Source organism: Vibrio sp. 947 (genome assembly GCF_033339115.1).
Lineage (GTDB): Bacteria > Pseudomonadota > Gammaproteobacteria > Enterobacterales > Vibrionaceae > Vibrio > Vibrio alginolyticus.
This window is the reverse complement of record NZ_JAWOTX010000005.1, coordinates 1-56,796: the sequence shown is the minus strand read 5'-3', so window position 1 is coordinate 56,796 and position 56,796 is coordinate 1. Positions and strand designations below refer to the sequence as shown.

The 56,796-nt window shown below is 42.8% G+C and carries 59 protein-coding genes, 1 other RNA gene and 4 pseudogenes (1 of these 64 only partly in view); 27 read left to right on the top strand and 37 right to left on the bottom strand.

Features of this window, described 5'->3' with window-relative positions; genetic code table 11:
• The 11 genes from acpS to rpoE all read right to left on the bottom strand — a co-directional run.
• Window positions 1-163: the 5' portion of a holo-ACP synthase gene (gene acpS, locus R7Q39_RS07930; protein WP_005380927.1), read on the bottom strand. It extends 218 nt beyond the left edge of the window; only the first 163 of its 381 coding nucleotides appear in the window; it begins with the start codon at window positions 161-163; the stop codon falls past the left edge of the window.
• Window positions 164-173: 10 nt separating this feature from the next.
• Window positions 174-908, bottom strand: coding sequence for a pyridoxine 5'-phosphate synthase (gene pdxJ, locus R7Q39_RS07925; RefSeq protein ID WP_005384579.1), 735 nt, complete (start codon window positions 906-908; stop codon window positions 174-176).
• Window positions 905-1,636, bottom strand: coding sequence for a DNA repair protein RecO (gene recO / locus R7Q39_RS07920; protein WP_005384578.1), 732 nt, complete (start codon window positions 1,634-1,636; stop codon window positions 905-907). The genes pdxJ and recO overlap by 4 nt, the downstream gene beginning before the upstream one ends.
• A gap of 115 nt (window positions 1,637-1,751) precedes the next feature.
• Window positions 1,752-2,714, bottom strand: a complete 963-nt coding sequence (era, locus tag R7Q39_RS07915) for a GTPase Era (RefSeq protein WP_005380931.1) — start codon at window positions 2,712-2,714, stop codon at window positions 1,752-1,754.
• The gene (rnc, locus tag R7Q39_RS07910; RefSeq protein ID WP_005380932.1) at window positions 2,707-3,384 is read right to left on the bottom strand and encodes a ribonuclease III; all 678 of its coding nucleotides are present in this window, start codon (window positions 3,382-3,384) and stop codon (window positions 2,707-2,709) included. Before rnc ends, era begins: the two co-directional genes overlap by 8 nt.
• Window positions 3,385-3,405: 21 nt before the next feature.
• On the bottom strand, window positions 3,406-4,305 hold the full coding sequence (lepB, locus tag R7Q39_RS07905) for a signal peptidase I (RefSeq protein ID WP_005380933.1): 900 nt from the start codon (window positions 4,303-4,305) through the stop codon (window positions 3,406-3,408).
• A gap of 104 nt (window positions 4,306-4,409) precedes the next feature.
• Window positions 4,410-6,203, bottom strand: a complete 1,794-nt coding sequence (gene lepA / locus R7Q39_RS07900) for a translation elongation factor 4 (protein WP_005380934.1) — start codon at window positions 6,201-6,203, stop codon at window positions 4,410-4,412.
• Window positions 6,204-6,361: 158 nt separating this feature from the next.
• Entirely contained in the window at window positions 6,362-6,832 is a 471-nt protein-coding gene (locus tag R7Q39_RS07895) for a SoxR reducing system RseC family protein (RefSeq protein WP_005380936.1), read from the bottom strand.
• Between the two features lie 2 nt (window positions 6,833-6,834).
• The gene (gene rseB / locus R7Q39_RS07890) at window positions 6,835-7,794 is read right to left on the bottom strand and encodes a sigma-E factor regulatory protein RseB (RefSeq protein ID WP_005380941.1); all 960 of its coding nucleotides are present in this window, start codon (window positions 7,792-7,794) and stop codon (window positions 6,835-6,837) included.
• Entirely contained in the window at window positions 7,791-8,417 is a 627-nt protein-coding gene (locus tag R7Q39_RS07885) for a sigma-E factor negative regulatory protein (RefSeq protein WP_005380944.1), read from the bottom strand. The genes rseB and R7Q39_RS07885 overlap by 4 nt, the downstream gene beginning before the upstream one ends.
• Window positions 8,418-8,443: 26 nt before the next feature.
• Window positions 8,444-9,022 (bottom strand): RNA polymerase sigma factor RpoE, encoded by a 579-nt coding sequence (rpoE, locus tag R7Q39_RS07880; protein ID WP_005380946.1) that lies wholly within the window; start codon window positions 9,020-9,022, stop codon window positions 8,444-8,446.
• A 554-nt stretch (window positions 9,023-9,576) separates the two neighbouring features.
• Between rpoE and nadB the strand changes: the two genes are divergently transcribed.
• Window positions 9,577-11,190 (top strand): L-aspartate oxidase, encoded by a 1,614-nt coding sequence (nadB, locus tag R7Q39_RS07875; RefSeq protein ID WP_005380947.1) that lies wholly within the window; start codon window positions 9,577-9,579, stop codon window positions 11,188-11,190.
• 22 nt (window positions 11,191-11,212) lie between these two features.
• Here the strand turns inward: nadB and R7Q39_RS07870 are convergent, their stop codons facing one another.
• Both R7Q39_RS07870 and R7Q39_RS07865 read right to left on the bottom strand, forming a co-directional pair.
• On the bottom strand, window positions 11,213-11,674 hold the full coding sequence (locus R7Q39_RS07870; RefSeq protein ID WP_318075990.1) for a protein YgfX: 462 nt from the start codon (window positions 11,672-11,674) through the stop codon (window positions 11,213-11,215).
• Window positions 11,643-11,903: a succinate dehydrogenase assembly factor 2 gene (locus R7Q39_RS07865; protein WP_005380951.1), complete on the bottom strand. Its 261-nt coding sequence runs from the start codon at window positions 11,901-11,903 to the stop codon at window positions 11,643-11,645. Before R7Q39_RS07865 ends, R7Q39_RS07870 begins: the two co-directional genes overlap by 32 nt.
• A gap of 189 nt (window positions 11,904-12,092) precedes the next feature.
• Here R7Q39_RS07865 and ygfZ point away from each other — a divergent pair, with 189 nt between their 5' ends.
• The 3 genes from ygfZ (at window position 12,093) to R7Q39_RS07850 (ending at window position 14,373) form a co-directional block, all read left to right on the top strand.
• Complete coding sequence (gene ygfZ / locus R7Q39_RS07860) at window positions 12,093-13,061, top strand: tRNA-modifying protein YgfZ (protein ID WP_318075989.1); 969 nt, start codon at window positions 12,093-12,095, stop codon at window positions 13,059-13,061.
• Complete coding sequence (locus R7Q39_RS07855) at window positions 13,054-13,527, top strand: aminoacyl-tRNA deacylase (protein ID WP_005384562.1); 474 nt, start codon at window positions 13,054-13,056, stop codon at window positions 13,525-13,527. Before ygfZ ends, R7Q39_RS07855 begins: the two co-directional genes overlap by 8 nt.
• A 639-nt stretch (window positions 13,528-14,166) precedes the next feature.
• The gene (locus R7Q39_RS07850; RefSeq protein WP_005380970.1) at window positions 14,167-14,373 is read left to right on the top strand and encodes a DUF1107 domain-containing protein; all 207 of its coding nucleotides are present in this window, start codon (window positions 14,167-14,169) and stop codon (window positions 14,371-14,373) included.
• A gap of 65 nt (window positions 14,374-14,438) precedes the next feature.
• Here the strand turns inward: R7Q39_RS07850 and R7Q39_RS07845 are convergent, their stop codons facing one another.
• The 3 genes from R7Q39_RS07845 to R7Q39_RS07835 are packed head-to-tail and all read right to left on the bottom strand — an operon-like array spanning window position 14,439 to window position 17,459.
• Window positions 14,439-15,647, bottom strand: coding sequence for an FAD-dependent 2-octaprenylphenol hydroxylase (locus R7Q39_RS07845; RefSeq protein WP_258480031.1), 1,209 nt, complete (start codon window positions 15,645-15,647; stop codon window positions 14,439-14,441).
• A 31-nt stretch (window positions 15,648-15,678) separates the two neighbouring features.
• Complete coding sequence (gene ubiH / locus R7Q39_RS07840; protein WP_213962114.1) at window positions 15,679-16,857, bottom strand: 2-octaprenyl-6-methoxyphenyl hydroxylase; 1,179 nt, start codon at window positions 16,855-16,857, stop codon at window positions 15,679-15,681.
• A gap of 23 nt (window positions 16,858-16,880) precedes the next feature.
• Window positions 16,881-17,459 carry a YecA family protein gene (locus R7Q39_RS07835; protein ID WP_005380976.1) on the bottom strand — a complete coding sequence of 193 codons (579 nt, stop codon included), beginning with the start codon at window positions 17,457-17,459 and terminating at the stop codon, window positions 16,881-16,883.
• Window positions 17,460-17,708: 249 nt separating this feature from the next.
• Here R7Q39_RS07835 and R7Q39_RS07830 point away from each other — a divergent pair, with 249 nt between their 5' ends.
• From R7Q39_RS07830 to serA, 5 genes are all read left to right on the top strand, one after another.
• Window positions 17,709-18,017, top strand: coding sequence for a cell division protein ZapA (locus tag R7Q39_RS07830; RefSeq protein ID WP_005384553.1), 309 nt, complete (start codon window positions 17,709-17,711; stop codon window positions 18,015-18,017).
• A gap of 8 nt (window positions 18,018-18,025) precedes the next feature.
• Window positions 18,026-18,210: non-coding RNA, 6S RNA (gene ssrS / locus R7Q39_RS07825), on the top strand.
• A 5-nt stretch (window positions 18,211-18,215) separates the two neighbouring features.
• Window positions 18,216-18,815, top strand: coding sequence for a 5-formyltetrahydrofolate cyclo-ligase (locus tag R7Q39_RS07820; RefSeq protein ID WP_053350725.1), 600 nt, complete (start codon window positions 18,216-18,218; stop codon window positions 18,813-18,815).
• Between the two features lie 53 nt (window positions 18,816-18,868).
• Window positions 18,869-19,525, top strand: coding sequence for a ribose-5-phosphate isomerase RpiA (gene rpiA, locus R7Q39_RS07815; RefSeq protein ID WP_005380982.1), 657 nt, complete (start codon window positions 18,869-18,871; stop codon window positions 19,523-19,525).
• Window positions 19,526-19,799: 274 nt separating this feature from the next.
• On the top strand, window positions 19,800-21,032 hold the full coding sequence (gene serA, locus R7Q39_RS07810) for a phosphoglycerate dehydrogenase (protein WP_318075988.1): 1,233 nt from the start codon (window positions 19,800-19,802) through the stop codon (window positions 21,030-21,032).
• Between the two features lie 71 nt (window positions 21,033-21,103).
• On the opposite strand, the gene R7Q39_RS07805 is transcribed toward serA, so the two are convergent.
• Window positions 21,104-21,796: an oxidative stress defense protein gene (locus tag R7Q39_RS07805; protein ID WP_005384550.1), complete on the bottom strand. Its 693-nt coding sequence runs from the start codon at window positions 21,794-21,796 to the stop codon at window positions 21,104-21,106.
• A gap of 207 nt (window positions 21,797-22,003) precedes the next feature.
• On the bottom strand, window positions 22,004-22,900 hold the full coding sequence (locus tag R7Q39_RS07800) for a LysR family transcriptional regulator ArgP (protein WP_005380990.1): 897 nt from the start codon (window positions 22,898-22,900) through the stop codon (window positions 22,004-22,006).
• A 147-nt stretch (window positions 22,901-23,047) separates the two neighbouring features.
• Here R7Q39_RS07800 and R7Q39_RS07795 point away from each other — a divergent pair, with 147 nt between their 5' ends.
• Both R7Q39_RS07795 and R7Q39_RS07790 read left to right on the top strand, forming a co-directional pair.
• Entirely contained in the window at window positions 23,048-23,677 is a 630-nt protein-coding gene (locus R7Q39_RS07795) for a LysE/ArgO family amino acid transporter (protein WP_031780897.1), read from the top strand.
• A 26-nt stretch (window positions 23,678-23,703) separates the two neighbouring features.
• Window positions 23,704-24,186: a YbaK/EbsC family protein gene (locus R7Q39_RS07790; RefSeq protein WP_318075987.1), complete on the top strand. Its 483-nt coding sequence runs from the start codon at window positions 23,704-23,706 to the stop codon at window positions 24,184-24,186.
• Between the two features lie 47 nt (window positions 24,187-24,233).
• On the opposite strand, the gene mscS is transcribed toward R7Q39_RS07790, so the two are convergent.
• The 5 genes from mscS to R7Q39_RS07765 form a co-directional block, all read right to left on the bottom strand.
• A complete protein-coding gene (gene mscS / locus R7Q39_RS07785; protein ID WP_318075986.1) occupies window positions 24,234-25,100 on the bottom strand; it encodes a small-conductance mechanosensitive channel MscS in 867 nt (288 codons plus the stop codon).
• A 424-nt stretch (window positions 25,101-25,524) separates the two neighbouring features.
• On the bottom strand, window positions 25,525-26,601 hold the full coding sequence (gene fbaA / locus R7Q39_RS07780; protein ID WP_005380996.1) for a class II fructose-bisphosphate aldolase: 1,077 nt from the start codon (window positions 26,599-26,601) through the stop codon (window positions 25,525-25,527).
• A gap of 154 nt (window positions 26,602-26,755) precedes the next feature.
• The gene (locus tag R7Q39_RS07775; RefSeq protein ID WP_318075985.1) at window positions 26,756-27,916 is read right to left on the bottom strand and encodes a phosphoglycerate kinase; all 1,161 of its coding nucleotides are present in this window, start codon (window positions 27,914-27,916) and stop codon (window positions 26,756-26,758) included.
• A gap of 151 nt (window positions 27,917-28,067) precedes the next feature.
• On the bottom strand, window positions 28,068-29,105 hold the full coding sequence (epd, locus tag R7Q39_RS07770) for an erythrose-4-phosphate dehydrogenase (RefSeq protein WP_213874882.1): 1,038 nt from the start codon (window positions 29,103-29,105) through the stop codon (window positions 28,068-28,070).
• Window positions 29,106-29,240: 135 nt separating this feature from the next.
• Window positions 29,241-31,199 carry a ligand-gated channel protein gene (locus R7Q39_RS07765; RefSeq protein WP_005380999.1) on the bottom strand — a complete coding sequence of 653 codons (1,959 nt, stop codon included), beginning with the start codon at window positions 31,197-31,199 and terminating at the stop codon, window positions 29,241-29,243.
• A 140-nt stretch (window positions 31,200-31,339) separates the two neighbouring features.
• Here R7Q39_RS07765 and R7Q39_RS07760 point away from each other — a divergent pair, with 140 nt between their 5' ends.
• Window positions 31,340-32,233, top strand: a complete 894-nt coding sequence (locus tag R7Q39_RS07760) for a LysR family transcriptional regulator (protein ID WP_318075984.1) — start codon at window positions 31,340-31,342, stop codon at window positions 32,231-32,233.
• A gap of 91 nt (window positions 32,234-32,324) precedes the next feature.
• On the opposite strand, the gene tkt is transcribed toward R7Q39_RS07760, so the two are convergent.
• Entirely contained in the window at window positions 32,325-34,319 is a 1,995-nt protein-coding gene (tkt, locus tag R7Q39_RS07755) for a transketolase (RefSeq protein ID WP_262662922.1), read from the bottom strand.
• A gap of 315 nt (window positions 34,320-34,634) precedes the next feature.
• Here tkt and metK point away from each other — a divergent pair, with 315 nt between their 5' ends.
• The 8 genes and pseudogenes from metK (at window position 34,635) to R7Q39_RS07715 (ending at window position 41,368) form a co-directional block, all read left to right on the top strand.
• Complete coding sequence (metK, locus tag R7Q39_RS07750) at window positions 34,635-35,789, top strand: methionine adenosyltransferase (RefSeq protein WP_005384541.1); 1,155 nt, start codon at window positions 34,635-34,637, stop codon at window positions 35,787-35,789.
• Between the two features lie 402 nt (window positions 35,790-36,191).
• Complete coding sequence (locus tag R7Q39_RS07745) at window positions 36,192-36,989, top strand: DUF2189 domain-containing protein (protein WP_085570065.1); 798 nt, start codon at window positions 36,192-36,194, stop codon at window positions 36,987-36,989.
• 68 nt (window positions 36,990-37,057) lie between these two features.
• Entirely contained in the window at window positions 37,058-37,555 is a 498-nt protein-coding gene (locus R7Q39_RS07740; RefSeq protein ID WP_005384539.1) for a SprT family zinc-dependent metalloprotease, read from the top strand.
• A gap of 149 nt (window positions 37,556-37,704) precedes the next feature.
• Window positions 37,705-37,947: pseudogene (locus R7Q39_RS07735) on the top strand (deoxyribonuclease I); the annotation flags it as partial.
• Window positions 37,948-38,422: 475 nt separating this feature from the next.
• Complete coding sequence (locus R7Q39_RS07730; RefSeq protein WP_083140612.1) at window positions 38,423-39,943, top strand: SIR2 family protein; 1,521 nt, start codon at window positions 38,423-38,425, stop codon at window positions 39,941-39,943.
• Between the two features lie 476 nt (window positions 39,944-40,419).
• Complete coding sequence (locus R7Q39_RS07725; RefSeq protein ID WP_043045634.1) at window positions 40,420-40,995, top strand: DUF6338 family protein; 576 nt, start codon at window positions 40,420-40,422, stop codon at window positions 40,993-40,995.
• A gap of 11 nt (window positions 40,996-41,006) precedes the next feature.
• Window positions 41,007-41,141: a hypothetical protein gene (locus R7Q39_RS07720; protein ID WP_318075982.1), complete on the top strand. Its 135-nt coding sequence runs from the start codon at window positions 41,007-41,009 to the stop codon at window positions 41,139-41,141.
• Window positions 41,142-41,146: 5 nt separating this feature from the next.
• Window positions 41,147-41,368, top strand: a complete 222-nt coding sequence (locus R7Q39_RS07715; RefSeq protein WP_024702925.1) for a hypothetical protein — start codon at window positions 41,147-41,149, stop codon at window positions 41,366-41,368.
• A 37-nt stretch (window positions 41,369-41,405) separates the two neighbouring features.
• Here the strand turns inward: R7Q39_RS07715 and R7Q39_RS07710 are convergent.
• A pseudogene (locus R7Q39_RS07710) lies at window positions 41,406-41,650 on the bottom strand (hypothetical protein).
• A 562-nt stretch (window positions 41,651-42,212) separates the two neighbouring features.
• Between R7Q39_RS07710 and R7Q39_RS07705 the strand changes: the two are divergent.
• Together R7Q39_RS07705 and R7Q39_RS07700 are read left to right on the top strand one after the other, a co-directional pair.
• Window positions 42,213-44,507: a hypothetical protein gene (locus R7Q39_RS07705; RefSeq protein ID WP_069515577.1), complete on the top strand. Its 2,295-nt coding sequence runs from the start codon at window positions 42,213-42,215 to the stop codon at window positions 44,505-44,507.
• Window positions 44,508-44,570: 63 nt separating this feature from the next.
• The gene (locus R7Q39_RS07700; RefSeq protein ID WP_318075981.1) at window positions 44,571-45,113 is read left to right on the top strand and encodes a hypothetical protein; all 543 of its coding nucleotides are present in this window, start codon (window positions 44,571-44,573) and stop codon (window positions 45,111-45,113) included.
• Window positions 45,114-45,371: 258 nt separating this feature from the next.
• Here R7Q39_RS07700 and R7Q39_RS07695 read toward each other — a convergent pair whose 3' ends face one another.
• From R7Q39_RS07695 to R7Q39_RS07680, 4 genes and pseudogenes are all read right to left on the bottom strand, one after another.
• The gene (locus R7Q39_RS07695) at window positions 45,372-45,848 is read right to left on the bottom strand and encodes a hypothetical protein (RefSeq protein WP_318075980.1); all 477 of its coding nucleotides are present in this window, start codon (window positions 45,846-45,848) and stop codon (window positions 45,372-45,374) included.
• 1 nt (window position 45,849) lies between these two features.
• On the bottom strand, window positions 45,850-46,197 hold the full coding sequence (locus tag R7Q39_RS07690; RefSeq protein ID WP_318075979.1) for an STAS-like domain-containing protein: 348 nt from the start codon (window positions 46,195-46,197) through the stop codon (window positions 45,850-45,852).
• A gap of 2 nt (window positions 46,198-46,199) precedes the next feature.
• Window positions 46,200-47,309 carry a hypothetical protein gene (locus tag R7Q39_RS07685; protein ID WP_318075978.1) on the bottom strand — a complete coding sequence of 370 codons (1,110 nt, stop codon included), beginning with the start codon at window positions 47,307-47,309 and terminating at the stop codon, window positions 46,200-46,202.
• Window positions 47,310-47,439: 130 nt separating this feature from the next.
• Window positions 47,440-47,622: pseudogene (locus tag R7Q39_RS07680) on the bottom strand (DDE-type integrase/transposase/recombinase); the annotation flags it as partial.
• Between the two features lie 469 nt (window positions 47,623-48,091).
• Between R7Q39_RS07680 and R7Q39_RS07675 the strand changes: the two are divergent.
• The 5 genes from R7Q39_RS07675 to R7Q39_RS07655 all read left to right on the top strand — a co-directional run bounded on the left by R7Q39_RS07675 (window position 48,092) and on the right by R7Q39_RS07655 (window position 50,866).
• Window positions 48,092-49,006, top strand: a complete 915-nt coding sequence (locus tag R7Q39_RS07675) for a hypothetical protein (RefSeq protein WP_318075977.1) — start codon at window positions 48,092-48,094, stop codon at window positions 49,004-49,006.
• Entirely contained in the window at window positions 48,996-49,415 is a 420-nt protein-coding gene (locus tag R7Q39_RS07670) for a DUF1240 domain-containing protein (protein ID WP_152163668.1), read from the top strand. The genes R7Q39_RS07675 and R7Q39_RS07670 overlap by 11 nt, the downstream gene beginning before the upstream one ends.
• A 521-nt stretch (window positions 49,416-49,936) precedes the next feature.
• Window positions 49,937-50,149: a cold-shock protein gene (locus tag R7Q39_RS07665; protein ID WP_005379019.1), complete on the top strand. Its 213-nt coding sequence runs from the start codon at window positions 49,937-49,939 to the stop codon at window positions 50,147-50,149.
• Window positions 50,150-50,268: 119 nt separating this feature from the next.
• A complete protein-coding gene (locus tag R7Q39_RS07660) occupies window positions 50,269-50,469 on the top strand; it encodes a hypothetical protein (RefSeq protein ID WP_005379017.1) in 201 nt (66 codons plus the stop codon).
• A gap of 238 nt (window positions 50,470-50,707) precedes the next feature.
• Window positions 50,708-50,866: a hypothetical protein gene (locus tag R7Q39_RS07655; RefSeq protein WP_318075976.1), complete on the top strand. Its 159-nt coding sequence runs from the start codon at window positions 50,708-50,710 to the stop codon at window positions 50,864-50,866.
• A gap of 188 nt (window positions 50,867-51,054) precedes the next feature.
• On the opposite strand, the gene R7Q39_RS07650 is transcribed toward R7Q39_RS07655, so the two are convergent.
• The 8 genes and pseudogenes from R7Q39_RS07650 to R7Q39_RS07615 form a co-directional block, all read right to left on the bottom strand.
• The gene (locus R7Q39_RS07650) at window positions 51,055-51,264 is read right to left on the bottom strand and encodes a hypothetical protein (RefSeq protein WP_318075975.1); all 210 of its coding nucleotides are present in this window, start codon (window positions 51,262-51,264) and stop codon (window positions 51,055-51,057) included.
• Between the two features lie 414 nt (window positions 51,265-51,678).
• Window positions 51,679-51,834 (bottom strand): hypothetical protein, encoded by a 156-nt coding sequence (locus R7Q39_RS07645; RefSeq protein WP_180766682.1) that lies wholly within the window; start codon window positions 51,832-51,834, stop codon window positions 51,679-51,681.
• A 201-nt stretch (window positions 51,835-52,035) separates the two neighbouring features.
• A complete protein-coding gene (locus tag R7Q39_RS07640; protein ID WP_024703843.1) occupies window positions 52,036-52,245 on the bottom strand; it encodes a cold-shock protein in 210 nt (69 codons plus the stop codon).
• 455 nt (window positions 52,246-52,700) lie between these two features.
• Window positions 52,701-52,804, bottom strand: a pseudogene (locus R7Q39_RS07635) (IS5/IS1182 family transposase); the annotation flags it as partial.
• Between the two features lie 108 nt (window positions 52,805-52,912).
• Window positions 52,913-53,659 carry an HNH endonuclease family protein gene (locus R7Q39_RS07630; protein ID WP_071239021.1) on the bottom strand — a complete coding sequence of 249 codons (747 nt, stop codon included), beginning with the start codon at window positions 53,657-53,659 and terminating at the stop codon, window positions 52,913-52,915.
• Between the two features lie 62 nt (window positions 53,660-53,721).
• Entirely contained in the window at window positions 53,722-54,207 is a 486-nt protein-coding gene (locus tag R7Q39_RS07625) for a hypothetical protein (RefSeq protein WP_043045452.1), read from the bottom strand.
• Window positions 54,204-56,183 carry a hypothetical protein gene (locus tag R7Q39_RS07620; protein ID WP_318075974.1) on the bottom strand — a complete coding sequence of 660 codons (1,980 nt, stop codon included), beginning with the start codon at window positions 56,181-56,183 and terminating at the stop codon, window positions 54,204-54,206. The genes R7Q39_RS07625 and R7Q39_RS07620 overlap by 4 nt, the downstream gene beginning before the upstream one ends.
• Window positions 56,180-56,512 (bottom strand): hypothetical protein, encoded by a 333-nt coding sequence (locus R7Q39_RS07615; RefSeq protein ID WP_193279787.1) that lies wholly within the window; start codon window positions 56,510-56,512, stop codon window positions 56,180-56,182. Before R7Q39_RS07615 ends, R7Q39_RS07620 begins: the two co-directional genes overlap by 4 nt.
• Window positions 56,513-56,796: the final 284 nt, after the last annotated feature.

Genomic DNA, 56,796 nt, shown 5'->3' with positions numbered 1-56,796 from the left:
CAAAGCGCTTAGCAAGATAACGACCTTGCAGCTTAAGCTGTGAGAATTTGGCCATTTCTTCTTCTGAAAGAATCCGCTGAGCAAAAGGTTCACCACTACGAGCTAACGCTTTTTCAATACGCTCAATTTCTGCAATGTCGGTCCCTAACCCTATAATCGCCATCTAGATAGCCCTATGACTGGCGAGCCTCAATCATCAATGCTTTCATGTCAGCAACCGCTTTATTTAAACCATCAAATACCGCGCGACCAATGATTGAGTGACCAATGTTGAGTTCGTAAATTTCTGGTAATGCAGCAATTGGTGCGACATTGTGATAAGTCAGGCCATGCCCGGCATTAACAATAATACCTAGATCATGTGCATAACTAGCACCAGCGGCAATCTTCTTCAGTTCAGCTTGTTGCTCGTCTTCTGTCGTCGCATCTGCATAATGGCCAGTATGTAGCTCAATAAACGGAGCGCCACACTTTTTCGCAGCTTCAATCTGTTGACGGTCAGCATCAATAAAGAGCGAAACTTTGATGCCTGCATCTGTCAGCTTTTTCGTCGCAGCTTTAATTTTTTCAAGCTGCCCTACTACATCTAAGCCACCTTCCGTCGTCAGTTCTTCACGCTTTTCAGGCACTAAACACACAAACTCTGGTTTAGTTTGCAGCGCAATCTCAACCATTTCGTCCGTCACTGCCATCTCTAGATTCATACGCGTTTGAATGGTTTCACGCAGAATACGTACATCACGATCCAAAATATGGCGACGGTCTTCACGTAAGTGGATAGTGATACCGTCCGCGCCTGCACGCTCAGCAATTTCAGCAGCGTGAACAGGATCTGGGTATTTTGTACCACGTGCATTACGTAGAGTGGCAATATGGTCGATATTGACGCCTAAATAAATTGAGCTCATTTTCCGTTACTCCGTGCTCTGGGGGTCTGAATGAAAAATTCACGACTTTTTAAAGGTTTGCCGCCAAGATACGGCTTTAAGGCTATACGTGTAAAGCGTTTTGCCGCTTTTAGCTGCTCTTTAGTGACGAACCGCCGCTCACTGATAGCAATCAGTTCATTCCCTAAAAACGTGAGGTTATCGCGCCTAACCGAAGCAATAAACCCTTTCTGTTCCCGGTAACGATAGGTCATTTCTGGGTCGACGGGCTCGCCGGTACCTGCACAATGCAAAAAATCCACGCCATACCCCATAGCAGACAGCAAGGCTAACTCAAAACGACGCAGTGCAGGCTCAGGGTTCTCGTTGTGCGCCAACTCGGTTAACGCATGCAAATAATCATGAAATAGTGCTGGCATCGGCACTTCAGCCATCAAAATACGGCCAATCAGTTCATTGACGTACATGGCTGAGTAGAGATTAATGCCCGTTAACGGCAAACCTAGACTTATCGGCTCGGCTTGACGCAAAGTTTTCATCGAGCCTTTCCCCGACCATTTAAGTAATAGCGGGGTAAAAGGTTGCAATGCGCCTTTTAAGTTCGAACGCTTACTGCGCGCGCCTTTGGCCATTAAAGTCATTCGGCCATATTCCTCACTAAATACATCAAGGATTAAGCTCGATTCACTGTAAGGGCGTCGGTGCAATACAAAACAGCGCTGTAAACCTTCGGAAGACAGATTACTCATCTAAGTCATTGTGCCTAAAAAGTGTGAAATAAAAAATAAGGAGCCGAGCGGCTCCTTATTTTAATCGATACTGATTTTTCATCGATGTTGGAGCGAAGCACCTTCGCAGCCAAGATTATAAATCGTCTATATAACCCAACGAACGCAACGCTCGTTCGTCGTCTGCCCAGCCAGATTTCACTTTTACCCAGGTTTCTAGGTAAACTTTACGACCGAACAATTCTTCCATATCCAAACGCGCTTCGCGACCAATGGTTTTAATCTTCTCGCCGCCTTTGCCAATCACCATTTTCTTCTGACCATTACGCTCAACAAGAATCAAGGCATTGATGTGGAAACCGTCGGTTTCGGGGTTGTAATCAAAACGTTCAATTTCAACCGTTACTGAGTATGGCAGCTCTTCACCAGTAAAGCGCATCAGCTTTTCACGCACAATCTCAGACGCCATAAAACGCTGAGAACGGTCAGTCACGTATTCTTCTGGGAAGTGATGCGTTGCTTTAGGTAAGTGATTACGCACGTGCTTACGCAGTACGTCAATGTTCTTACCTTGCTTGGCAGAGATTGGCACAACATCCACGAAGTCCATCTTCTTCGACATCTCCGCCATGTGTAGCATCACGTCGTTACGATCTTGTACGTTGTCGACCTTGTTTACACAAAGCACAACTGGGAAGTTCGATTTTTGAAGTTTGGTCAGCACCATCTCATCGTCTTTAGTCCAATGCGTACCATCGACTAAGAAGAACACAAGGTTTACATCACTCAATGACGAGTTAGCTGCACGGTTCATCAAACGGTTGATCGCACGCTTTTCTTCAATGTGAAGTCCAGGCGTGTCGACGTAAATCGCTTGGTAATCGCCGTCCGTATCCACACCCATAATACGGTGGCGTGTCGTTTGCGGCTTACGAGAGGTGATCGAAATCTTCTGACCCAAAATCTTGTTCAAAAGTGTCGACTTACCTACGTTTGGACGACCAACAATAGCAATAAAGCCACAGTGTTGGTTTTCTGGCGAGCTTGGCTCACCTTGTGATGCGAAAAACGCATCGATATCGAATTCGTTATCAGCCATTTGTCAATTGCTCAAGTGCTGTTTCAGCAGCCGCTTGTTCTGCCTTGCGGCGGCTGGTGCCTTTACCGATTACAGGCTTATCCACACCTGCTACTTCGCACTCAACCGTGAACTCTTGGTTGTGCGCTTCACCTTTAATATTAGTCACTGTGTAGACAGGCAGCGGTTTTCTTCTGCCTTGTAGGAACTCTTGTAGGCGAGTTTTCGGATCTTTCTGTGAAACGCCTGGTTTGATGGCTTCAAGGCGTGACTGATACCAACTCAGTACAATGCCTCGCACAACTTCAAGATCACTGTCTAGGTAAATTGCGCCAATAATGGCTTCAACCGCATCGGCTAAAATAGAGTCTCGGCGAAAACCGCCACTCTTCAATTCACCTGGACCTAATTTTAAATAATCTCCTAGATCGAATTCACGACCCAGTTCCGCCAATGTATGTCCGCGAACCAAAGTAGCACGCATGCGGCTCATGTCACCTTCGTTCACTTTTGGGAAACGATGGTACAGATCATCAGCGATGACAAAACTTAAAATTGAATCGCCCAGAAACTCAAGACGTTCATTGTGCTTACTGTTGGCGCTGCGGTGCGTCAGCGCCAAATTGATAAGCCCGGCATCTTGAAACTGGTAGCCGAGCTTTCTCTCTAGTTTATCAATTGGAGAATTCATACTCTCTCGATATTTGAATGGTTAGTGAATGCCACCGATGCGGTTAAAACGCACACCAGTTGGAATCCATGAAGGTAGAACACTATCTGCGCCACGATCAAACTCGAAGCTGATCCAGATCGCGACAGCTTTACCGACTAAGTTTGCTTCTGGAACAAAGCCCCAGTAACGGCTGTCAGCACTGTTGTCACGGTTATCACCCATCACAAAATACTGACCTTGTGGTACAACCCACTCTGTCGTTCCGCTGCGTGGGAAATATTGCTCCACGCGGTTACGCACAAGAGGGTTAACCAAAATATTGTGCTCAACGTTACCCAATTTTTCATCCAGTTGGATCATTGGAATACCGTTCGAGCTAAACTGACTTTCTTCAACATTGCTCAGTTTAACTGGCTTACATGCCGATTCGCCTTGGCTTTGCACGCAAAGCTGCTTATCACTTGAATAACGCACGATATCACCAGGTAAACCAACTACACGCTTAATGTAGTCCACACTTGGTTGTGGTGGGTATTTGAAGACCACGATATCACCACGCTCAGGCTTACCAGTTTCCACTAGCTGAGTACGCCATACTGGGTCTTTTAGACCGTACGCGTACTTCTCAACTAAAATGAAATCGCCAACCAGCAAGGTAGGCATCATTGAGCCTGATGGGATTTGAAATGGTTCGTAGATAAAAGAACGTAATACTAAAACGAACGCGATCACAGGAAAAATAGAGACGCTATTTTCAACCCACCAAGGCTGACGCTCTACTTTTTGCAAGGTCACTGCATCCAAACCATTAGACGTCTGAGCTTGAATCTCAGCCAGTTTTTCCTGACGCTTTTTCGCGAAAACCAGTTTTTCCAATAGCCAAACCACGCCAGTTACCAAAGTCGCAATAACCAACATCAGTGAGAATGTATTCGCCATTAAATTCCCTTATCTAAAAATACGAAAGTGAAAGAGCCGAAACCCTTTCACTTATTTTAATATCTAACGTCTTAAGACCGACAAGTGTGAGACAAAGTTCAACTTTAGTCTTTACCTACGTGAAGGATGGCTAGGAACGCTTCTTGAGGCAGCTCAACGTTACCGATCTGCTTCATGCGTTTCTTACCTTCTTTCTGTTTCTTCAGAAGTTTCTTCTTACGACTTACGTCACCACCGTAACATTTCGCGATAACGTTCTTACGCAACTGTTTTACCGTTGAACGAGCGATAATGTGGTTACCAATTGCCGCTTGGATTGCGATATCAAACATTTGGCGAGGGATGAATTCTTTCATCTTCTCTACCAACTGACGACCGCGAGTCTGAGACTGATCTTTGTGTGTGATCATCGCCAATGCATCAACAGTGTCACCGTTAAGAAGAACGTCTACACGTACCATGTTCGAAGCTTCAAAACGCTGGAAGTTGTAATCCAAAGATGCGTAACCGCGTGATGTTGATTTCAGACGATCGAAGAAATCCAGTACCACTTCAGCCATTGGAATATCGTAAGTCACAGCGACTTGGTTACCGTGGTAAACCATATCAACTTGACTGCCTCGCTTTTCAACACACAGGGTGATTACGTTACCTAGGTACTCTGAAGGCACAAGGATATTACAACGCGCAATCGGTTCACGAATTTCTTCAATATCATTGATCGCTGGTAGTTTTGCTGGGCTATCAACATACAGCAGATCGCCATCCGTCTTCTCAACTTCGTAAACTACCGTTGGTGCAGTGGTAATAAGATCCAAGTCGTATTCACGCTCTAGACGCTCTTGGATGATTTCCATGTGCAACATGCCAAGGAAACCACAACGGAAACCAAAGCCAAGTGCCGCAGAGTTTTCTGGCTCGTAGAATAGCGATGCGTCGTTAAGGCTTAGTTTGCCTAGTGCGTCACGGAAGTTCTCGTAATCGTCAGAAGATACAGGGAACAGACCTGCGTAAACCTGAGGTTTAACTTTCTTAAAGCCAGGTAGCGGTTTATCACAACCATTCTTCGCTAGAGTCAGCGTATCACCAACAGGGGCGCCAAGAATGTCTTTGATACCACAAACAACCCAACCTACTTCACCAGTACGAAGGGTATCGGTATCCACTTGTTTTGGCGTAAAGATACCAAGGCGGTCCACACCCCAAACTTGGCCCGTACTCATCACTTTGATCTTATCGTTCTTCTTCAGTTCGCCGTTTTTAATACGCACTAGAGAAACAACGCCAAGGTAGTTATCAAACCATGAGTCAATGATCAGCGCTTGTAGTGGCGCATCTGGATCACCTTCCGGTGCAGGGATCGCTGACACAATGTTCTCTAGAACGTCGTCAACACCGATGCCTGTCTTCGCAGAACAGCGGGTTGCTTCCATTGCATCGATACCAACGATTTCTTCAATTTCTTCCGCTACACGCTCAGGATCGGCTGCTGGTAGATCAATCTTGTTCAAGATTGGCACAACCTCTAGATCCATTTCGATCGCGGTGTAACAGTTAGCCAGTGTTTGAGCTTCAACACCTTGACCCGCATCCACAACCAATAGCGCACCTTCACAAGCCGCCAGAGAACGTGATACTTCATATGCAAAGTCAACGTGCCCCGGAGTATCGATGAAGTTCAGCTGATACGTCTCACCGTCTTTAGCGGTGTAGTTTAGCGTCACACTCTGAGATTTGATGGTGATGCCACGCTCACGTTCAAGATCCATAGAATCCAGAACCTGTGCGGCCATTTCACGATCGGTTAACCCGCCACAAACTTGGATTAGACGGTCTGATAGGGTCGACTTACCATGGTCGATGTGGGCGATAATCGAAAAGTTACGAATGTGCTTCATAGATTTAGGGTGACTAACTCTTTACAAATAGGGACAGTAAGAAACGCCATCTACTGACGGCATTTCAATCAAGTTGGCAGATTCTACCGAATTTCGTTAACGGGCGCACGTAATTTAAAGTACATACCCAAATAACCTTTAGTCGAGGGGGACAGCACTTACTGGATTGGCTCTCCAAGTACCCGAACGAGGGTAACTTGGCGCTTAGATTCATCTTCTAACGGACGAGAAACACGTTTTGCGATCCACATTCCACCAGCGGCAAACAATACCGATGCCAATATGATGATGCCTTCCCCGCCGGCTGTCAGCGGCGCTAATAGGAAGTGACCAAACATCGCACCGATAATCAAACCAAACAATGGCAGTAAATAAACCGCCATTGCTGATTTTATTAGGCTCGACTCAGGAAAACCGATCTCGACGACTTGACCTATTTTAACCGATTTATCCGTGCGCAGGTGCCAAGATAAACTCTTGTTACCAATGGCTTTAGTAACAACGCCCGTTCCACAGCTTTTCTGTGAAGAGCAACTACTGCAACTGGTCTGCTGTTCGCAACTTAAATCAATTTCGAATTGCTTGCCGCGACGATGCACGTCTGTCACGGTAGCCAACGCGGTCATCATTGTTATTTACTCTTTGTTACATTAAATGTGACAGATTGGGCGATACGCTGTGCTGTGGTCGGTGGAATGTCTCCTACGACGGAGATTTCATGTTGACCGCTCACAAAACTGTGTAGCGTTCTTCTGCCTTGGCGAACCAGCTGCCCTTTTAACGAATGCTCATCTTTGTTTGCTACGTAAACAGAGAAGCTAAACAGACCATCAGAATACAGCTGACTCTCCACCATTTGGTTAGTAACGGCCATACGATAGCGGTTGAGCTCGTTCGGCTCGAAACCCTCAGGGATCCAACCAACCTGCCAATTACTGGTCCCAATATCGCCTTTTGGCATGGTGAGAACAGCAGGTAATTGAACATCTTGCAGGCCACTCATTAACTCTGCGATTTTTGGGTTTACCGTGTAAGAAATAGTGCGATATTGTTCAAGCATTTCACCATCGCGGTCCACAAGGTCGGCACGTAACGGCAATTTACTCTTTTCATCGATCCATAGTACGTATGAATAGCGCAGACCGTCTTTAGGAACAATACGCAGCACTTGTGTTGCCACACCAGCTTCACGAGCTCTACCCACTTTTACATAGTCGTAATACAAGTTTAGCTCATCGATATTGGTGTTGAGCATAGGCATAGTCGGAGCGACCATTTTACCTGACTCGATGGTGAACGGTTCTAAACCCGTTTCGATATAACTTACTTCAGTTCCGCGACGAATCACTTCACGCACTGGGCCACTTAAGTAGACAAGATGAGCATATTGATCGTCACCATGCGTGGCATGACGATACAGCAACGGCTCAATGCTGTTCTTTTTGATAAGGATATAAGAGAGTTCGTAACTTAAATTCTTACTCGCCTCGCTCATTTGATGCAATAAAGCCTCCGCTGGCTTATCACCAGCAAAGGCTTGAGAAGACATCATACTGAACAGAGCGCAAGCGCTGATCAGAAATTTTTTCATTCAATATCCGGATTCAGATTTGCATCTTGTTGAGATGCATCACTGTTAATTCGTAACTGCAATTCGTAGTCTCGCAGCATAGCATGAACACGCTTGCGCTGCTCTTGCATATTTGCCTCGCCTACAGAACGTTCTACAGACTCACGAGTCAAACTCACTGGTTCTGCGCTGCCAGCAAACGGAACCGTCTGCAATACAGGTAATTGATCTGTTTGCGGCGACATTGAATCGCTACCACCGTACTGCTGTACACCTAAAATAACAACAAGCGATACACATGCAGCAACAGCAACTTGACCAAACTGCGTCAACCAACCTGGCAACTGACGTTTTGCTTTTTGCGGTTCTGGTTGCGACTCTTTTGGCGTATCCGCAATTGAGATAACATTTGCACTGTGCGAATCAAACGCACGGTGTGCAGGTTCATCTTCTAACGCTAACGCCACGCTTTCAGCAATATTCCACTCAGGTTTTGCTGGCGCTTCGCCTCGCATCACATCACCAATCAGGTGATAGTTCTGCCAAGCATCACGGCTCTCTTGGTCTTGCTCTAACTCTTGAATTAAAGCCTTATCGACCAATTCTCCATCCATGAGAGCTGAAAGTTTTTCTTTGTCAGCCATTATTTTCACCATAGTTATTACTTGTACTAGCGTTGCAAAAGAGGTCTGATTTTCTTTTCCACCGCCTCACGAGCACGGAAGATACGCGATCGTACCGTTCCTACCGGGCAATCCATCACTTCTGCAATTTCTTCATAACTCAAGCCATCGAGCTCTCGTAATGTCATTGCGGTTTTTAAATCTTCAGGTAAAGCTTCGATTGCACTGAACACCACCCGTTGCAATTCTTTGGACAACGTTAAGTTCTCAGGGTTCGATATTTCTTTAAGTGCACTACCTGTTTCGTAAAATTCAGCATCTTCAGCATCGACATCTGTCGCTGGAGGTCTACGCCCTTGAGCAACAATGTGATTTTTCGCAGTATTCACTGCAATGCGATACAGCCACGTATAAAACGCACTTTCCCCACGAAAGCTAGGGATAGCTCGGTAAGCTTTAATAAACGCTTCTTGTGCTACATCTGGTACATCGCCAGGATTACTAACGTATCTGGAAATAAGATTACATACCTTATTCTGGTACTTTGTTACCAACAGGTTGAATGCTTGCTTATCGCCATTCTGAACTCGCTCAATCAATACTTGATCGGTCAGCTGCTCGTTCATTCGAGCGGATACTCCTATTTGTTATGCCCCTACTCTTCTCAGATATGGGTACTAATTATGCAAAACGTAGTATTGACACCACTGCTTACTTGAGCACTATTGTGACCCTAACGTGAATGAGAAAGTTCCATGGTTTCTCAAGTTTTTTGTCATTGTTTTTTCACAGTGTGATGTCTGTACCCAAATGACCACCGCTGCCTGACTTTAGTCTAAGTTTGACAAGCGAGCATCTTGGAGGGAAATGGGTATAATGAATGATCTCTGTCCCAGATTGTGCTGGGTCGAGCATGGAAAAGCAATGGCATTGACAAACTATTACTTTTCATTTGCATGGCTAATGGCTATCTGAACACCGCGTTACAAATTATAACTTAGGAAGCATGCTCATGCTCTGCATGAAAAAGAAGAGTGGCTCAGTCACCGCCGTAACACGGACGTCGATAGGTCTCCCAACTTAGCCCTTAGCGACAGATGTCGCGATAATGGAATGCACATGGTGTGCAAATAATACACAAGGTAACTTTGTTACCTTAGCTTGGGATTATAAAAGTTATATGAACACAAATCGTGAACATGAGTGTGATGTATTAGTGGTAGGGAGTGGCGCGGCAGGTTTGTCGTTGGCTTTGCGCGTTGCTAACCACTGTAAGGTGATGGTGCTGAGTAAAGGACCACGCAGCGAAGGGGCAACCTACTATGCTCAAGGCGGTATCGCTGCCGTATTTGATGAGTCAGACACCATTGATTCACACGTTGAAGACACGCAAATCGCCGGGGATGGTATTTGCGATGAGGAGACCGTAAGGTTCATTGCTGAGCATTCAAAAGAGTGTGTACAGTGGTTGATTGACGGTGGTGTCCCATTTGATCGTGAAGAAGATGACTCTGACGATGAACCTCGCTACCACTTAACTCGTGAAGGTGGTCATAGCCGTCGTCGTATTCTTCACGCGGCAGATGCGACAGGTATGGCGATGCAAACCTCCCTGCAAGATAACGCTCACAACCATCCAAACATTCATGTTCTCGAACGTCACAACGCTCTGGACTTAATCACCGAAGACAAAATTGGCGGTGATAAAAACAAAGTTATCGGTGCTTATATTTGGAACCGCAACGAAGAGCATGTCGAAACCGTGCGAGCCAAATTTGTGGTTCTCGCTACAGGTGGTGCTTCAAAGGTTTATCAATACACCTCTAACCCAGATGTGTCGTCTGGTGATGGTATTGCGATTGCTTGGCGTGCAGGGTGTCGTGTGGCGAATATGGAATTTAACCAGTTCCATCCGACGTGTTTATATCACCCAGAAGCACGTAACTTCTTGCTGACTGAAGCGTTGCGTGGCGAAGGTGCTTACCTGCGTCGTCCAGATGGCTCTCGCTTTATGCCAGATTTCGATGAACGTAAAGAGCTTGCTCCGCGTGACGTCGTGGCTCGTGCTATCGACTTCGAAATGAAGCGTTTAGGCGCCGACTGTATGTATCTCGACATCAGTCATAAGCCTGCTGACTTTATTACGAAACACTTCCCAACCATTTATTCACGTTTGATGGATTTGGGCATTGACATGACTAAAGAGCCAATCCCAATCGTACCTGCTGCACACTACACTTGTGGCGGTGTCATGGTGGATAGAAATGGCTGCACCGATCTGAAAAATTTGTATGCGATTGGTGAAGTTAGCTACACCGGGCTGCACGGTGCTAACCGCATGGCATCAAACTCACTTCTCGAATGCGTGGTTTATGCTTGGTCTGCGGCAAAAGATATTCTAAAACATCACACTAACGTTGAGCTACCCTCACAGGTGCCATGTTGGGATGAAAGCAAAGTAACCAATAGTGATGAAGAAGTGATCATTCAGCACAACTGGCACGAGCTTCGTCTGTTTATGTGGGACTACATGGGCATTGTGCGAACTGACAAGCGTTTAGAGCGCGCCTTACGCCGTATCCAACTGTTGCAACAAGAAACACACGAGTACTACAGCAATTTCCGTGTGTCGAACAACTTATTAGAACTGCGTAACCTTTTACAAGTCGCAGAGTTGATGGTTCGTTGTGCGATGCAGCGTAAAGAGAGTCGAGGTTTGCACTACACGCTTGATTATCCGAACCAACTGGAAAACAGCGGACCAACGATTTTGGTTCCAGCTAAACAGCTTTAACTCTACCGAGTAAACTATTACATCAGCAGGGAGCATTAGCTCCCTGTTTCATTTCCCATTGGCGTAATACCAAAGATAATTGACGATACTGCTCATCGTCACAGCTATCACGCCAAATCGTAACACTACGGCCAGATTGCAATTGGAATGTTATCTTGAATGGTGATGCCGATGTATCAACTCGCTGTAAATGACCCTTTTCGGACTCAATATCTTCCGAGCATTCGCCACACTCAAGGGCATCAAACCTAACCGAGCCATCGCAGTGCACATACCAATGCCCATGACTTGTAGGTTGAACAAGACTTTGGCTTGAGAGAGCCTTAACAATCAGTAATAACAAATAAGTCGATAATACGAGCGGAATGCTAGAGAGGATAACAGCCCAAGTCATCAATAAGAAAAGTACAACATTGAAGACTCGGGCAGTCAGAGAGGGAGAAGCAGTAAAATTAACGAACTTTGCTGAGGTTATGGGCGACAATTTTATCAACCATTGCTGCATGACCTAAATTTTCGCTACGGCCATGCCCCATTACCCAAGTAAACAGATCAGGATCATCGCATTCAAGTAAAGAAACAAAGTCACGCTGCTCTTGTTCACTCAGAGTATCAAAGCACTCTTCAAAAAACGGCATAATTACTACGTCAAGCTCAAGCATGCCTCGACGACAAGCCCATTTAATACGCGCTTTTTCTTCCGGAGTGTACATTCACTATTCCTTCATAGATGTCTTGTTGTTAGTGCGGAGTGTAACAAGGGATGTGCTACGTCACTAGTGTGCGGGTCACAATACGATAGTGAAAGCAGACAAATGTTGATTCGTAAATCGCTCCCCTAGTATCTCAAGGTTATTTGGGTATAACATAGCGGAAAAATATCTTCAAAAGGCATTGTAATTATGGAATGGCAAACTCGTTTTTCAGCATTACCTCTCTCAACTCAAGACGTACTTCCAGAGTTATCTATCTCACTGCTGGATAACTTCGGCATGATCACCATGATCGGTGATGATAAAAAATCATACTTACAAGGTCAGGTTACCTGCGATGTTGTTTCTTTAGAACAAGACCAATCAACACTGGGCGCACATTGTGATGCAAAAGGCAAAGTGTGGAGCGTGTTCCGCCTTTTCCATCATCATGATGGCTACGGCATGATCCAACCAAAATCGGCGATTGACGTAGAACTTAGTGAAATAAAGAAATACGCTATTTTCTCTAAAGTAACGATTGAAGCTTCTGATGACGTTATCTTAGGCGTTGCTGGCGTCAAAGCCGACGAATTCATTTCAACAATGAGCAAGACAACTGGCAGCGTTCGCCCAGTTAACGGTGGCACAGCAGTGCAAGTTGCCCAAGATCGCTGGTTACTGATATTAAGTGCGCCAGAAGCACAGCAAATCGTTGAAACTACCGACGCTGTCTTTACGACAAATGAGCTTTGGAATCGTTTCGATATTAAGGCAGGTTTACCATTTGTCTCTGCATCCGCGCAGAATGCTCACATTCCACAAGCACTTAACGTGCAAGCTTTAGGAGGCATAAGCTTCACAAAGGGCTGCTACACGGGACAAGAAACGGTAGCACGAGCGAAGTATCGCGGTACCAATAAACGTGCGATGTATATCGTAAAAGGTGCAACTTCTGCTCCATTCAGTGACGAACCAATTGAGCTCGAACGCAGCGTAGGTGAAAACTGGCGTTCAGTAGGTGCTTTATTAAATCACTACCAGTTCAGTGACAATCACGCGATTGGCCTGATCGTGCTGCCTAATAATCTCGATGAGGACACTCGTCTTCGTTTGGTTGCGCAACCAGAATGTGAATGGACAATCGAATCACTGCCTTACAGTCTTGATGATGAGTAATACAATCAATACTCCTTTGATGCAATTTCTCACAGACCAACACATTCCGTTTCGTCTGTTACCGCATCAAAGACCAGCAACGACCATTGAGGATGCCGCGCACCAACGCGGCATTCGCCCCTCTCAAATGGTGAAAGCAATCTTGCTACGAGACATGGGTAATCAATATGCACTCGCCTGTGCACCAGGTGATCGTAGCGTTGATCCCAAAAAAGTGCGCTCGTTACTGAAATGTCGCCGGATGACTTGTGTTGATCAAGCCGATGTTGAGTCCATCACTGGTTACAAAATTGGTACTGTCACTCCTCTGCTACTCAAACGTCATATGCCAATCGTGTTCGACCCCAGCTTACTAGAAGAACAGGAAGTCACGATCAGCAGTGGCGATCGCATGGCTGGACTGGCGCTTTCTATTCAAGATCTTATCCAATTGTGCCAGCCGACCGTAGCTGAGATCTGTCGTTAATCGTCTAAAAACAATGTAATGACATGTAGTGTTTCTATCACTGCGTGATCTCGCTCATATCTACAAAAATAGACATGAGAATTTTTAATCACATATAAAACATAAATAGTCACAAAGATAAAACTCGTATATGCTGAATTTGTTGGTTAAGTTTCAAACAAGCACTTAACCGATATAAAGTGAGTCAGCTAGCTGAGTGACAGCATTCATGCAGTTAGTTATCCACTTTTGTGTAATGCATCTGTGACTATTCGCCCGCTGAAGCGGGCTTTTTTTTACGTGGAACTTTTTCTCTTTCATTTCCTCTAATCGTTAGAACGTAAAGTGTGTTGCGCGAGGCACGACCTTAATAGAAACAACTAGCAAACAACCGTTTTCGTTCTATTCTTAATTCTGTAACAAAACTATTGCTTAATGCGTCACGTAAAAAGAAGTGTATTGGCGTAAGGGTTCCTTTAGAGAGGTTATTTTTGGGGTAATCCTCACGCTATTTAAGAGATGACACTGTCAAATTGTCTAAGACAACACAATTCTCTGACGCAACACCCTACATCTGTATTTAATACTATTGCTGTCACAATAATTTTCGCATCCAGAACGTAGAATACCTAGGCTAGGTTAGATAAAAGGAAAGTAAATATGAGACTGTTTAAGCGCTATACACCAAGTATGATTGCTAAACATATAAGTCGTCTTTTTAAAGGAAGAATTTATATTTACGGGGTCGGTAGATTCGAGTTTGATAACGGTAAGTTAATACTGCCGGAGAAAGCAGAGCAACGCCATTTCCGAGCGGTCAAAGAGATCAATCAAGAAATAATGAAACTCCGATGCGCATATGCTTAGCAAAATGTTGATAAAACAAAGGCTGGATTAACCAGCCTTTTGTGTATTTGAAGTTCGCTTTGCACTTACTGACGCGCCAGATCCGGCAAGTGTCCCTTTAAACCAAGCGCGCGCTTCATGATCTCATCTTTCGCTCCCGGCAGTTGCCCCGCTAAACTCAAGCCAATGCCACGAACAAGCTTCTTAGCAGGGTTCTCGCCAGAGAACAAATCTCGAAACCCTTGCATAGTAGCGATCATCTTTGCCGCTTCCGCTTTTCGCCAACGCTCGTAGCTTCTTAGGTTGCGTTTACTGCCGATATCTTGACCCTGCTTCCAAAGTGCTAATACTTCTTGAGCAAGACTGGCCGCATCTAATAAACCTAAATTCACACCCTGCCCCGCTAATGGGTGAATGGTATGGGCCGCATCACCAACCAGCGCGACTCGCTCGACGACAAAATCTCGCGCATAGCGCATTTTCAAAGGAAACGCAGCACGCTCTCCCACTACTTCACATAGACCAAGTCGAGCATCAAACTCACTCGTCAACGCTTTATTGAAATCATGTTCACTCATCGCCACTAACTGCTCTGCTCGATTTGGCTCCGTGGACCAAACAATAGAGCACATATCTGGTTGCGACATTGGCAAAAATGCCAACGGTCCGTGAGGAGTAAATATCTGGCGCGCAATGCTGTTGTGTGGCATAGCAGTTTTGACATTCGCGACCAAAGCATGATGACCATAGTCCCAATGCGTTAATGGAATATCCATTTGATGGCGAAGCCACGAATTCGCCCCATCGGCTCCGACCACTAATTTAGCGGTCATGGCTTGGCCATTATCGAGCGTCAGCCAGCTTTCTTGCTCACCGACCGCGAGAGTCGCGCAACGTGCAGGCATAAACATAGTGACGTTATCGAGCTTTTGGACTTGTTCAAGCAGCGCAAGTTGAATCACACGATTCTCAACAATATGCCCTAAATCAGGTTGTGCCATACTTTGTGCATTAAATTCAATGCTGGCAAAGCTATCTTGTTCCCATACTTCCATGCCATGGTAAGGCGAAGCTCGGCGCTGTTCTATGCCCTGCCAAGCACCAAGTTTACGCAAAATCGTCTCACTAGAGCGGCTCAGCGCAGATACACGAACATCGGGTAATTCTTTCAACGAATCATCTGGCACTTTACCTTCAATAACGGCGACACGCAGATTACTGTCTTTGAACGCGGCAGCAAGTGCCAACCCAACCATCCCTCCGCCGATGATGGCGATATCTACACTTTGCATCATTGCTTTTTATTACCTAATTCAGTGCGGCCGTTCATCGTTTTACCAAACCAAGTGTATGGCGTATTAGCGGCTGCTTAAAAATAGAAAGGTTATCCATCGCTGCTAAGGCAGTATTTCGGCCAATTCGCATCGCGGGTAAATCATTTGAAAAAACATGCACCAAGGCACTGGTTAGCCAAATAGTTTCGCTTCGATCTGCTTCTCTACGTTGACTAAAGCGCATCAGGCCTTTATAAAGACCCACATCCTCACTTTGCTGTACAATTTCTTCTGCTAGTGAGACTACATCGCGAATACCGAGATTAAAGCCTTGTCCAGCTATCGGGTGCAGCGTTTGCGCCGCATTTCCAACAATCGCAAAGCGATGTGAAATATTTTGCTTTCGATGGCGAAGAAGCAATGGGTAACTTGCACGGCGCCCCACTTTTTTCATCGCGCCTAAACGCCAACCAAAATCGTTCTGTAAACGCTGGAGAAATGCTTGATCAGATAACTCAAGAACGGCTTGGGCTTCTTCAGGGTGCAAACACCAAACTAAGGACATTCGATTGTCACTCATTGGCAATAAAGCAACAGGGCCATTCTCAGTAAAACGTTCAAAGGCTCTACCTTGATGAGGTTCTTGAGTCACAATATTGGCAATGACAGCCACTTGTTCAAAATCTTGCTCAGAAAGTTCTAGACCAATTTTCTGACAACAGGTCGAAACAGCACCATCTGCAGCCACCAGCAGTTTTGCTTCAAGTTGCTCACCACTTTTCAACGTCACATGGGTACAGTTTTGCTCGCGCTCGATATCAGTAACCGAGTCAGGACAAAACAGCGTAATTGATTCGCTGCTGTCTAATAATTCTTGATATACACGCCCAACATCGGCTAATTCTACAACATACCCTAGAGCTCCCACCCCAACCTCTTGCTTGGTAATCTCCGTCATCCCAGCGTGAGAACGGTCAGAAACGTGGATATGTTCAATGGGGGTGACAAACGGTTCTACTGACGTCCAGAGCTGTAGTTGACGCAACAGATTGACAGTACCGTAAGACAATGCGATTGAGCGAGAGTCAAAACCAGGGTGCATATCTGATTGTGCTTTAAAAGGCTCAACGACGGCAATGCGGAGCTTTCCCTGAGACAAATGGTCAATCGCCAATGCTAACGTTGCACCAGCCATGGCACCACCAGCAATGACTACATCATATTGCTTCATACTAACCTCTGGACAGTCTACGATTAGTGAATAGTAGGTTTTTTGTCGCTGCTTTCAGGACGAACACCAAATTCAGCATGAATCGTTAGTACGCAAGCTTTGATGTGCTCAATCACTTGCTCTAGCAATTGCGCTTGTTCACCAAGATCGTCATCTTCATCAATGCCTAATTTGGCAATCTCTTCTAGATCAGCCAGTGCTTCTTTAGCGTCATCAGATGCTTTGTTAAGCGCAACGCCTGCTAGACCTAACCCAGAAATAAAGTGGTTTACAAAGTCGGACACACTGTCGGCTAATGCGAATAAGCCTTCTTCGCCCGGCTCATCTGGCAATAGTAAAGACAGCTCCATTGATGTGCCAGTAAGCTCATTAACAGTAACGTTGAATATGCTCTGAGCAAAAGTGAGTGCTGTCGAGGGCCACCCCATCCCATCATTGGTGTAGTCAAAAAGAATCGGCTGCCAAGTTTGATCATTGATCGCCAATCCACCACTTAACATGCCAACAAATAAGCCATGTAACTCCGCCGGTGTCACAGCCAGGCTTGCCGATTGCAGTTCAGCAGCAATAGATTGGTATTCAGGAAGGGTGATTTCACTCATAACTTGGCTCATTCTTGCGTAATAATGTATTGGTATATCCTACCATCAAGGTTAGTGGTCTGAAACGGCTATCAAATTCAATTTTGAACAGCATTTGTTCAATTTGCCCAATTCCTGTGTGATCTCGTCATCATTTCTCTTTCTGTGATGGGAAATGCTTGAATCTTAATAGCGGTTTTCCTATAGTTTGCTCCTCGGTAGTTGTATGAAGCAACACCTTAGATAGCGCGAATATAGAGTTTATTCATCATGAGCAATCAAGCGATCGACGTTGAAATATTAGGCAAACTTACACGAGTGAATTGTCCGACAGGACAAGAAGAGTCTCTTGTTGCAGCGGCAAAAGATCTGGATCGCCGATTGAAAGAAATGAGCGAACGTACTAAGGTAACCAATGAAATCCAACTGCTGACCTTTGCTGCATTGAATATTTGCTATGAGTTGCACACCAAGTCATACGAATCCAATGGTCAACAGCAAGAAATTACTGAGCGAATGGAAAAGCTCACCGCGTCTTTAGAGAACGCACTAAGCAAAGTTACGCAAGGACAGCAGTAAATACAAAATTTACCCTGGGGTGTGCGTCAGCAGGATTTAAGTCCCTGAGCCGATAAGCAATACCTAAGGGTTAGTATTTGGTAACTATTGAGCAAGCTCGGCATGCACCGAGAAGCCTACGGTTGTCATTGCTGATCCGCCTTGAACCAGCTGGTTCAAGGGCCACAATCCTCAACGGCACCCTGGGGTATTCTCTCTATGTCAGACCTCTCTCGACAAGACTTCCGCAAACTGATTCGTGAAAAGCGCAACGCTCTGTGCAGTGATACGCAATACCAAGCGGGAATCGACCTTATTACTCAATTTTCCCAACTTCCTGAAATCGATCAGGCGCAACATATTGCCATTTACCTTTCTGCAGACGGTGAGCTTGATACTAAACCGCTCATTGAATGGTTATGGCAACAGGGAAAATCGGTTTATCTGCCCGTCATCCATCCCTTTTCTAAAGGTCAGTTACTGTTTCTTCAGTATATAAGTGATGAACAGCTCATCTACAACAAGTACGGCATCTTAGAGCCCAAGCTCGATATCAGACACCTCAAACCCGTTCGCCAGCTTGATTTAATCTGCACGCCTTTAGTTGGGTTCGACAGTATCGGACACCGCTTAGGCATGGGCGGAGGGTACTACGATCGTACTCTGTCACGTTGGTTTATAACTGGAGAGGGAGCTAAACCTGTTGGTATCGCTCATGACTGCCAACATGTAGAACGCTTACCAATTGAAAGCTGGGACATTCCATTACCTAAGATCGTGACCCCAAGCCAAATATGGCAATGGGAAAGTGACAAGTAAGCCGCTATAATCACGCCCGCAAACGTTAACGAACATCTATTCAGGAGATTGGCATGACTCAAGATGAAATGAAAAAAGCGGCTGGTTGGGCAGCACTAAAATATGTTGAGAAAGGCAGCATTGTCGGTGTTGGTACTGGCTCTACCGTGAATCACTTCATCGATGCACTAGGCACTATCAAAGATGATATTAAAGGTGCAGTGTCTAGCTCTGTCGCTTCAACTGAGCGCCTTAAAGAGCTTGGTATTGAAGTATACGAGTGTAACGATGTAATGAAGCTGGATGTGTATGTTGATGGCGCAGATGAGATCAACCCAGCACGTGAAATGATCAAAGGCGGCGGCGCGGCTCTGACTCGTGAGAAAATAGTCGCAGCAATCTCTGATAAGTTCGTATGTATCGTTGACGGCACTAAAGCAGTTGACGTACTTGGCCAGTTCCCATTGCCTGTTGAAGTAATCCCAATGGCACGCTCTTACGTGGCTCGTGAATTGGTAAAACTAGGTGGTGATCCAGCTTACCGTGAAGGCGTTGTGACTGACAACGGCAACGTGATTCTGGATGTGCACAATATGCAAATTACCAACCCGAAAGAAATGGAAGACAAAATAAACGGCATCGCTGGTGTGGTGACTGTGGGTCTTTTCGCTCATCGTGGTGCAGACGTAGTGATCACTGGCACACCAGAAGGTGCAAAAATTGAAGAATAAATAACAGCCCAAAATGAACCTATCTGGTTCACTTTTCTGTTATTTCATTACATACGGTGCTGCAAGGCACCGTTTTTTATTCCTTTCTATAAGAAAATTATCTCTTATTCCGTAATTTTCTTACCCAAAGCAATTTTTTTTTGTTACTTTATTGAACAGAAGACGCACAGGGAAACGTTTGTCTTCCTACAAAACTGTTAATTATCCCCTTTTTAATAGTTTTGCCCAATGTGCGCCACATTAGCCCACCTTTCCATTTTAAGGACGAGAAAAAATGGTCAAAGTTTCACTGGAAAAAGAAAAGATTAAGATCCTCTTGTTAGAGGGACTCCACCCTTCTTCAGTTGAAGTTCTTCAAGCAGCTGGTTATACCAACATTGAATACCATAAAGGTTCCCTTCCGGAAGAAGAACTAATTGAAGCAGTAAAAGACGTGCACTTCATTGGTATCCGCTCCCGTACGAACCTATCCGAAGAGGTAATCAATGCGGCGAACAAGCTGGTTGCAATTGGCTGTTTTTGTATTGGTACTAACCAAGTAAACCTAGATGCAGCAGCAAAACGCGGTATTCCTGTCTTTAATGCACCATTCTCTAACACTCGAAGCGTGGCAGAGCTTGTACTTGGGCAAATCCTTTTACTAGTGCGTGGTATTCCTGAAAAGAATGCACTTGCACATCGCGGTATTTGGAAGAAAAGTGCAGACAACTCTTACGAAGCTCGTGGTAAGTGCCTTGGCATTATCGGATACGGTCACATTGGTACGCAGCTTGGTATTATTGCCGAAAACTTAGGTATGCGCGTTTACTACTACGATATTGAGAACAAACTGTCCCTTGGTAATGCGACGCAAGTACATACCATGAGTGAACTATTGAACAAATGTGATGTAATTTCTTTGCACGTTCCCGAAACACCGGAAACGAAAAACATGATGGGTGAAGCTGAATTTGCTCGAATGAAACCAGGTTCCATCTTTATCAACGCGGCACGTGGCACCGTTGTGGATATTCCTGCACTTTGCCATAGCTTAGAAGCTGGTCACCTTGCCGGCGCTGCAATTGATGTATTCCCAACTGAACCAAAAACAAATGCTGACCCGTTCGAGTCTCCTTTACAAAAATTCGATAACGTCATTCTCACTCCACACGTTGGTGGTTCAACGCAAGAAGCACAAGAGAATATCGGCTTAGAAGTGGCGGGCAAACTGGCTAAGTACTCTGATAACGGCTCGACACTTTCAAGCGTAAACTTCCCTGAAGTGTCATTGCCAGAACACAGTGGAGAGTGCTCTCGTCTGCTTCATATCCACAAGAATCGTCCTGGTATTCTAACTCAGATCAACACCATCTTTGCTGAAGAAGGCATTAACATTGCCGCGCAGTACCTACAAACAGCCGCTGAAATAGGCTACGTAGTGATCGACGTTGAAACTGAACGAGCAGAAGAAGCTCTAACAAAGCTCAAAAACATTGAAGGCACAATCCGTGCTCGTATCCTTCACTAGACAGTGAAACAGAAACGACAAAGGCAGGGGTTATGACTCCCTGCCTTTCGCTTTTTACTGTTTGCTAAGCCTTACTTTAACTTATAAATGACATCGACTTGATCGCGAATGATCATAGTTGAATCTTGGTAGCTATTCGCTCCTTCTTTACTATCCATCGCCATTGAACGCATTAACACAGGCTGAACGTGCATCTGTCTGTAATTGATCTGCCATACATCGCCCAATTTTTTCTCAAAACCAGTCGCTAATGACCCTGCTTTTTCTCTTGCGTCCTTAATTGCAGCCATTCGCGCCTTTTGCTGATATTCGGCTTGGTTGCTTACCTTAAGTTGAATATTATCAACCTGATTAATACCCGCTTCTAACGCCATATCTAAGTATTGGTTAAGGTTTTTCAGATCTGTCACCGTGACATCAATACTGCGAGATGCTCGATACCCAACAAGTTCTGCTTTTCCTGATTTAGGGTAATGGTACTGAGGAGCAAGGTATAAATTCGAGCTAGTAATATTGTCTTTTGACAAGCCGGCATCCGACAAGCTTTTTAGAAACTCTTCAACGGTTTTATCTACGGACAATTTCGCTTGTTCGGCCGTCATTGTCGTATCGACTACTTTTACAGAAAACGTAGCCATATCAGGTGTGGCCGTCACTTCGCCATACCCCGTTGTCGTAACATGAGCAAACTCTGGCGTATTCGCCAAAACTGAAGCACTGGTAAGGCTGAGTGCTGAAGCCAGCAAAAATGAATACAATTTCATTCAATAAATCCATCCATACAAAATTAAGTACTTAATCTCAGATTCCAACATCACTATCATGGCTGAGAAAGCGTGTGGTTTCATAATAGAAACTTCCGCCGATTATCCAAGCACCCATAGTGACTTCTAACACAACTTTGACTATGTAACATTGGCGTAATTTTTAAACAAAACACACTAAGTTAACGATATGCAGCTCTGACAAACTTATTGAGGTAGATGCTGCTGCGCATACCCCACTATCGCGTGTGAGATTTCTTGTAATACCCCAGTTTCTAACTGCCAATGGTGCCAATAAATCCGATGGGACATTAAAAAACCTGGAGTCACATCAACCAACACACCTCTGTCTAATTCGTCGGTAATTTGCAAGCGGGGGATCAAACAATAAGCAACACCAGCTAACGCCACTTTTAGAAACGCTTCAGAACTACTGATGTTGTGATGAATAACGCTGTCAGGATTGACGTTAAAATGCTCGGTAAGAAATGTTTTATGTAGATCATCATATTGGTCATATGAAACGGCCGGTGCTTTTGCCAATGTCTGATTATTTACGCCTTTAGAAAAATAACGCTGATAGAACTCTGGGCTCGCGACACAAACATAATCGATGCGACCTAAATAGTCTGCTCTGCATCCGGGGATTGGCTGGGACTCCAAGCTGATCGCTCCTGTCACTTCGCCACTTTTGAGTTTTTCAATAGAGCGGTATTCACCATAGATAGTCAGTTTTAGTTCAACTTGACGCTGCTTCATAACATTTTGCAGCGCTGGCAGTAGCCATGTTGCAAGGCTATCTGCATTAGTCGCTAAAGAGAGTTGCACAGGTCGCGTACTGGTATCATTCTTTAGTTCGGGGAGAATTTCATGCTCTAGCAAGCGTACTCGCCGATAAAGACCCAACAATTTTTTACCAATTGGCGTTGGCTTAGGTGGCTGGCTTCGAATTAAAACAGGCTGCGCGAGAAACTTCTCTAACTGCTTGATACGTTGAGAAATGGCGGATTGAGAAACAAATAAATGCTCGGCAGCACGCTCAAAGCTACCCTGATAAACTATAGCGTCTAATGCCTCAATCCATTTGTAATCTAACCCTCGCATACCTTTCCTCTCACTCTTGATCAAACGCCTCCCGTTAAATTAGTCTATCTAATGTAAGATTAAAATCATTAATTATACTTATTTAGATAAACGCTTTATCTTTCCCTTTTCTGTAAATGTATTTGTTATTTTGAAGTGAGGTGAAGTGTGAGCTTGTGGGTTCTATTGCAAGGTTTTGGTTTAGGAGCATCAATGATCATTCCGATCGGCGCGCAAAATGCGTATGTTTTGAATCAAGGCATAAAGCGTAACCACCACCTAACAACCGCCACTATTTGTAGCGTGCTAGATATGATTTTCATCTCTCTAGGTATTTTTGGTGGTGGTGCAATTCTGTCTCAAAATGAAATCTTACTGACGTCGGTGACACTTGGTGGTATTGCTTTCTTGAGCTTCTATGGACTGCTCTCACTAAAAAGTGCTTTTAAGCCAGAGAGTGAATCGGAATCAAAAGGGGAGATTGTAGCTCGAGGTCGTCGAACGGTTATTCTAGGTGCGTTAGCTGTCACTGTGCTTAATCCGCACTTATATTTAGATACAGTCGTTATTCTAGGTTCGATCGGTGGACAATTTGAAGGCCATGATCGCATTGCTTTTGCACTAGGTACGATTATGGCTTCCTTTGTTTGGTTCTACACTTTATCGATAGGAGCAGCCAAACTAGGTCCAACACTCTCTCAACCAAAAGTGAAAAAAACCATCGACATTGCAATCGCAATGATGATGTTCACAATAGCATATATCTTAGCGAGTGAGCTTATTGATAAGTATTGGTAATCACCAGGTAGTAAGGCAGCAAAGACATGGAGTCACTAAAACGTATTTATAACAACAATAGAGAGCGATTCAACGCGCTCTCTATTCCTTTTCGGGAATGGCAGCACGAAGCCATCTTAGACTTTGAGACAGATATACGTATTGCGAGAGAGCTTGGTTGGACGGGTACGCATACCAAAAGCCTCTTTTTAACACTCAAAGGACAAGGTTACGCGGTTTATCTGACAGATAAGGACTCGCGCCTCGATGCCAAGCAGATTAAAGCGATTACAGGTAAACGTCCCTCTATTTGTAATGACGATAAAATGGTCGAAGTGTTAGGTTGCGTACCCGGCGCGGTTTGCCCAATAGGCTTACCGGAATACATCACTATCATTGTTGATACCAATCTCTATCAACATCAAGAGTTGCTCTATACGCCTGGCTTACCTGAGTTCACATTTGGATTTGCAGGTAAACATCTAAAACGCCTCTTACTTGCTGGTCATCACACCCTTTACGAAATATAAAAAAGCGAGGCCTATTGGCCTCGCTTTTGAATATCGACTGCTTTTAATTAAGCGTCGACTTTGTTCAGGTGAACATCCATTTGTGGGAATGGAATCTCGATACCATTTTCATCCAATGCTTCTTTAATACCTTGCATTGCATCAAAGTATACGCCCCAGTAATCTGCAGTTTTCACCCATGGACGAACCACAAAGTTAACTGAAGAGTCTGCTAACGTAAGTACACCAATTGTGATATCCGGGTCTTTCAAGATACGTGGATCTTTCTCTAGCGTCTCACGAATCACTTTCTTCGTTAGTTTAAGGTCTGATTTGTATGAAACACCAATCACTAGGTCGACACGTCGTGTCGCATGGCGAGAGTAGTTAGTAATGGCACCGCCGATAACTGAAGAGTTAGGCACAACAACCATTTTGTTGTCTGGTGTTTTTAGAACGGTTTGGAAGATTTGAATTGCTTCAACACTACCCGCTACACCACCGATTTCTACGTAGTCGCCTGATTTGAATGGACGGAACGCAACAATAAGTACGCCTGCTGCAAAGTTTGATAGTGAACCTTGTAGTGCAAGACCAACAGCAAGACCTGCCGCACCAATCACAGCAACAACAGAAGCGGTTTGAACTCCTAATCGACCAAGAGCCGCGATTAGCACGATTACAAATAGCAAGTAACGAACAAGACCGTGAATAAATTCAACGACGGCCTTATCCATGTTTTTCTTTTCTAGTACTTTAGAAACACTACCAGCGACTGCCTTAACGATAAGATTACCGATAAACAGAATAAGCAGCGCAGAGATAATGTTCACACCGTACTGAACCAGTAGATCTGAATTGTTTGTCAGCCAAGTTTCAGCCTGAGTTAGACCATCCGTTAAAGTGGTATCGATACCCACCGATTCACCTGCCATAATTCTTATCCTCAAAAATAAAGAGATATAAATCCAATTGCCGTTAATTTATGAACCTTGTTTTTTAAAGGCTCTTTTCTAAAACAACATCCCTATTGCTCCACTGAACAGTGTCAGATTTTTGGCACAATATCCCAACTCTGACTTTTTTCAAAGTCAGAGTTTCGCAAAGATATGCAAAACAAGACTTTATCAGAGCTTTCTGACACTGACTTGTTACAGGTTACGCAATGCACTCTGATTTCGCCACTCTTAAGACTGATATTCCCATGTTTTCTTTAAAAAAACGTTAAAGGTGAGATATCTCACTAGCAAATACAATCTAACGCATAAAAATATCGGGAGAAAGCAGCCGGGGAAAAAATGATAGACATAAAAAAACCCGCTCAAAGAGCGGGTTTTTAGGTAACTTAATCAGTAACGATTATAGTACGTCAACTGCGTTAAGGTCAGCAAATGCTTGCTCTAGACGAGTAACCATTGAAGCTTGGCCTGCACGTAGCCATACGCGTGGATCGTAGTACTTCTTGTTTGGTGCATCTTCACCAGTTGGGTTACCGATCTGACCTTGTAGGTAATCGTGGTTTTCAGCTTCGAACTTACGGATACCATCCCAAGTAGCCCACTGTGTATCAGTATCGATGTTCATTTTGATTACACCGTAGCCGATAGATTCACGGATTTCTTCTAGAGAAGAACCTGAACCGCCGTGGAATACGAAGTTTAGAGAGTTCGCTGGAAGACCGAATTTCTCAGAAACGTGCGCTTGAGAATCACGTAGGATAGTTGGAGTTAGTACAACGTTACCTGGCTTGTATACGCCGTGTACGTTACCGAAAGATGCTGCGATAGTGAAACGATGGCTGATTGCGCTTAGTTTCTCGTATGCGTATGCAACGTCTTCTGGAGAAGTGTATAGCTCAGACGCATCCATATCAGAGTTGTCAACGCCGTCTTCTTCACCACCAGTACAACCTAGTTCGATTTCTAGAGTCATGTTCATTTTAGCCATGCGCTCTAGGTACTTAGCAGAAATTTCGATGTTCTCTTCTAGAGACTCTTCAGAAAGGTCGATCATGTGAGAAGAGAATAGTGGCTTACCAGTTTGCGCGAAGTACTCTTCACCAGCGTCTAGTAGACCGTCGATCCAAGGAAGTAGTTTCTTAGCTGCGTGGTCAGTGTGTAGGATTACTGGAACACCGTAAGCTTCAGCTACAGCGTGAACGTATTTCGCACCAGCAACAGCACCTAGGATTTGAGCTTCTTGACCTTCAAGTTTTAGACCTTTACCAGCAAAGAAAGCAGCGCCACCGTTAGAGAACTGAACGATAACTGGAGCTTTAACTTTTGCAGCTGCTTCAAGTACTGCGTTTACAGAGTCAGTACCCACACAGTTTACTGCTGGAAGTGCAAAGCTGTTTTCTTTTGCAACTTCAAATACTTTCTGAACGTCATCGCCAGAGATAACACCTGGTTTTACGAAGTCGAAGATCTTAGACATGGATGTAATCCTATTTATCTGTCGTTTTTAAACAAAACTTGTTAAGTTGAAAATCTTGCAAACGTTTGCTCACAACTGAGGCTATTCTAGCAGAGTTCCTCACACGTTGCAGCAAACAAGAAAGCGGGAGAATCACTCCCCCGCTTTGCTTTAATTACTTAGCGCGTGCTTCTAGCATTTCTACTGCTGGAAGAACTTTACCTTCTACGAACTCAAGGAAAGCGCCGCCGCCAGTAGAGATGTAAGATACATCCGCTTTGATACCGAATTTGTCGATAGCCGCTAGCGTGTCACCACCACCAGCAACAGAGAAGCCTTCAGAAGCTGCGATAGCTTCAGAGATACCTTTAGTACCTGTTTCGAAGTTCTTGAATTCGAATACGCCTACTGGACCATTCCATAGGATAGTCTTAGCGTTTTTAAGGATTTCAGCTAGTTCAGCAGTTGAATCTGGACCAAGGTCGAAGATCATGTCGTCGTCTTGTACTTCAGAAACGTGCTTAATTTCAGCTTCTGCGTTCTCGTCGAATGCTTTCGCACATGCAACGTCAGTTGCTACTGGAATTGCACACTCGTCCATTAGCTTCTTAGCTGTTTCAACTAGGTCTGCTTCGTATAGAGACTTACCAACGTTGTGGCCAGCAGCTGCGATGAATGTGTTAGCAATACCACCACCAACAACGAGTTGGTCAGCGATTTTAGATAGAGACTCAAGAACCGTTAGCTTAGTAGAAACTTTTGAACCACCTACGATAGCAACCATTGGACGAGCTGGCTTGTCCATTGCTTTGCCTAGCGCTTCTAGTTCGTTCGCTAGTAGAGGACCAGCACATGCTACGTCTGCGTGCATACCAACGCCGTGAGTAGATGCTTGAGCACGGTGAGCCGTACCGAATGCGTCCATTACGAATACGTCACATAGTGCTGCGTATTTCTTAGATAGCTCTTCGTCGTTTTTCTTTTCGCCTTTGTTGAAGCGAACGTTTTCAAGAACAACAAGTTCACCCGCATTTAGCTCTAGGCCATCTAGGTAGTCTTTTGCTAGCTTCACTTCGCAATCTAGTGCGTCGTTTAGGTAGTTAACAACTGGTTGTAGAGAGAACTCTTCAGCGTATTCACCTTCAGTTGGGCGACCTAGGTGAGACGTAACCATTACTTTAGCGCCTGCTTCTAGGCAGTGCTTAATAGTTGGAAGAGATGCGATGATACGTGCATCCGAAGTTACTTTACCGTCTTTTACTGGCACGTTTAGGTCAGCACGGATAAATACACGTTTACCTGCAAGATCCAGGTCAGTCATCTTGATTACAGACATGATGTGTCCTCTCAAATATTTAATAATTAAAGTTTTTGAAAACTCGGCAACCCTGCCAAGCCTGTTAATTCTTCAAACTGGTTATAGATATGGAGATATTATGGATTTATTTCAAGGCTAGAAATAAAAATTCTCCATCACTTCTTCGTCATTACTGTTCCACTTGCGAAGAAGCTTGCATTGCTAAGGCAGTATCCAGCATCCGGTTAGCAAAGCCCCATTCGTTGTCGCACCAAACGAGCATTTTTACGAGTTGCCCGTTACTCACTCTAGTCTGGCTTCCATCCACAATCGCACTATGGGGGTCGTGGTTAAAGTCGATGGAAACGAGTGGCGATTCAGTATAGTCAACAATGTTACGTAATGTACACTGAGATGCGTTAACAATGGTTTGATTTACGTCATTAACTTTCACATTTGTACTAATTGTGACACTTAAATCCATTGCAGTGACGTTAACCGTTGGAACACGAACAGAAATTGCTTCGAATTTGTTGGAAAATTTCGGGAAGACTCTTTCAATCCCCTTATGCAACTTAGTGTCCACCGGAATAATAGATTGGCTTGCAGCGCGGGTACGGCGTAAGTCGTTATGATACGCATCAATTACTTGTTGATCATTCATGGACGAATGAATTGTGGTAATGGTGCCAGACTCTATGCCGAAGGCTTCGTCTAATACTTTAATGATGGGAACGATACAGTTGGTGGTGCAAGAGCCATTGGAGACAACACGGTGCTCGTCTTTCAGAGTTTCGTGGTTCACGCCATAGATAATCGTATTATCTAGGTCGTTTGCGCCCGGGTGCGAAAACAGTACTTTCTTCGCGCCTGCTTCTATATGCGCTTGCCCATCCGCTTGCGAACCAAATACGCCAGTGCAATCCAAGACGATATCAACTTCTAAATCACGCCAAGGAAGTAATTCGATTTCGGAGAGGTGGAGAATGCGAATGGAATCATATTCACCGCTGTCATGATGAACATGCAAATGTTCTTGGTCATGGGAAATTTTTTTACCAAAGCGACCATGACTGGTGTCATATTGCAGTAGGTGTGCCATCGCCTCTGGCTGAGCTAGTTCGTTAACCGCCACAACCTTGATCTGCTGGTGTTTTCCGCTTTCATACACCGCTCGCAGAACATTACGACCTATACGTCCAAATCCATTGATCGCAACCTTTAGCATTTATCCTTCGCCCTACCAAAAATTTCGTGTCACAGATACTACCTGATCAGGCTGACAAACGCACCTGTTGAATCACAGTAAAGCAGGATTAAAAAAGGTCGAGACTATGCTCGACCTTATTACAACGATAGATAATTAAAATGCGACGTCTAAACCTAACCAGTAGCGACGACCATCTTCAATATATCCGTATTCTTCGTAACTGATTTCCTCGTCTAGCAAGTTATAGATAGCGCCTTTAATACGAGTATTGTCGGTTAACTGGTATGTCACACCGGCGTCCACAAAGGTATAAGCTGGTTCTACAATACTGTTTCTTGATGGGCCAGTAACCGGATCCATTTCTTTACCTCGGTACGTGACTTTCGCCCAGCTCTCTAGATCTGTTGTCGTTTGCCAAGTCACATCCACATTAAACAGATGCTTTGGTAACTGCTGCAGCGGCATGCCTTTGTATTCACCTGTTTTTTGCTCTGAGTCGGTAAATGTGTAGCTCGAGCTAAGGTAAATGGTTTCCGTTAACGGCGATGCTAAGGTCGCTTCAATACCTTGTGTGACGGCTTCATCCACGTTAATACGGTACGTTGGATCTGCGCCCCATTGGTTTGGACCATCAGTACAGATAGTGTCTGGACAAACAACACGTGTGATCTTGTCTTTGAATTCGTTATGGAACGCTGTCAAAGAGACATCTAAGCCAGAATCACCTTGATACAAGACGCTGATTTCTTTGTTTAGCGACGTTTCAGGGTCAAGATCTGGGTTACCGTAGATATTACCGCCACCACTGACTTGCGCCCAGCCAGGAGTAATTTCACGTAATTGTGGAGAACGGAAACCTGTTGCCACACCGCCTTTCACCGTCCAAGACGGATCAACTCGCCATACACCGTAAACACGCGGACTAAAATGCGCGCCATAGTTTTCGTCATGATCTAGACGGCCGCCAAGCGTAACGCTAAACGGATCAGCAATTCTCCATTCATCTTCAATGAAAACAGCCCACTGCGTATTCGATGTTTCAGTCTTCGATGACGCTTTGTTGGAGGTGAAATCCTCAAGCTCTGCATGAGTAGCGTCCACACCCGTCGTCAACGTATGGTTTCCAATACCAGTCACCAAGCTCGATTTGAACGTGGTGTTGGTGATCGTCATCTCACGAGATTTGTTCTCGCTCTCTTCTCGCTGTAAGTAAGTATCTGAAATGCCAATCGAATCCCAATCACCGTTGTGGCTTACCGTTACGTAATTACGACGATATTCATTCAGTGAATCTTCACACCCTCCACGACACCCAGTGGTCGGCACTGAAAGGCCCACATTGCCACGACGACTTTGTGCCGACGTGCCACCTTCTAATTGTACCGAGTGGCGCTCATTAATCTGGTAAGTCAGTTTTGAAGAGATACTCTGCATATCTTTATCTTCATAACCGTATTCGATGTCATCTTCTTCTCTGGTTGTGTACTGACCATATACTTGGAGAGATAAATTTTCAGCCAACGGACCATTAACGAAAAAATTCGCGCTCTGCTCTCCACCTGAGCGGCTATTCTCTTGTAGTACCGTGCCCAGTTGAACATTACCCGTCCACTCTAGCGCATCTTTTCGTGTGATGACGTTAATCACACCACCAATCGCATCAGAACCGTAAAGCGTCGACATTGGGCCGCGAATAACTTCGATTCGCTCAATCGCTTGAAGAGGAGGTAACCAACCTTGTTCGATACCGGGGCCGTCGCTATTTGGACGAGTTTCACGCGTGCTTTGACGTTTACCATCGACCAGTATCAAAGTGTATTTAGAACCCATACCACGGATACTAATGTCGGTAGTATCACCACCACCTGTCACGACAACACCTGGCACACTTTTTAGTGCATCAGTCACATCGCGGTAATAACGGGAGTCCAACTCCTCACGTGAAATAACACTAATACTTGCAGGCGCGTCCGCTTGAGATTGCTCGTAGCTTGATGCAGTTACAACCACTGTTTCCATTTTAGAAACTGCATCATTGGCAAAAACATGAGGGACACTGACGAAGGCTAAAATACCAGTTGCGGTAATAACTGGCAGTCTAAGAGTAGACATCTACATCTCCATAATTGATAATGATTATTATTTTCGAAAGTAAATTATTCACAAATAGAATGAGATGCATAGTGAGAGTTATGGAACAGTTCTTTCCATTTATGGAACTCGTACATAACGCAGTAAGGAGTAAAAGAAATATGCACGACTTAGCATCAATTAGAGCCTTTGATGCGCTCAATCAGCATAAAAGTTTGACAGCCGCTGCTAAAGCCCTTAATCAGCCAAAATCAACGCTAAGTCGTCGCTTGGCACAATTAGAAGAAGACTTCGGTCAGGCTCTAACCGCCAGACAAGGTAATCGATTAGTTCTGACAAGAGCTGGAGAAATCTTTGCCCACTACAGCCGCCAGATTCTTGAGTTAAGCGAAGAGAGTTATGATGCACTGCAAGGTTTAACGAACCAAGTTTCAGGGCCACTGCATATTGTTTGTCATACTGCCTTAGTTAGAAGCTGGCTCGGCGGCGTACTCAATCGTTTTCTTGCTGATAATCCCGATGTTAGAGTTCAACTTACCAGTGACTTTTCTGAGGCGCATCATGACCCAGATTTGTTCATCTGGCTCGGTGAACGTAAAGAGCTAGACTGGCGAAAAGAAGTGCTGGGGGTATTTCGCTATACGCCTTTTGCCTCTCCAAATTATCTAAAACAACATGGGCCTATACCGCACCCCAAAGAACTTGAAGCACATCCATGGATCGATTTTGGTTCAGTGCAAGAAAATGGAGTGATGCTAGCACACCCTCAACACGGTGAGTTCTTTTTAGAACCCTTTGTTAGTCGCTTATACAGCGACAACATAGCAATGCAAATAGACAGTATCGCGAATGGTCATGGTATTGGACTGCTGCCGACTTGGACAGCATGCGGCTATGAGAAACATCACCCAGGGCGAATCACACCTTGCTTAGAAGGTTGGCTTTCTGAGCCTATTTCCATTAACTGCTATACACCAGCAGGACGACCACCACTGCGCTTATCCGTACTTTTAGACTGCATTCACCAAAGCATTCCACAAGGTTGGAAAACCTGACAAAAATAAAAAGGCCATCATAATGATGGCCTTTCTAACTTTAGCGTTTAACAATCGTCGTTTACGTTTGACTGTTTAGACGGTCCTACAATTACGCTAGCAATTCTTTTGCTGTGTTCACTACGTTTTCAGTCGTGAAGCCAAACATCTCGAATAGCTGACCAGCAGGTGCAGATTCACCGAATGTTGTCATACCGATGATGCGACCGTCGAAGCCAACGTACTTGTACCAGAAATCAGCAATGCCCGCTTCAATAGCGATACGTGCCGTTACGTCTGATGGCAGTACAGATTCACGGTAAGCAGCGTCTTGTTTATCGAATGCATCTGTTGATGGCATTGAAACAACGCGTACTTTCTTGCCTTCTGAAGTTAGTTGCTCAGCGGCTTTCACTGCAAGCTCAACCTCAGAACCTGTTGCGATAAGGATTAGCTCAGGCTTACCTTCGCTATCTTTCAGGATGTAAGCACCTTTCGCGATGTCTGCGACTTGTTCAGCAGTACGCTCTTGTTGCGCTAGGTTTTGACGAGAGAAGATAAGTGCAGTTGGTGCATCTTTACGTTCAATCGCTAGTTTCCATGCAACTGCAGACTCAACTTGGTCACATGGGCGCCATGTGCTCATGTTTGGAGTTACACGTAGAGACGCCATTTGCTCAACAGGTTGGTGAGTTGGGCCATCTTCGCCAAGACCGATCGAATCATGCGTGTAAACTTGGATGTTCTGAATTTTCATCAGCGCAGCCATACGCATTGCGTTACGAGCGTATTCCATGAACATTAGGAATGTTGCGCCGTAAGGAACGAAACCACCGTGCAATGCGATACCGTTGATGATAGCGGTCATACCGAATTCACGCACACCGTAGTGGATGTAGTTGCCAGAGAAGTCCTCCATTTCTAGAGACTTAGAACCAGACCACATGGTCAGGTTAGAAGGCGCTAGGTCAGCAGAACCACCCATAAACTCAGGAAGCATTTGACCAAACGCTTCTAGTGCATTTTGCGACGCTTTACGTGATGCAATGTTCGCTGGATTTGCTTGAAGATCGGCAATGATTTGGTTCGCTTTTTCTTCCCACTGTGCAGGAAGTTCGCCGTTTAGACGACGTTTAAGCTCTGCCGCTTCTGCAGGGTAAGCTGCAGCGTATGCTTCGAATTTTTCATTCCAAGCTGCTTCTTTCGCGGCGCCCGCTTCTTTTGCATCCCACTCAGCGTAAACATCTGCCGGGATCTCAAATGGGCCGTACTCCCAACCTAGGTATTCGCGAGCCGCTTGGATTTCATCGTGACCTAGTGGTGCACCGTGACAGTCGTGCGAACCAGACTTGTTAGGAGAACCGAAACCGATAATTGTTTTGGTACAGATAAGCGTAGGACGTGGGTCCGCTTTTGCTGCTTCAATTGCTGCGTTGATCGCGTCTGAGTCGTGACCATCGACTGCTGGGATTACATGCCAGCCGTACGCTTCAAAACGCTTAGGTGTATCGTCAGAGAACCAGCCTTCAACGTGACCGTCGATAGAAATGCCGTTGTCATCCCAGAACGCGATCAGTTTGCCTAGACCTAACGTCCCAGCAAGAGAGCATGCTTCATGCGAGATGCCTTCCATTAGACAGCCGTCACCCATGAACACATACGTAAAGTGGTCAACGATATCGTGACCTTCTTTGTTGAACTGTGCCGCTAGTGCTTTCTCTGCGATCGCCATACCAACAGCGTTAGTGATGCCTTGACCTAGAGGACCAGTTGTTGTCTCGATACCAGGCGCGTAGCCGTACTCTGGGTGACCTGGGGTTTTTGAGTGCAATTGACGGAAGTTTTTCAGATCGTCAATAGATAGCGCGTAACCGCTTAAGTGCAGTAGAGAGTAAATAAGCATTGACCCATGACCGTTTGACAGCACAAAGCGATCGCGGTCGGCCCACTCTGGGTTTGAAGGGTTATGGTTTAGGTGAGAGCGCCAAAGAACTTCAGCGATATCAGCCATACCCATTGGTGCGCCTGGGTGGCCTGAGTTAGCTTGTTGAACACCATCCATGCTTAGAGCACGAATTGCATTGGCAAGATGTTTACGAGACGACATGTCTGCTCCTGAGTACATTAAGCGAAACGAAAAGTAGGTCATAATTCTCTCAAAGCCCTGTTGGGTGTGCAAACGTTTTCCAGTCCAAAACCTCACAAATATTGCACCTTTCGCGCCAAATCGTTCGAAGTTCTTAAAATTATCAATAAATCAGGCAAACGTTTGGTTATAACAAAAACCAAAAAAGAGCTTGTAATTCGAGCAATCAAATTTAGAATAGACGTCTAGATGTAGATACACCTACAAAAATTAGTATTAATTTGCGCTGGAGAGTTTATCATTCCCCAGTTTTAAACCAGATATAGTGGAGCTAACATGGCTAAGCACCTGTTTACTTCTGAGTCAGTATCAGAAGGTCATCCAGATAAAATTGCAGACCAGATTTCTGATGCGGTTCTTGACGCGATTCTAGAGCAAGATCCAAAGGCTCGTGTTGCATGTGAGACTTACGTTAAAACCGGTATGGTAATGGTGGGTGGTGAAATCACGACTTCAGCATGGGTAGACATCGAAGAGTTAACTCGTGAAACCGTTCGTGAAATCGGCTACGTACATTCAGATATGGGCTTTGACGCAGATTCTTGTGCGGTACTAAACACAATCGGTAAACAGTCGCCAGATATCAACCAAGGTGTTGATAAAGCTGACCCTAAAGAACAAGGTGCAGGCGACCAAGGCATCATGTTTGGTTACGCTTGTAACGAAACTGAAGTACTAATGCCAGCGCCAATTACTTACTCTCACCGTCTTGTTCAAAAGCAAGCAGAAGTTCGTAAAAACGGCACACTACCTTGGTTGCGTCCTGATGCAAAATCTCAGGTAACATTCCAATACGATCAAGGTAACATCGTTGGTATCGACGCGGTTGTTCTTTCAACTCAACACTGTGACTCAATCTCAACTTCAGACCTGCGTGAAGCGGTAATGGAAGAGATCATTAAGCCAGTGCTACCTTCTGAGTGGATCAACAAAGAAACAAACTTCTTCATTAACCCAACCGGTCGCTTCGTAATCGGTGGTCCTATGGGTGACTGTGGCCTAACTGGTCGTAAGATCATCGTAGATACCTACGGCGGCGCAGCTCGTCACGGTGGCGGTGCGTTTTCTGGTAAAGATCCATCAAAAGTTGACCGTAGTGCAGCATACGCAGCACGCTACGTAGCGAAAAACATCGTAGCGGCAGGCATGGCTGACCGTTGTGAGATCCAACTTTCTTACGCAATCGGTGTTGCTGATCCAACGTCTATCATGGTGGAAACGTTCGGTACTGAGAAAGTACCTCACGACATCATCATTGAAGCGGTTCGTCAATTCTTCGACCTACGTCCATACGGTCTACAAGAAATGCTTAACCTTCTTCAACCTATCTACAAGAAGACAGCGGCTTACGGTCACTTCGGTCGTGAAGAATTCCCGTGGGAAGCGACAGACAAAGCTGCACTTCTACGCGATTTCGCTGGCATCAAATAATCAAGCTAAGCAAGAATCAATCAAGCCCTCGCTTATGGTGGGGGCTTTTTATTTTCAGCAACTTTTATATAGTCATTTCGGCTCATACCGCCCTGCCCCACAAAGCAGTCCTGTTTCTCCCTCATTTTTATACCGAATAAATTTTAAGCAATTATTTGTAAATTATCCCATCTCCGCCAATAGTTAAAATATTGTTAATTCCAATTTAAATAGAGACGTCGGAGGCTGGCGACTGTGGAAGCAACACTTAAGTAAAGACATGAGTTAAGCATCTTTATGGCCGATACCAAACTAAGCCAATGCTCAGATGTAAACTTGAAAAAGTCGCTTCAAGTTTGACTGAACAAAAACCGCTGTCAGTTGGTATAAGCGGATAATGTGGGAATAAATCAAGGAGGAGTTATGCCTCGAACTGTTAATCCATCGGACTTCCACAACAAGCGAAAGGAAGTGCCAGACAACGAATACGCCAGAACCATACCGTGCAATACGGTCAATCTTTCTGCACCTTTTCATTGGCTCGCATTAGGTCTGCATGATTTCGTGCGAATGCCGCTTATTAGTGCTTTCTATGGCATCTGTTTTATGGCAGCTGCGATAGGCATTGTTTTGCTCGTACAGTGGCAAGGCACACACTTAGTCGTCATGCCCAGTTTGATTGTTTACATGTTAATTGGTCCGTTTCTCGCGCTGGGTTTGTATGATGCCAGTTGGGAGAGAGAGCGCGGACACAAAGCAAGCTTGTTCCATTCAATGAAAGCGATCGGTCGTAACTCAACATCTCAATGGGCGTTCGCCGTGTTACTCGCAGTGTGTATGATATTTTGGATGCGCATTGCCGCTCTACTTCATGCACTCTACCCTTCTGTTCAAGGGGCACCTTTAAGTGAGTTCCTACCCTTCCTTGTCATCGGCTCTTTAGTTGGCTTTGTTTTGGCTTGTTTGGTGTTTAGCATTTCAGCCTTTTCTATTCCGCTCATGATGGAGCGTCGCGTAGACATGATGACCGCTGTATTTACCAGCTTTAATGCAGTGAAATCCAACATTCCAGCAATGATTGTTTGGGCAGCGATCATCTGTGGCGGTATTCTTATCGGCTTTGCGACCTACGGGATCGGAATGTTGTTTACCATGCCAATTCTAGGCTACGGTACATGGCACGCTTACCATGCCACCATCAAGAAAAAACACACACCATAATTAACTGATGCTATGATCTGGCCCTCGCAAATGCGGGGGCTTTTTTATTTGATTTATCGAGGTGAATTGTGGATATAGAACTCAGCTATAAAGCCAAGCAAGTGATGGCGGACTGTATCGCGATGGCGGAACAAGCTTTCAAACGTTCTTTCCCGATTCCAACAATCACCTTCGACGTTCGTGGGAAAGCGGCAGGAAAAGCCTACCTTCAATTAAATCAAGTACGCCTAAACCCTGTTTTATTTCGCGAAAACACCCAAGCATTCTTAGATGAAGTCATTCCTCATGAAGTAGCACACCTGATTACTTATCAGGTTTACGGGCGAGTTAGGCCTCACGGTAAAGAATGGAAAGGCGTCATGGAAGCCGTATTTAACGTACCAGCCAAAACCACTCACAGCTTTGAAGTAAAATCCGTTCAAGGTAAAACCTTTGAGTATCGTTGTGGTTGTATGACCTACCCTCTATCGATTCGCCGTCATAATAAAGTGCTGCGCGAAGAGGCGACGTACTCTTGTCAAAAATGCCGCCAACCACTTAACTTCACCGGCATTCAATTATCGTAGCCCTTACCTCATAGTGTTACTTGCGTTCCCAAAATAAAGATCGGTTGATCAAAACCTTCCCTTCGCCACTTATTGTTAACTTACTCATCACTAAAGCTATTTTATGCGTGTTATCATGAATAAAGTCATACTTTATAAAGACTTTTATCATGAAATACTTATTCTCTCTGTTGCTTATCTCGCTTTCTAGCACTGCGATTGCCGCTCCACCGAGCTCATTCTCTGCAGCCAAACGTGAGGCGGTCAAAATTTATCAAGACCACCCAACAAGCTTCTACTGTGGCTGTAACATTCAATGGCAAGGCAAGAAAGGCTTACCCGATTTAGCCTCTTGCGGTTACCAAGTCCGTAAACAAGAAAAACGGGCTGCACGAATCGAATGGGAGCATGTGTACCTTTAGATTTATAACTTTGAGATTTATGAGAGCTCCCATATACAAGAACAATTTATCAACACTCTTACCTGACTTTAATATCTGAGAGGAATAGTTGAGAATTTACCTTTCCTATTCTCAACTTCAAACCTAGCCCCAAAACGAATAACTTCCTTATAATAAATATTTCATCCAACTAGAAATATTTACGACATAGCTACCGCCCATAAACCATGTAGAAATAGTGAGAACACTGTTAAGTCGAATTTGAAGCATATACCTCTGACATTGATATTATTAAAGTGCTAACTTGAAAATATTACGGTATGCAGAGACATCTCTATTTTGATTTATGTACGCTGTCGCTCGGTGTGATGAAGCTGGTGCGCTATACGATAACATGCTTGTGATTATGCTTTGCGTTGGCCGTGTTGAAACGCCCAGCGTCGCGATCTAAATAAGTTGCGAGTTTTCTGAAGGAGCTGAGTAAATAATGATAATCGATAACATAGTTGCTGGAATAGATGAAGGTGGACCTAAAAGCTATTACTCGTTCGAGACTTTTGTAAACCACCTCTTAAAGTACCACATCGAAAGTCAAGATAAGCGATTTCTCATATCAACAGAATTGACACAATTTGGAGACGCGTTTGCTCCAGAGGGTTTTGACCAGTTCGAAGGGGCAACCCTAATTGAAATCAAGTTCAATTTATCTGGACTACCGATTGGCCAATTTATTGACAAATCGATTATTAAGTTTAGAAATGAGTACCATGAGAACAGATTTGAATATGTTCTCATCATTTCAGCCAAACCAATTCCCGAAAGATTCATAAACAGATTCAATACCGAAATAGAAAGGACCCAACTTCCCTTTAAAGTCGTAATATGGGGACCATCCGAATTGAACCGGGTTGCCTCAAAGCATAGAAAAGTAGTAAACCAAATTGCTAGCAACCTCTTCACTTTAAGACTTTCATCGGCAATGTCTAAACCTCTAAGCGACTGGAAGCAAGCGCGAGAGGAAATAATTAAGCACTTAAAATCTTGCTACAAAAAAGGCCAGCTTTCTCTATTTCTTGGTGCCGGAGTTTCAAGTAGTGCAGGGATGCCAGATTGGAGTACACTTTTAAATTCTTTGTTCGTAACTTATTTAACGCAAAAGTTTGATGGCGACGGTGCCGTGGGTGATGAGGATATTAACGATTTAATCACTAGGCTAAACAGTATAAATGAACCTTCAGCATTAATGGCTGCGAGATACCTCAGAAAAGGATTGTCCAAGAGTGACGGTGGAGCAAAGGACTTTATCGGTGCTGTTACCAAAAATCTCTATGCGTTACGAAATACCGATTTTGCTATCGACTCTGAGCTTATAAAATCAATTGCATCAATGTGCCTTCCTAGGAGAGCTGGGGCCAAAGTAAAGTCTGTTGTCACTTATAACTTTGACGATTTACTTGAGAGGCAACTAAGTAATAACTCGATCTTACATAGGTGTATATACACTGATGATGAGAGTTACGAACCAGATGAGCTTCCTGTTTATCATGTTCACGGATTCTTACCAGAAGCTCGAAAGTCGTGCGACTACTTAGATAATTCAACTCTAGTCTTCTCAGAGGAGGGTTATCATCAGATTTATTCTGACTCATATCACTGGTCAAACCTTGTCCAACTAAACTCCTTCAGAGAAAGCAACTGTCTGATGATAGGGCTATCGATGACAGACCCTAACCTAAGACGTTTACTAGATATTTCATCAAAAAATACAGAGCGAAGTAAACACTTCGCCTTCATGAAAAGACTTTCTTCAATTGAATTTTGTTACGAAACTATCTCCGGAAAAAAGTCAAAAGTTATAGATAATGTGGAGTCTGCTAAGAGGTTTTTAGAACATCACCATATTCTCAACGAAGAATTGATGAAGGAGCTAGGTGTAACGATTATTTGGTATGAAAATTATGATGATATCCCAGAAATAATTAAAAACGTAGTAATACATGAAAACTAACACAAGTGCTATCTTCTTTAGTCACAATAAGCAATAGAGATCTTTTGGCAGCGTCAGCCATCACTTGCTTCGAACTGCAACGTTATCTTCGTTTTATCTGTTCAAAACTAGTTCAAGTGTCGTCTAACATTAAAGCTAGAAACTTTTCAATACTTTTGGGCGTCTTTTGCCTTTTTCTCTGACAAGGTTTTGCCCAAAGTTGCTTAGGCCTTTTACTCATTCCCATCCTGTCAATGAGTTTTCCCCTGCTGAAACTTATCCATTCTTCTAGTACTGTTCGTTGTGAATCTCCATGTTGTATTACGGGGTAAGTTCCTACTTCGTACTAGCCTTTCTTATGGTTGAATCGAATAGCATATTTATATCGTCAATAAAAGTTGAATAGTTAATAGAAATCTATCTTTTCATAATGTTTGAAAGGAAAAGAGAATGTATACTGATTTTATATCAACGAATTGCTTAGTAAGAGGTGTCACTTGAATATTTGGGAGTCCGATAAGCTACTGTTATTTATAGCCTTTGTTATTCCTGGTTTTGTATCTATAAAGGTTTATGAGCTTTTCTATCCAGTTGAATATCAAGACTCCTCTAAAAAGTTAATTGATACGATTACATATAGCTGTATCAATTATGCTTTATTATCTCCATTAATTTACTTTGCGGAAATATCTAACTGGCCCTCTGTGACCTATATGGTTTTGTACATTTTTATCCTTTTTATTGCCCCAATTTTGTGGGTACTAATATGGGGACAATTGAGAAATACAGAGTTCTTTCAAAGCAGAATGCCGCATCCAGCGAACAGGGCTTGGGATTTTGTTTTCTCGCAAAGGAAATCGTACTGGGTCATTGTAACTCTTAAAGACGGTACGAAATTGGGGGGGTGGTTTGGCTGTAATTCTTTTGTTTCTTGTGCACCATACAAAGAGCAAATTTATTTGGAGCGCTCATGGGAACTAAACGAAAATGATCGCTTCGATCATTGTCATGAAAAAACACAAGGTGTTTTGATTGTATCGGACGAAATTAGCCACGTAGAGCTATTTGAATAAAGGAGAACAATATGAGTAAACAACCATCTAGTAGATCACCTCAACGAGAACGAAGCAACGGTGGTGATGACAGAGTCAAAGGTGGCTATCAGCCAACTAAAAGTTCCGGCGATGGCCCAACTAGTACACCTCCAAGTAAAAGGTAGTTTATATGACAAAGCAACATAAAACATTTAAGTTGAGTTCTTGCATCAGTGAATCTTGTCCAGAACCCGATTGTTCTTTTTTCTGTGATTCAGATGAGTTTGCTAAAAGTATCGACCACTTAGTTAATGAGCACAAATACAAATTAGTACACGTTGGTCAAGAAACAACTAGAGACGATGTCGGTGAAAACTGGCAAATGACAGTTGCGATACTAGCTAATAGTTAAATGTTATATACACAAAAGGCTTCTAGCGGAGCCTTTTTTACATCATTTTCCTTAGTGCTCTTGCATATTTTAACACTTGGCCTGCTGCCCCTAAGTAAGTTAATGCTCCAATTTCTAACAAAGCTATTCCTGTAAAAATCTATTGAGCCGTTTCCACTCCGGTGGAGTGATTTTCTCCTTATCCCATTCTTTGACCATTCTCTCAGTTTTCAAACAAAGTTCAGCAGCTTGTTCGACGGATAAACCACATTCAAATTCACGAAAAATATAGTTTTTAGTCATTTAATGATACTTCATTGAATAGTCCCTCAAAAGAGAGACATTTTATAGAACTAGTATATGCAATCGCACTCAACATAAGCAGATAAAGTGCGCACGGTATGAAGACTTATTGACTGGCAATGCTTGCCTTATAAAAAGTTATTCATGAATTGCTAATGTTTGATTTGTAGTAACGCATTTATGTCCAAAGGTGTGCTGACGGGATGTGTAACACAGAAATGCCCCAAAACCTTTCTAGCACAAGAATCAGGACTCATTTCTTTTGTCATAAATTGGCCTATTTTGGGTAATGCTAAAAGTGGCTACGATACTAGTGGCTATTCAGATTGCTCTATGACAAGGACTACCTACCCAATTAATGAGTTTTTATCAGATAAGAAAAGGTGAACAGAGTTATAAGTCACTAAATTTTAATGCCTTACTGATAATATGCATTTTACATAGACAAAGTAGTCTAAGTTATTGACAGTTTTTATTTGGAGCTCTATATTAACTTCGTTCTAGACAAAAACGTCTTAAAATCTGCAAGCAATAACGCTTTGCTGATTAGCAGGTACAGAGTATGAGCAACGAAAACATCAACAAACAGCTTATAGAATTCCTCATTGGTTCTAGAACTGAAGCAGGTCTTTCTCAGGAAGATGTTGCAGCACGTTCTGATATCTATGGTATGGGAAGAACTCTTGATCAAAGGGCCGTTTCCCGAATTGAAAAGCAACCACTGAAAGCAGATGCGATAAAAATGGCTGGTTACCTGAACGCAATAGGTATGGAACCAAGTCGCTTCTATGAATTCCTAAACCAAATAACTTACAAAAAGGAAGATATTTCCATGTCTATTATCACTACAACTGAAGTTGCAACAAAAGTAGCACAGGCCTTAGATAAGATTACCGATACAAAATCCGCTATTGCTAAAATCGCTAAAGAGAGAAGCTACATTGATTCGATTGAACTTGGAGACAAGTTTGAAAAGTTCGAAGAGCTTCTAAAATCTCTAAATGGAAAGCCTATCATTGGTGGTTTTGGACACTATGACTCAGGCAAAACCACAATGTTCAACACGTTAACGGATGGGAAGGTACTAAAAGAAAAGTTCACTCCTGCTACCTGCGTGGTAAACCTGTTGATGCACACGGATGATCAACCATCCATAATCAATGGCCAAGTGGCAATCTTCCGTAAAGGTTTTAAGCCATACATGATTCACTCTCAAGAACTGGTCAATAAGTACCTGATAGAACAAGGCGGTACCGATATTCTAGACCGTTTAGGCGTACACAATTATGATGAATCATTTGAGAACGATGCGTACATAGCAATCGTGTTCATGGATGCGCCTATCCTCAAAAAAGTGTGGTTGATGGATACTCCAGGGGATCTAAACAGTGAAGACGACAGCGACACAGAAAAAGCGCTTGGTGGTGTAGAGCTAGCTGATGGAGTTGTATTCTTGTCTATGCACGCTGGTTTCTTTAAGGAAAGTGATTTGGGCTTTGCAGCAAATATCATCCGTCAGCGCCCACCAGTCGATAAAAATAATCCTCTGAAGCATCTATTATTCGTCCAGTCGCACTGTCATAGCGATCTAAATGCTGATGATGTTTCTATGGTTGGTAAAGTGACGTTTAAACGCGTGAAGAAGCAGCTAGATAAGCTAATTTTCAATCATTGGATAGAAGATGGTTATATCGATGAAGCACCAGAACCTCAGGAACTGACTGCTCGTACACAACCGTTCTGGCGAGAGAATGAGCTATATCGTACATCGCTTATCCGTCAAGTCGATGAAATGGCAGATTACCTGAATGAGAATCATGCTGCTATCGTAGAGCAAAATATCAAGAATGTTTACTCTCAAGCAGATAAGGTTCTAGCGGTTGCTATTGAATCATTGAAAGACAAAGAGCAATCAAGTGTTGACCGTGTAAATGAGGTCAATGAACAGGATGCGCGATTTCGTAAGCAGGCTTCTAAAATAAAGGCCGATTTCGAGGAACTTATTGCATCTTGTGCTGACCGTAAGAAAAAAGATCTTTCTGATATGAAGACCTTCTATCAGTACAATTCATCTGCGGAAGGTTTGGAAACGCTTATTACCGAAACTTATGATGACAAGAAAGAAGCTCAAACAGAAATTGGCAATTATTTCAGCCAACTGATCACCTCTAAACTTGAGAGTAACCTAAAATCTAGCGGTAAAGTTGTCTCAAATGAGGTGGACGCCCTTCTGGTGCGATGGCAAGAAGCAGCTCCTAAAATGACAAAGGCTTCTATTGACTCAGAAATTGGGGGGCTTGATATCGATGTTTCTGAATTTAACTCCCGCGCAGCATTTGTTGGTGGTATGGCCGGACTAGGAAGTCTAGGTGCAATGGCACTATATGTATCTACGATTGCAAGCAACTTAGGGGCTTACATCCTAGTTGGTAAAGCTGCGGGTGTACTTGTTTCGTTAGGACTTGCCAGTAGCGTAACCTCAGTTACATCGTTCGTGGCGGCTCTTGGTGGCCCGATCACTATCGGTATTGCCATTGCAGCTGCGATTGGATATATGGTTTATCGTTTAATGGGTAGTTCATGGCAGAAAAGCCTCGCTAAAAAGGTTGCTGAAGCAATCAAAAAGGAAAACGTTTGGGACCAAATTGAAGATTGCATTGCTAAGTTCTGGAACAATACTGAGACTGCAATTCAGGCTGGTCTAGATGAACTGGTAGAACAAACCGAAGAGTACATCAATAAGCTGAAGGAAGATGCAGCTACAGAATATGACATTGATGAATTAAAGCATTCTGTTGAAGCTCTAGTTGAGATTCGTGACTTACTAACTGGAAAGTTTGAATCTAAGACGGCTTAATCATTACAAGAGGGGTCTGCATTCATTGCAGGACCCTCTTTCAAGTTTAAAGGGTGCAAAACAATGGCTTTATGGTTGGCGGTTATACCATTAGCGTATGGCGCAAAAAAATCATATGACGCATATAAGGAAGATGATGCGCCATCAACATCTAACTCCAGCAAATCTTATGACTCTAATGCGAAGCTGAAATCGGCAAAGAGAAGCAGAACTATAGAGAGAAAAAAGGCGTTAGAGAGTTTGATTAACGCGCACCGGGAAAAGCAGTTAAACGATTTGCAGTCTGTTGCAGGCGACATCGCAGCTGTTGTGGAAAACAGTACACCAAACTCATATATAGTGAAGCACCAAGACATTGGTGTTCAGATTCGAGAGCTCACCAAAGCCAGACGATATTTTACAGTTGAGGAAATAGCTCGACCAAGAGTTGCAAAGACAAAAGTCAGTCTACATTCTAAAGATTCGATCATTCAAAAAGCCCTTAAGCAGGCAGAAAAGGAGTATGGATTACTTGCAGGAATAGATCACTTAAAGAGCTATGATGCTAAGGAAGACCCGTACCTAAAACACCTAAAGAAGAACAAGCGTTCTATCTTAGGTTTTTAATAACGTGAACATAAAATAAACGGCTAGTTTGAGTTATTCTTGCTAGCCGTTTTTATTTTGAGTGGAGCGTTACCTCTCCATACGTGAGCTAATCCGTTACGTTCTAATTTAGTAATGTAACTGACAAGGTTTTGTCCAACGGCTTGCTGACGGGGTAGATCATCGTAACGCAGAACTGCCCCAAAGCGTGCCAGAGAAACTTCTTGCCGTCCTTATAGAATTTCGTCAGTTGACCTAGTTTTTGTAATGTTACAAAGCCTACACATAAAGCCAGGTGACAATCTTTATAGCTGAATAAATGCAAAACAGAGTGCAAAATATCCCTGCTAGTTCGAATCGATTCAAGTAGAAGAATGAGTATTTGTTTTGTATGTGTCGGTGGAACGTTTTATCTACATAATCAACAGCGTCATAGCATTTACGGGTTAAATCAGAGTGATCCCCAGCTTCGACATCGTAAGTAAACAGACTTTTAAAATCATCATGTTCAGTAGAAATCAAAGAACGCTTACACAGAGTATTAAACTCTTTTACTTTGTTCTCTATGCGAGTGAATTTATGTGCAAAAGTAGTTTCTTTAACAAGGAGCTCCGCACCATCCTTGTTAACGTCTAAGAGGCTATATATCTCACTGACAAGAGCTTCTTTGGTATTAGTTAGCGATGTTCGCTTTAAGGTATTGATATGGATAAATACCGCTAACAGCCAACTGACAGCATAAATCAAGTAACTCATGTTAACCCGTTATACGCTTTAGCTCTGCTTTTTGAATTCTCTCATCAATGATCGCTATTACTGACGTTAAGTCATTGTGTACATATACCAACTTCTCATCTAACTGAGCTTTGGTAAAACCACATTGTCTAATCAAACCGCCAAAAGACTCATCAAGAAATGAACGTCCATACCGGTTATAACCAGTTAAGTCGACAGTTACTTTGTCGTGTTTTTTTAACGCAGGAGCCAAGAGCTTATCTCTAAATACTTCCCCTGACGTATTATCGCAACCTGGGCCGTCTATGATATAGCGGCCATACGGTTTAGGGTGAAAGTCTTTAACTACAGTGATTGTTATCTCATTCACTTTTAAATGCTCCATTGAATCAACGTACCTGGTACTTTATGACTCGTAGTATCAACACTGTTTTCATTGTCGTCTCTATCATTCGTGTAACAATAAAAACCATTGTTACTAAACATCAACAGGTAGCTGTTCTCATCTTCGTTAATCAGTGCCTTAATACTTCTACTGCCTTGCCCATGCTGGTCCAACTCTGTGGAAGTAACATTGGTGTGCATGGCTGCACGAATTAATTGACCATCATTTAAATTCTTCTGAAACCAAACCCTTAAAGCATCGAACATGTTAGTGGATTCTTGTTCTACAGTTTCACTTGTAGCACCTTTGTACTCATCTGGGTACAAATCATTTATACGTGATAGAAACACTGCATTATTTTTTGATAATGAATTAGGGATGCCTACACCAGTATCATAAATCACAATATACAAGTTATGTTCAACTCTGTGACAACTAAACCACCAACGCTTACGACCGTGATCGTGTTCATCTGGGTATGCGTGGCGACCGACATTATCTACAGTTTCTTGAATAGCTGAAGAAATTTCTTGTTCTTTTTCAGCATCTGCATCTGGGTAGTACTTTTCTAATATGTAGTCGACAAAGATATTACTCAAGTCATTTGCTCTTGAATTATCTCCCATAATGACAGGAAGATAGGAAGACGACCCTATTTTTTCCTCACGTTCTGAAGCAGTTGCAAAGTTACCACTAATGTTAATAACGTTGTTTACTTGCTTCTTACGCTTCGACCATATCACCCGGATTTCAGTCGTTATCCCATGCTCCTCTCTGGCCTCATCAATAATGGAGTAGATAACCAATAGAGGCATTGCCTTAAGCATGGTGGTGTTACTGAAGTCTATGTATAAGAACTTTGGATTCTTCTCAAGTTCATTTCTGAGAAGAGTAAAAAAGTTATCACACATTTCCATAGAGCCATCAATCAAATCAATTTCTCTAGGAGCAGCAATCTTTGGGTGTTTCCCAAGAAATAAACTACCAATACTGTTTCTATTGTGTCTTTTCTTACCATAAGAAGAAGCTTTTCGTTTCTGCTGCTTCTGAATCTGAAGGCTATGTTCTCTCGAACTTTCTTGTTCTATTTTTCTCATTTTATTAGCTGGTTATAGTTAAAAATATAGCTTAAAGGACTATAGTTTTTTAATCGCTACTACTTAACTAGACGACTTTTAGCAGTTGGAAGAAGCTCTTGGCTACTGCGTTATCATGGCAATTACCTCAACGACTTATGCTGCCTTCCACGCCATGAGCTCTTAGAAATTCATTCCAATCGTAGCTCGTATACTGGCTTTCCTGATCTGAGTGAACCAACATATTCCCATCAGGCTTACGTCGCCAAACCGCCATTAAGAAGGAGTCTAACGCAAGTTCTTTGGTGATACGACTGCCCATTGACCAACATATATTTTATATGAGCTTTGCCATATTCTTTCACTCAATTCTATGAAAACCGACGATTTGGCACAATATCGTGAGTTAATTATTGAGAGAAGGATTCTGATTTGCATCACTCAGACTGGACGCTTAGCAAAACTGACTTTCCATACCTCAGATAATTTAGAAACTGCTAAATTATCAATATTACTGACACGGTTTTGTCCAACGGCTTGCTGACGGGGTAGATCATCGTAACGCAGAACTGCCCCAAAATCATTCAGAGTAAATGCTCTTTAATATCTTGCTGATGTAAATTTACCCTACAAAAAGTTATCCGATAGAATACAAATCAACACGACTTGCCCCTTTACTATGTTTGTTTGACTTGGCAATTTGCCTATTTAATTGGTTAAATCATCATGTAATCTTGTTGAGGATGATAAATCACTGAAAATATTGTTATTATCCTTTTTATTTATCAGTAAAACCGACTCCCATGAGATATGAATCCGCTCCTGTAGCCCCAGAAGAAAGACAAGAAACCAATAGAGAACGAGCAGCACGTCAACGCCGAGAACGTCAGGAAGAGCTGAGATCTACCGCGAGCGATGAGAAACGATGGGCTGAAAACAGAGAGCGCGTTCTTACTGAACGCAAAGCTGTCCAACAAGCTTACGACCTAACAGAAAAAGAATGGAACGATGATTTACAAAAGCAAGCTAAAGAATATCAGTGGGACACTTCTCAACAAGAGAACGTGAGTATTGCGGTACTGACTGTTGAAGAAGGTAACGAGTATTTAGACTTGCTCATCAAAGACTCGCATGGACAACTTTCGAATGGCAAGGACTACACTGGCGTAGGTATGGGGCTTAAAGGCGCTTATGAGGTCGCTAAAGAGCTTGGTGGATGGGGAGCAACTGCCAAAGCTGTAAATATCAATGGTGTAATGAATATTGTGGTTGAGAACTACAAGCCTAAATATTTAGACCTAGGTATCCGTTGGCAAGAAGCAACACCACAAATGCTTAAAATTGGTCACGCCCTAAATACCGTTCAAGGCAATGTCAGTTTCTTGAAAGGCAACATCTATGTAGAGCTTGTGTTTAGTGGTGCGGTTAATGCAGTTGACTACATTTTGCATGATGAAAAAACGCTAGGTGAAGTGGTCGGCCAATTTACAGCGGATATATCTAAAGGTGTGGTTGCAGGCGTAATAGCTCAAGGTGCTACTTTAGTATTAAGAGCTGGATTAATCCTAGCGTTTGCTACCCCGCCTACAGCATTGTTACTAGGTTTCTTTGCCATAAGTGCATTTTACATTGGTAAGAAAGTATCTGAAGTAGATGAGAAATATAGATATACTGAACCAATGAAAAAAGAAGTTGAGAGATTAATTGATGAAAATTAACCGTTTAAAGGCATTTGCTTTCTGTTTGATTTTTTCATCACTTTTCCTACTATCAGCTCACGATGTTATAGAGGTGTTTGATGCACATAAACTGCTTCATGATAGAATAGTCGTAAGTGGAGCGATTAATGATGCTTCTACATTTGCTTTTTCTTGGGCAATGTTTGTTGTGTCTGTATTCATGGTCATCTGCCTAATTACAGGGAAAAAGCTCCTCTGGATACCCAAGATATTTATAATCATTCTTGGGGGGATATCTGTATTAGCTTTTCTAACTGGCTGGAAGGTAAATGGAGCATTGAAGGTAAAACTTCATGAGAAAAGCTATATCGAATGCACCTCTGAACGAGAACTCACATTAAAATCCTCAAGTCGGACCTATGTTTTAGACCTTAGCTTGTGTGATTAAAATTGTCTTTCACGCTTTTGGCACAAGCCACTCTGTTAGCGTATGTACACGTCATGCGCTAACTCTCCCAAAGCCGTTTTTTAATACTTGAAGTTACTCATTAATTTCCAATGTTCAATTTTCCGAAACATCATTCTGGACGTTTCAGCTAGATCCTGGTTAGCAAGCCTCTGCCCCATTCAAAGTTAGAAATAGGGATGATACTTGTATCGAATATCTGTTTTGCAATAATTATTTTAATGATGTTGTTGATTTCAATTCAGCCTTTCACTTTTCACGGGTTTACTTTTAAGTTATTGATTTTATAGGTAATAAAAATCAATCAAAAAATAGATATCTATTATGTTCATATAGTGTATAGTGGCAGCAGCTCAAACGGTGAGCTATTAGTAAAATATTTAGTTCAAGCTCTTCTCAGTTTTTATTCGATTAAATTCGTCATATTTATCCTGCGATACCTTTTTCTTCATTCCTTATTTAGTAGCTTTCTTTTTAACTTAATCAATGTATCGAGATATATTATGTCAAATAAATCAACAGGCTCAGTAAAATGGTTTAACGAATCCAAAGGTTTTGGATTTATCACCCCTGATAACGGCGGTTCTGACCTATTTGTTCACTTCAAATCAATTGTTAGTGAAGGCTTCAAAACATTATCTGAAGGCCAAAAGGTTTCTTTTGTTGTTGAACAAGGTAACAAAGGCCCTCAAGCGGATAATGTTACGTTAGTATAAAATATTTCTAAAAAGTCTCTTCTGTCGAGGAGACTTTTTTACTTTATGTTTAATAAAGATTCTGAACGTTCGAAATACGAATAAAAATAAATATTGGGATCGATAAGATAAGAAGCAACATGAGAAAACCAGTAAGAAAATCAAGCAAGAAAACACAGAAAAACAACTTCGAAGAACGATTCGCTGCGATGGTAAAAGAATATCAAGAAGCGAAAGGAATTCTCGACTCTATGGCTGAAGGTTCATCAGAATATTTAGCACAGAAAAAAGCATGCGATAAGCTTTTTGCAAACGCGGAACGATACATCAATAAGAGGTAATGAATTCTAACCTGAATAAAATCACCTAAAATTATTTTTCTTAGCATCGCTACATTTTTAAAAGCCTGAGTCTCAGTTTTCTGCAATCGTTGGTTCAATCCGTGTTGATCTCATTTAGAAAAGCCATTGAATTTACTATTGCCCATTTATGTTCTGACTTGTGTAGTATCATTGTTGTTTTCATAGCCAATATGAACGCGGGGCGGAATTCAGTAAACCACCAAAAATAGGATGATATATGAGCAAGTTACCTAAACCGACACAAAAGCAGAAGCAATTTAGTATTAATCAGAAAGGGATTAAACGGACACCAGAAGAGTTGAAAAAAATGGATGTTCGCAAGCGCATAGAAGAGATTGAAGAACAAAAAGAGTGGGATAAAGAGTGGGGACTGTGAGTTCACGAAACCTCTCTGAGCTTATCAATACGACACTCCTCTTACATTCCGAAAAGCTGAACAACTTGGACCGAGACATGCTGACAGGTTTACGAGATCAACTTAATCGTGAGCAAGCCTTGTCAGACAAACAAGCTAAACTGTGTCAAAGGCTACTACGAAAAACGAATCATGATTGCTAACCAACGTCAGTCTTCACAGCTATCTACCCAGCTATCATCAAGTGTCATTCGACTTAGCATTTGATCCATTAAATCTCTAATCTCAATTAGTATTGCACCCTCTGGCGCATGATGCTCAGCTGAGCGCTTGACGTTCGTTAGACTTTTCATGAAGATAGCTTCGCTATCTATCAGGGCGTGTTTCGTGTTGAAGTAAGTGACCTGATAGGTCGGCATGATCCTATTCCTTTTGAGAGTGGTTGACGCTTTCAATATAGCATTGTTTCACGCTTAAACGTTCGAACTGACTTGGTTCCTCCCCAAAAGTTGACTAGGCAAGCAACTGATTATCAAGGAGCATGGACGGCAAAGACCCATCACACAATGGTTATTACCTCATCTCACAAGCCTGAGCACTACGAGTATGTTTCATCGCTCCCTACTGTTTAAGCAACTTAACGTTCCACTTGTCATAATATGATGTGTGCCTCAGATATTTCGTGGTTGCTATTCCCAAAGCTCATCTGTTGAAGAGCATAGTCTTTCTATGAGCAACCTTTTACAAACCTTACATTCAATATGATAAAAAATTTTTAGTGTATGATTCGCACTTTTTTAACTTAAACCAGATCTTCTTTCTACCGTGATTTTTCAAAGTAGCTCCTCCAAAACAACACCAGTCTCACCATTAGCAATCCTTTGGAGAAGGCTATTCATCTTTGTTTTTTTATGTATTGATGTTTCTTTATTTTGAATAGATTTGTTTTTATTATTTCTATTCTCATTATTAAATATTTGATTAGACATATTATACCCCTTTATAAAAATTATAATTAAGGTGCACTGAACATAAGTATTTTTAGGATAGGTAATTAAGGAGATTACAGAGAGAAACTTGCTAGGGATTACGCTGGAAAACTATCTTTATATTTTATCTTGAAACAAATCTTTGTCAGAGCAACTAACTCGCCAGGCGTATGACGAGGCAGTGTAAATTCAATTGTAAGGCTAAATAGTCGTTACATTTTCTGCTTGAAGGCCTTTAGGACCTTTACCTACAGTAAAGGAAACCTGCTCGCCTTCAATAAGCTTCTTAAAGCCATCGCCTAAAATGCTTCTGAAATGAACAAATAAATCATCGCCATTTGCTTGAGAAATAAAACCAAAACCTTTAGTTTCGTTAAACCACTTTACTGTACCAATTACTTGATTAGACATATTATGCCCCTTATAAAATTAAAATTAAGGTGCACTGAACATAGGTATTATTTTAGGATAGAGCATTAAGGAGATTACAGAGAGAAACTTGCTAGGGATGACGCTGGAAAACTTTCTTTATATTTTATCTTGAAACAACTCTGTGTCAGAGCAAAGACCACTATACAGATTAATTAAAAAAAATATACCTTTATTTTAAATTAATCTTTATATCATCTATTCAAACGCATTTTATCACAAAGGGTTCATCTTGATTCCGACATTTTACAGTTGGGAACATTAAGCAATAAATCAATACTGCCAAACGGTCTTTTTTGAGAGAGACTTGCTTGCGGCTGCCAAACTCGCCTTTGTCCAAAAGTGAGCTGTGGGATGTCGAGTGTGGGTGTACGATTAAGCCACACTGTATAATCAAAATTGTCAGATCGTGTATAAGTAGTACAACTAAACAATTATGGTCTTCCACGTCTATCCTGTTTAGGTTGTTTCAACTCAGTATCGCCCCTTCGTCAATCCAAAACGTGAGTGAACCTCTGTGGACTAAGGAGTTATTGTACTTGGTGGATAGCGATGCTTTGGCCTGAAATCAAAGTCAGTGGATGCACGTCCCTGATCTGAACGTAAGGTTCTGATTTAGTTCATTCGATTTCTGCAACAAAGCCCTGTACTAATTGCAGTACTGAGACTGAATCTCTCGATATTTTTGTTCTTTCAATGGCTCTAATTCAATACCATATTTCTTTTTGATACGAATAAATCTCAAAATGTATTGACACTGATTCTTAGGAGGTAGCCACTCATCAATCCCTTTTGCACCCTTTTGTCGGTTTAATGAAGCTTCCACTGCGATTAGGTTAGCTTTATCGTTAGCAATCGATATTCGCTTTTCATATGTCCAGTGCTTAGCACCATGCTCCCACGCCCACTTTAATGGAACAACATGATCGATGTCGACATCAGAAGCTGAATAGATCTCTTGCCCAGTAAAAAGGGAGCGCCACCTTCCTGAAACAACCAAACACTGTTTATCTGTTTTAAACTTAGCTAGTGATATGGATTGATCTATCAATACCTCTGCTCTCGAGTTCTGGCAATCCCTGTCGCTATCTGCCCAGCCGTGTCCAAACTTGCTTCTTTCATAGGGTTGATTGTCAGGTGTCTTATGAACCATTACTTGCTTTTGATTTTTAGCAAGCCTCCCTCCACTTTCTAAACAGGATTCAAGGCTATCAAAGGCCTTAAAGTTTTTCGTTCGATCAAAGCTAGGAGATTTTTCGTCGTGGCAGATACCACTATTGCTGAGTTTAACTTGTGAGAGAGAACTAAATGGTACAGCGAGCAATACAGCTGTGATGATGCTTCTGGGTAATAACAGCACGGAAATAAACACCTTAGCTTTGTTGATGAACTGCATTAAATATTACCAGTATCAGCAAATTACATCAGCTATTATCTCCTTGATATTTGATTACAGAGTTAACGTTTCATCTGTGTAACCACATTTTTAGAATCATATTCTCTCTTTAGATTGAGAACTTCCTCTTGAAGCATATAAGCTCTATGAGTCATTTCAGCTAACTGCTTTTCTAACAGCTTCCTAGCCTCAACAGCATTATTGCGTTCAAGGCGGTATATATCCCTTTGCTTCTCAGACTTCTTCAACTTCCCTTTAATTTTGTCCACTTCCGAAATAGTCGCTTCGATATCAATATCAAGGCCGGTAGCCATAAACTTATCACGATTATGGTTGTACGCTTCAATTTGAGGTTTGGCTCGCTCGACAAACTCCTGGAACTTATGAATATAGCTGTGGCCCAGACCAGCTTCGTTGTTTATCTTGTTCAAAGAAAGCTTCCCATTAGCCTTAACAATTACTGGCTTGTTAGTAAGCAAACGCTTCAAAGCCTCCTCTAGTCTCTCTTCTGTTACTTTCAGTTGAGGACTCAAATCCTTCTTGTTCATATTGATATAACCTTAATTTCGTCACTAAATGGTTCAAAATCGAGATTGTGTTTACGAAGTGTGCTCTCAATGAAGATAATTTTTTCCTTCATCCCAGCCAAAATACGAAATAACGCATAGTCGTTCATTTCGTTCATTTCCCGAAACATTTTAACTAGACCTTTACGCTCATTAGCAAGCATTTTGGCTCCTCGTGTTGTCACAACTTCATATTCACAGTACTTATCCTCCGTGATAAAGTAAGAAATTGCACACAGGCGTTCACAGGTAGGATTAGTGCAATACGCCCCCGTTGGCAGCATGATAATAGCCTTATCTCCACTTTTTACTAAAGCTCGGAGCTGAGACCTACTCATATAAACTTTCTCGCCTTTGCGTAGTGCCTCGTTTTTAGCTTCCATTATGCGCTCTCCCTCAAGACCAGATAGAAACTCTGAGCCATTATAGATTTCGTCTAAGGCATCAATCACAGTATCTTCTGATACCCCTTCAAGTACACCTAATAATTCATCGTCCAATACCAGACCTTGAATACGCGCTAGCTCAGCATTATTAGCATAGTAATTAGACATGTTTAGGTTTTTATGCTTAAGTTGCTCTTTGACAGTTAATGCGTTGCCAAGCCCGTTTCTTACGATAAAGACAGCAAACGAGCGCCTAATATCATGAGGGGTGAATCTCGGAGGGTAGCCCCCAACTTCTAGTTCACCATCTCGATCTGGGTTGAGGATGTCAAAGTCATGAACCTCATCTTCAGTAGCTGGATTAAGAAAAAAATCGACATCAAAAAAAGCACCTCCTTTCGTTGTTATCAAGAATGAATCTTTGACTTGCTCTGAGTCTTCCACATTAAGTATTGCTGCTTGTATGAAGGAGCTTTCGAGCTCATTCATGAGTCGTTTGTAGTTATCAATATCAATAGTCTGCTGATCTAATTGAATTTCGAGCCTTATCTTTTGGGCTTTCCTTGCATATTCCGTAGCTTCATATGCAAGCTCTAAAGCTTTCTTTACAATTGAATGAGTCTGCCAAACTACTGTTACTGGAATTCCTTCATTTGATTTCGAAGACAAGCCTCTAATAAATGGTATTCCATTACTTTCCTGATAACTATCAGGGTTCATGAGAGATAGTTCCGTTTTTCTTGCGCCGGAGAATGCAGCAGTAACAAGAAAGCAGCACCGAACTAATTTAGACACAAATGTTGCTTGACTATCTAACCTCATATTCTTCAACGCTTGAGGCCGAACAATTTTTTTAGCTCTTCTTGAAATTCGCTGATTAACTTTCGGCTTTAGTTCCTTTAGAGATAAATCACCTTTAGACTCTCTTACAGCTCTAATCAACTCACTCTCTCGCATAGCAAAAAAATTTGCCATACAAGTTGATATTTCATGCCTGTAAGTGTAATGAGTCTCTACAAATTCTACGGCAACAGATAACATCTGATTATGCATCTGTTGTGGTAGGGCTATAGCTTGTTTGGGAAAACTATCCTTGCGGGCCAGAGATTCAAAATCCTTTACGGTTACGTATCGAGAAATAACACCTAACTTGTTGAGAAAGCAAAGCATGCTCCTAAAGGTGTTAAGAGTCGTTTTAGAATGTCTGTCTTTAAGCAAATCCCTAAAAGCTTGCCATTCTTGATTGTTGTCAAGTAACCCAAAATCGGATTTACCCCATACATTGACTAACCGGCCCAAAGATTTCCTATATAGCAGAGCAGTAGCAACTGAAAAATGTCCAGAGGGAGACTTATCCTTATTGAACTCAATCATTTTTGCTACAAGAACCTGAATATCTCTACGATGAATATCCCTGATAGATTTAAAAGATATTTTATGCGTGTTTTGCCCTAACGCAGAAAAATCCCACATTATATCGTATACCCTAGATTTACCGGTCCCATCACCGCAGTATGAAATAAATGGGTTTTCATTTTGATTAAAACGAATCGGATTTCGTGCAATGTTCATTGTTTACCACCCATTACATACTTGAGACTAAGTCGAGTCTCAAATAAGGGGTGGAGCATCCCTTTCTCAAACTTTAAATGGGCTTTCTCATAATTATCTGGCGACTTTTCCTTCATTCGCCTAAGCACCTTTGCAAGCACAGCTTCGATTTCATAGATACGAGCCTTGGGTACTGAATTTTTCGCAGGAAGCTCTCTCACTTGAAGCACTTGATAACGAAATGTCATCATTAACCAAATATCAGTTTCAGATGCAACTAAAACGTGGCTATCGCAGTCATAGCAAGCGAGAAAGTCTGTACATGTATTCTCCTTTTCTGGAAGTTTCACTCCCAATTTCTTAGCCTTCCTACGTTCAGAAACAATTTTTTCAGTACTTGGACCTTTACAACGAATTCCACTTGGAGTTAGCGTAGTCACAGGGGCCTCAGCGCGACGAAGTCGCTCTCTGTAATCATAATCAGAAAGGATGTCAGAATTAATAGCTTTGGCTGAATCTACAGCTACTGAGATGCTCTCTCCTTTAGAAATGCTATAAGAAGTGGCCCCCAATTTTCGGACATGACTTTAAGTGGTCGATCTGTTTTGATAGTACCCAACAATACAGGGACAGA

Excerpts from the sequence above, each read along its gene's own strand:
- rseB (WP_005380941.1), bottom strand. The coding sequence starts at position 7,794 with ATGAAAAAATTTCTGATCAGCGCTTGCGCTCTGTTCAGTATGATGTCT.
- R7Q39_RS07655 (WP_318075976.1), top strand. The coding sequence starts at position 50,708 with ATGAGCAAGTTACCTAAACCGACACAAAAGCAGAAGCAATTTAGTATT.
- R7Q39_RS07670 (WP_152163668.1), top strand. The coding sequence starts at position 48,996 with ATGAAAATTAACCGTTTAAAGGCATTTGCTTTCTGTTTGATTTTTTCA.
- mscS (WP_318075986.1), bottom strand. The coding sequence starts at position 25,100 with ATGGCAGGTGAATCGGTGGGTATCGATACCACTTTAACGGATGGTCTA.
- R7Q39_RS07620 (WP_318075974.1), bottom strand. The coding sequence starts at position 56,183 with ATGAACATTGCACGAAATCCGATTCGTTTTAATCAAAATGAAAACCCA.
- R7Q39_RS07685 (WP_318075978.1), bottom strand. The coding sequence starts at position 47,309 with ATGAGAAAAATAGAACAAGAAAGTTCGAGAGAACATAGCCTTCAGATT.
- R7Q39_RS07885 (WP_005380944.1), bottom strand. The coding sequence starts at position 8,417 with ATGGCTGACAAAGAAAAACTTTCAGCTCTCATGGATGGAGAATTGGTC.
- R7Q39_RS07665 (WP_005379019.1), top strand. The coding sequence starts at position 49,937 with ATGTCAAATAAATCAACAGGCTCAGTAAAATGGTTTAACGAATCCAAA.
- rpiA (WP_005380982.1), top strand. The coding sequence starts at position 18,869 with ATGACTCAAGATGAAATGAAAAAAGCGGCTGGTTGGGCAGCACTAAAA.
- R7Q39_RS07715 (WP_024702925.1), top strand. The coding sequence starts at position 41,147 with ATGACAAAGCAACATAAAACATTTAAGTTGAGTTCTTGCATCAGTGAA.
- R7Q39_RS07820 (WP_053350725.1), top strand. The coding sequence starts at position 18,216 with ATGTCAGACCTCTCTCGACAAGACTTCCGCAAACTGATTCGTGAAAAG.
- rnc (WP_005380932.1), bottom strand. The coding sequence starts at position 3,384 with ATGAATTCTCCAATTGATAAACTAGAGAGAAAGCTCGGCTACCAGTTT.
- pdxJ (WP_005384579.1), bottom strand. The coding sequence starts at position 908 with ATGAGCTCAATTTATTTAGGCGTCAATATCGACCATATTGCCACTCTA.
- fbaA (WP_005380996.1), bottom strand. The coding sequence starts at position 26,601 with ATGTCTAAGATCTTCGACTTCGTAAAACCAGGTGTTATCTCTGGCGAT.
- R7Q39_RS07845 (WP_258480031.1), bottom strand. The coding sequence starts at position 15,647 with ATGATGCAAAGTGTAGATATCGCCATCATCGGCGGAGGGATGGTTGGG.
- R7Q39_RS07650 (WP_318075975.1), bottom strand. The coding sequence starts at position 51,264 with ATGCCGACCTATCAGGTCACTTACTTCAACACGAAACACGCCCTGATA.
- serA (WP_318075988.1), top strand. The coding sequence starts at position 19,800 with ATGGTCAAAGTTTCACTGGAAAAAGAAAAGATTAAGATCCTCTTGTTA.
- R7Q39_RS07720 (WP_318075982.1), top strand. The coding sequence starts at position 41,007 with ATGAGTAAACAACCATCTAGTAGATCACCTCAACGAGAACGAAGCAAC.
- R7Q39_RS07695 (WP_318075980.1), bottom strand. The coding sequence starts at position 45,848 with ATGAGTTACTTGATTTATGCTGTCAGTTGGCTGTTAGCGGTATTTATC.
- R7Q39_RS07745 (WP_085570065.1), top strand. The coding sequence starts at position 36,192 with ATGCCTCGAACTGTTAATCCATCGGACTTCCACAACAAGCGAAAGGAA.
- lepA (WP_005380934.1), bottom strand. The coding sequence starts at position 6,203 with ATGAAGCACATTCGTAACTTTTCGATTATCGCCCACATCGACCATGGT.
- R7Q39_RS07630 (WP_071239021.1), bottom strand. The coding sequence starts at position 53,659 with ATGCAGTTCATCAACAAAGCTAAGGTGTTTATTTCCGTGCTGTTATTA.
- ubiH (WP_213962114.1), bottom strand. The coding sequence starts at position 16,857 with ATGAAGCAATATGATGTAGTCATTGCTGGTGGTGCCATGGCTGGTGCA.
- epd (WP_213874882.1), bottom strand. The coding sequence starts at position 29,105 with ATGCTAAAGGTTGCGATCAATGGATTTGGACGTATAGGTCGTAATGTT.
- R7Q39_RS07830 (WP_005384553.1), top strand. The coding sequence starts at position 17,709 with ATGAGCAATCAAGCGATCGACGTTGAAATATTAGGCAAACTTACACGA.
- R7Q39_RS07855 (WP_005384562.1), top strand. The coding sequence starts at position 13,054 with ATGAGTAATACAATCAATACTCCTTTGATGCAATTTCTCACAGACCAA.
- era (WP_005380931.1), bottom strand. The coding sequence starts at position 2,714 with ATGGCTGATAACGAATTCGATATCGATGCGTTTTTCGCATCACAAGGT.
- nadB (WP_005380947.1), top strand. The coding sequence starts at position 9,577 with ATGAACACAAATCGTGAACATGAGTGTGATGTATTAGTGGTAGGGAGT.
- R7Q39_RS07660 (WP_005379017.1), top strand. The coding sequence starts at position 50,269 with ATGAGAAAACCAGTAAGAAAATCAAGCAAGAAAACACAGAAAAACAAC.
- ygfZ (WP_318075989.1), top strand. The coding sequence starts at position 12,093 with ATGGAATGGCAAACTCGTTTTTCAGCATTACCTCTCTCAACTCAAGAC.
- metK (WP_005384541.1), top strand. The coding sequence starts at position 34,635 with ATGGCTAAGCACCTGTTTACTTCTGAGTCAGTATCAGAAGGTCATCCA.
- R7Q39_RS07850 (WP_005380970.1), top strand. The coding sequence starts at position 14,167 with ATGAGACTGTTTAAGCGCTATACACCAAGTATGATTGCTAAACATATA.
- R7Q39_RS07790 (WP_318075987.1), top strand. The coding sequence starts at position 23,704 with ATGGAGTCACTAAAACGTATTTATAACAACAATAGAGAGCGATTCAAC.
- R7Q39_RS07640 (WP_024703843.1), bottom strand. The coding sequence starts at position 52,245 with ATGTCTAATCAAGTAATTGGTACAGTAAAGTGGTTTAACGAAACTAAA.
- tkt (WP_262662922.1), bottom strand. The coding sequence starts at position 34,319 with ATGTCGTCTCGTAAACATCTTGCCAATGCAATTCGTGCTCTAAGCATG.
- R7Q39_RS07895 (WP_005380936.1), bottom strand. The coding sequence starts at position 6,832 with ATGATGACCGCGTTGGCTACCGTGACAGACGTGCATCGTCGCGGCAAG.
- R7Q39_RS07645 (WP_180766682.1), bottom strand. The coding sequence starts at position 51,834 with ATGTCTAATCAAATATTTAATAATGAGAATAGAAATAATAAAAACAAA.
- rpoE (WP_005380946.1), bottom strand. The coding sequence starts at position 9,022 with ATGAACGAGCAGCTGACCGATCAAGTATTGATTGAGCGAGTTCAGAAT.
- R7Q39_RS07865 (WP_005380951.1), bottom strand. The coding sequence starts at position 11,903 with ATGTACACTCCGGAAGAAAAAGCGCGTATTAAATGGGCTTGTCGTCGA.
- R7Q39_RS07765 (WP_005380999.1), bottom strand. The coding sequence starts at position 31,199 with ATGTCTACTCTTAGACTGCCAGTTATTACCGCAACTGGTATTTTAGCC.
- R7Q39_RS07835 (WP_005380976.1), bottom strand. The coding sequence starts at position 17,459 with ATGAGTGAAATCACCCTTCCTGAATACCAATCTATTGCTGCTGAACTG.
- R7Q39_RS07800 (WP_005380990.1), bottom strand. The coding sequence starts at position 22,900 with ATGCGAGGGTTAGATTACAAATGGATTGAGGCATTAGACGCTATAGTT.
- lepB (WP_005380933.1), bottom strand. The coding sequence starts at position 4,305 with ATGGCGAATACATTCTCACTGATGTTGGTTATTGCGACTTTGGTAACT.
- recO (WP_005384578.1), bottom strand. The coding sequence starts at position 1,636 with ATGAGTAATCTGTCTTCCGAAGGTTTACAGCGCTGTTTTGTATTGCAC.
- R7Q39_RS07760 (WP_318075984.1), top strand. The coding sequence starts at position 31,340 with ATGCACGACTTAGCATCAATTAGAGCCTTTGATGCGCTCAATCAGCAT.
- R7Q39_RS07775 (WP_318075985.1), bottom strand. The coding sequence starts at position 27,916 with ATGTCTGTAATCAAGATGACTGACCTGGATCTTGCAGGTAAACGTGTA.
- R7Q39_RS07700 (WP_318075981.1), top strand. The coding sequence starts at position 44,571 with ATGGCTTTATGGTTGGCGGTTATACCATTAGCGTATGGCGCAAAAAAA.
- R7Q39_RS07705 (WP_069515577.1), top strand. The coding sequence starts at position 42,213 with ATGAGCAACGAAAACATCAACAAACAGCTTATAGAATTCCTCATTGGT.
- R7Q39_RS07730 (WP_083140612.1), top strand. The coding sequence starts at position 38,423 with ATGATAATCGATAACATAGTTGCTGGAATAGATGAAGGTGGACCTAAA.
- R7Q39_RS07675 (WP_318075977.1), top strand. The coding sequence starts at position 48,092 with ATGAGATATGAATCCGCTCCTGTAGCCCCAGAAGAAAGACAAGAAACC.
- R7Q39_RS07805 (WP_005384550.1), bottom strand. The coding sequence starts at position 21,796 with ATGAAATTGTATTCATTTTTGCTGGCTTCAGCACTCAGCCTTACCAGT.
- R7Q39_RS07625 (WP_043045452.1), bottom strand. The coding sequence starts at position 54,207 with ATGAACAAGAAGGATTTGAGTCCTCAACTGAAAGTAACAGAAGAGAGA.